General features: G+C 42.6%; 55 protein-coding genes, 1 pseudogene, 1 CRISPR repeat array and 1 riboswitch. Of the genes and pseudogenes, 26 read left to right on the top strand and 30 right to left on the bottom strand.

The window, feature by feature from the left end:
* Positions 1-395: 395 nt before the first annotated feature.
* The 3 genes from V7L07_RS32010 to V7L07_RS32000 form a co-directional block, all read right to left on the bottom strand.
* The gene (locus V7L07_RS32010) at positions 396-632 is read right to left on the bottom strand and encodes a 2Fe-2S iron-sulfur cluster-binding protein (protein ID WP_335063516.1); all 237 of its coding nucleotides are present in this window, start codon (positions 630-632) and stop codon (positions 396-398) included.
* Between the two features lie 89 nt (positions 633-721).
* Positions 722-2,206, bottom strand: coding sequence for a cobyric acid synthase CobQ (gene cobQ / locus V7L07_RS32005; protein WP_335063514.1), 1,485 nt, complete (start codon positions 2,204-2,206; stop codon positions 722-724).
* 288 nt (positions 2,207-2,494) lie between these two features.
* Positions 2,495-2,899, bottom strand: coding sequence for an Npun_F0494 family protein (locus V7L07_RS32000; RefSeq protein ID WP_335063512.1), 405 nt, complete (start codon positions 2,897-2,899; stop codon positions 2,495-2,497).
* Positions 2,900-3,092: 193 nt separating this feature from the next.
* Between V7L07_RS32000 and V7L07_RS31995 the strand changes: the two genes are divergently transcribed.
* Complete coding sequence (locus V7L07_RS31995) at positions 3,093-3,530, top strand: peroxiredoxin (RefSeq protein WP_335063510.1); 438 nt, start codon at positions 3,093-3,095, stop codon at positions 3,528-3,530.
* A gap of 82 nt (positions 3,531-3,612) precedes the next feature.
* Here the strand turns inward: V7L07_RS31995 and V7L07_RS31990 are convergent, their stop codons facing one another.
* The 5 genes from V7L07_RS31990 to V7L07_RS31970 all read right to left on the bottom strand — a co-directional run bounded on the left by V7L07_RS31990 (position 3,613) and on the right by V7L07_RS31970 (position 8,835).
* On the bottom strand, positions 3,613-4,005 hold the full coding sequence (locus V7L07_RS31990) for a hypothetical protein (protein WP_335063508.1): 393 nt from the start codon (positions 4,003-4,005) through the stop codon (positions 3,613-3,615).
* A gap of 36 nt (positions 4,006-4,041) precedes the next feature.
* On the bottom strand, positions 4,042-4,929 hold the full coding sequence (locus V7L07_RS31985; protein WP_335063506.1) for an ABC transporter permease: 888 nt from the start codon (positions 4,927-4,929) through the stop codon (positions 4,042-4,044).
* Between the two features lie 95 nt (positions 4,930-5,024).
* Entirely contained in the window at positions 5,025-6,044 is a 1,020-nt protein-coding gene (locus tag V7L07_RS31980) for an ABC transporter ATP-binding protein (protein WP_335063504.1), read from the bottom strand.
* Positions 6,045-6,179: 135 nt separating this feature from the next.
* Entirely contained in the window at positions 6,180-7,163 is a 984-nt protein-coding gene (locus V7L07_RS31975) for a choice-of-anchor A family protein (protein WP_335063502.1), read from the bottom strand.
* 202 nt (positions 7,164-7,365) lie between these two features.
* Entirely contained in the window at positions 7,366-8,835 is a 1,470-nt protein-coding gene (locus V7L07_RS31970) for an aminotransferase class I/II-fold pyridoxal phosphate-dependent enzyme (RefSeq protein WP_335063500.1), read from the bottom strand.
* Positions 8,836-9,066: 231 nt separating this feature from the next.
* Here V7L07_RS31970 and V7L07_RS31965 point away from each other — a divergent pair, with 231 nt between their 5' ends.
* Positions 9,067-9,774, top strand: a complete 708-nt coding sequence (locus V7L07_RS31965; RefSeq protein ID WP_335063498.1) for a M15 family metallopeptidase — start codon at positions 9,067-9,069, stop codon at positions 9,772-9,774.
* A 100-nt stretch (positions 9,775-9,874) separates the two neighbouring features.
* Here V7L07_RS31965 and V7L07_RS31960 read toward each other — a convergent pair whose 3' ends face one another.
* The 8 genes and pseudogenes from V7L07_RS31960 to V7L07_RS31925 all read right to left on the bottom strand — a co-directional run.
* Positions 9,875-9,997 carry a hypothetical protein gene (locus tag V7L07_RS31960; RefSeq protein WP_335063497.1) on the bottom strand — a complete coding sequence of 41 codons (123 nt, stop codon included), beginning with the start codon at positions 9,995-9,997 and terminating at the stop codon, positions 9,875-9,877.
* Complete coding sequence (locus tag V7L07_RS31955) at positions 9,990-10,463, bottom strand: TspO/MBR family protein (RefSeq protein ID WP_335063495.1); 474 nt, start codon at positions 10,461-10,463, stop codon at positions 9,990-9,992. Before V7L07_RS31955 ends, V7L07_RS31960 begins: the two co-directional genes overlap by 8 nt.
* Positions 10,464-10,553: 90 nt before the next feature.
* The gene (locus tag V7L07_RS31950) at positions 10,554-11,027 is read right to left on the bottom strand and encodes a TspO/MBR family protein (RefSeq protein ID WP_179067027.1); all 474 of its coding nucleotides are present in this window, start codon (positions 11,025-11,027) and stop codon (positions 10,554-10,556) included.
* Positions 11,028-11,355: 328 nt separating this feature from the next.
* On the bottom strand, positions 11,356-11,796 hold the full coding sequence (locus V7L07_RS31945; RefSeq protein ID WP_335063493.1) for a hypothetical protein: 441 nt from the start codon (positions 11,794-11,796) through the stop codon (positions 11,356-11,358).
* 701 nt (positions 11,797-12,497) lie between these two features.
* Entirely contained in the window at positions 12,498-13,175 is a 678-nt protein-coding gene (locus V7L07_RS31940) for a response regulator (RefSeq protein WP_179067025.1), read from the bottom strand.
* Positions 13,176-13,261: 86 nt separating this feature from the next.
* Complete coding sequence (gene era / locus V7L07_RS31935; protein WP_335063491.1) at positions 13,262-14,236, bottom strand: GTPase Era; 975 nt, start codon at positions 14,234-14,236, stop codon at positions 13,262-13,264.
* 278 nt (positions 14,237-14,514) lie between these two features.
* Positions 14,515-15,897: a 1-acyl-sn-glycerol-3-phosphate acyltransferase gene (locus V7L07_RS31930; protein WP_335063489.1), complete on the bottom strand. Its 1,383-nt coding sequence runs from the start codon at positions 15,895-15,897 to the stop codon at positions 14,515-14,517.
* 162 nt (positions 15,898-16,059) lie between these two features.
* Positions 16,060-16,497 (bottom strand): annotated as a pseudogene (locus tag V7L07_RS31925) (Uma2 family endonuclease); the annotation flags it as partial.
* A gap of 181 nt (positions 16,498-16,678) precedes the next feature.
* Between V7L07_RS31925 and V7L07_RS31920 the strand changes: the two are divergent.
* Together V7L07_RS31920 and V7L07_RS31915 are read left to right on the top strand one after the other, a co-directional pair.
* The gene (locus V7L07_RS31920; protein ID WP_335063487.1) at positions 16,679-18,493 is read left to right on the top strand and encodes a proline--tRNA ligase; all 1,815 of its coding nucleotides are present in this window, start codon (positions 16,679-16,681) and stop codon (positions 18,491-18,493) included.
* 520 nt (positions 18,494-19,013) lie between these two features.
* Positions 19,014-19,625: a GerMN domain-containing protein gene (locus tag V7L07_RS31915; protein WP_335063486.1), complete on the top strand. Its 612-nt coding sequence runs from the start codon at positions 19,014-19,016 to the stop codon at positions 19,623-19,625.
* A gap of 71 nt (positions 19,626-19,696) precedes the next feature.
* Here the strand turns inward: V7L07_RS31915 and V7L07_RS31910 are convergent, their stop codons facing one another.
* From V7L07_RS31910 to efp, 3 genes are all read right to left on the bottom strand, one after another.
* Positions 19,697-20,044, bottom strand: coding sequence for an ArsR/SmtB family transcription factor (locus tag V7L07_RS31910; protein WP_094349905.1), 348 nt, complete (start codon positions 20,042-20,044; stop codon positions 19,697-19,699).
* Positions 20,045-20,106: 62 nt separating this feature from the next.
* Entirely contained in the window at positions 20,107-20,664 is a 558-nt protein-coding gene (gene accB, locus V7L07_RS31905) for an acetyl-CoA carboxylase biotin carboxyl carrier protein (RefSeq protein WP_335063484.1), read from the bottom strand.
* Positions 20,665-20,772: 108 nt separating this feature from the next.
* Positions 20,773-21,330 (bottom strand): elongation factor P, encoded by a 558-nt coding sequence (gene efp / locus V7L07_RS31900; protein ID WP_335063482.1) that lies wholly within the window; start codon positions 21,328-21,330, stop codon positions 20,773-20,775.
* 202 nt (positions 21,331-21,532) lie between these two features.
* Between efp and V7L07_RS31895 the strand changes: the two genes are divergently transcribed.
* A complete protein-coding gene (locus tag V7L07_RS31895) occupies positions 21,533-22,639 on the top strand; it encodes a peptidylprolyl isomerase (RefSeq protein ID WP_335063481.1) in 1,107 nt (368 codons plus the stop codon).
* A 79-nt stretch (positions 22,640-22,718) separates the two neighbouring features.
* Here V7L07_RS31895 and V7L07_RS31890 read toward each other — a convergent pair whose 3' ends face one another.
* On the bottom strand, positions 22,719-23,300 hold the full coding sequence (locus tag V7L07_RS31890) for a Uma2 family endonuclease (protein ID WP_335063479.1): 582 nt from the start codon (positions 23,298-23,300) through the stop codon (positions 22,719-22,721).
* Positions 23,301-23,405: 105 nt separating this feature from the next.
* Between V7L07_RS31890 and thiL the strand changes: the two genes are divergently transcribed.
* Complete coding sequence (gene thiL, locus V7L07_RS31885; protein WP_335063477.1) at positions 23,406-24,458, top strand: thiamine-phosphate kinase; 1,053 nt, start codon at positions 23,406-23,408, stop codon at positions 24,456-24,458.
* An 80-nt stretch (positions 24,459-24,538) separates the two neighbouring features.
* Here thiL and V7L07_RS31880 read toward each other — a convergent pair whose 3' ends face one another.
* Positions 24,539-25,552 carry a type I glyceraldehyde-3-phosphate dehydrogenase gene (locus V7L07_RS31880; protein ID WP_335063475.1) on the bottom strand — a complete coding sequence of 338 codons (1,014 nt, stop codon included), beginning with the start codon at positions 25,550-25,552 and terminating at the stop codon, positions 24,539-24,541.
* Positions 25,553-25,668: 116 nt separating this feature from the next.
* Positions 25,669-26,295, bottom strand: a complete 627-nt coding sequence (gene nadD, locus V7L07_RS31875) for a nicotinate (nicotinamide) nucleotide adenylyltransferase (RefSeq protein WP_335063900.1) — start codon at positions 26,293-26,295, stop codon at positions 25,669-25,671.
* 403 nt (positions 26,296-26,698) lie between these two features.
* Between nadD and murC the strand changes: the two genes are divergently transcribed.
* From murC to V7L07_RS31855, 4 genes are all read left to right on the top strand, one after another.
* Positions 26,699-28,162 carry a UDP-N-acetylmuramate--L-alanine ligase gene (murC, locus tag V7L07_RS31870; protein WP_335063474.1) on the top strand — a complete coding sequence of 488 codons (1,464 nt, stop codon included), beginning with the start codon at positions 26,699-26,701 and terminating at the stop codon, positions 28,160-28,162.
* A 125-nt stretch (positions 28,163-28,287) separates the two neighbouring features.
* Entirely contained in the window at positions 28,288-29,289 is a 1,002-nt protein-coding gene (murB, locus tag V7L07_RS31865; RefSeq protein WP_179067012.1) for a UDP-N-acetylmuramate dehydrogenase, read from the top strand.
* A 186-nt stretch (positions 29,290-29,475) separates the two neighbouring features.
* The gene (locus V7L07_RS31860; RefSeq protein ID WP_179067011.1) at positions 29,476-29,823 is read left to right on the top strand and encodes a YbaB/EbfC family nucleoid-associated protein; all 348 of its coding nucleotides are present in this window, start codon (positions 29,476-29,478) and stop codon (positions 29,821-29,823) included.
* An 83-nt stretch (positions 29,824-29,906) separates the two neighbouring features.
* A complete protein-coding gene (locus tag V7L07_RS31855) occupies positions 29,907-30,386 on the top strand; it encodes a low molecular weight protein-tyrosine-phosphatase (RefSeq protein WP_335063898.1) in 480 nt (159 codons plus the stop codon).
* 44 nt (positions 30,387-30,430) lie between these two features.
* Here V7L07_RS31855 and V7L07_RS31850 read toward each other — a convergent pair whose 3' ends face one another.
* The gene (locus V7L07_RS31850) at positions 30,431-31,114 is read right to left on the bottom strand and encodes a response regulator transcription factor (RefSeq protein ID WP_335063472.1); all 684 of its coding nucleotides are present in this window, start codon (positions 31,112-31,114) and stop codon (positions 30,431-30,433) included.
* Positions 31,115-31,580: 466 nt separating this feature from the next.
* Here V7L07_RS31850 and smpB point away from each other — a divergent pair, with 466 nt between their 5' ends.
* A complete protein-coding gene (gene smpB, locus V7L07_RS31845; protein ID WP_094349892.1) occupies positions 31,581-32,048 on the top strand; it encodes an SsrA-binding protein SmpB in 468 nt (155 codons plus the stop codon).
* Positions 32,049-32,114: 66 nt separating this feature from the next.
* Here the strand turns inward: smpB and V7L07_RS31840 are convergent, their stop codons facing one another.
* Together V7L07_RS31840 and V7L07_RS31835 are read right to left on the bottom strand one after the other, a co-directional pair.
* Positions 32,115-33,533, bottom strand: coding sequence for an IctB family putative bicarbonate transporter (locus V7L07_RS31840; protein WP_335063470.1), 1,419 nt, complete (start codon positions 33,531-33,533; stop codon positions 32,115-32,117).
* Between the two features lie 366 nt (positions 33,534-33,899).
* Positions 33,900-35,453, bottom strand: coding sequence for a GAF domain-containing sensor histidine kinase (locus tag V7L07_RS31835; protein WP_335063468.1), 1,554 nt, complete (start codon positions 35,451-35,453; stop codon positions 33,900-33,902).
* 743 nt (positions 35,454-36,196) lie between these two features.
* On the opposite strand from V7L07_RS31835, the gene V7L07_RS31830 reads away from it, so the two are divergent.
* The 5 genes from V7L07_RS31830 to V7L07_RS31810 all read left to right on the top strand — a co-directional run bounded on the left by V7L07_RS31830 (position 36,197) and on the right by V7L07_RS31810 (position 43,671).
* Positions 36,197-37,462 carry a DegT/DnrJ/EryC1/StrS family aminotransferase gene (locus tag V7L07_RS31830; RefSeq protein WP_335063467.1) on the top strand — a complete coding sequence of 422 codons (1,266 nt, stop codon included), beginning with the start codon at positions 36,197-36,199 and terminating at the stop codon, positions 37,460-37,462.
* A gap of 308 nt (positions 37,463-37,770) precedes the next feature.
* Entirely contained in the window at positions 37,771-38,664 is an 894-nt protein-coding gene (crtB, locus tag V7L07_RS31825) for a cyanoexosortase B (RefSeq protein WP_179067006.1), read from the top strand.
* A gap of 287 nt (positions 38,665-38,951) precedes the next feature.
* Positions 38,952-39,674 (top strand): cyanoexosortase B system-associated protein, encoded by a 723-nt coding sequence (locus V7L07_RS31820; protein ID WP_335063465.1) that lies wholly within the window; start codon positions 38,952-38,954, stop codon positions 39,672-39,674.
* A gap of 222 nt (positions 39,675-39,896) precedes the next feature.
* The gene (locus V7L07_RS31815; protein WP_335063463.1) at positions 39,897-41,258 is read left to right on the top strand and encodes a polysaccharide biosynthesis/export family protein; all 1,362 of its coding nucleotides are present in this window, start codon (positions 39,897-39,899) and stop codon (positions 41,256-41,258) included.
* A gap of 235 nt (positions 41,259-41,493) precedes the next feature.
* Entirely contained in the window at positions 41,494-43,671 is a 2,178-nt protein-coding gene (locus V7L07_RS31810; protein ID WP_335063461.1) for a GumC family protein, read from the top strand.
* Positions 43,672-43,763: 92 nt separating this feature from the next.
* On the opposite strand, the gene V7L07_RS31805 is transcribed toward V7L07_RS31810, so the two are convergent.
* From V7L07_RS31805 to V7L07_RS31795, 3 genes are all read right to left on the bottom strand, one after another.
* A complete protein-coding gene (locus V7L07_RS31805; RefSeq protein WP_335063896.1) occupies positions 43,764-44,435 on the bottom strand; it encodes a rhomboid family intramembrane serine protease in 672 nt (223 codons plus the stop codon).
* Between the two features lie 379 nt (positions 44,436-44,814).
* On the bottom strand, positions 44,815-45,534 hold the full coding sequence (locus V7L07_RS31800) for a rhomboid family intramembrane serine protease (RefSeq protein ID WP_335063460.1): 720 nt from the start codon (positions 45,532-45,534) through the stop codon (positions 44,815-44,817).
* Positions 45,535-45,668: 134 nt separating this feature from the next.
* Positions 45,669-46,148: an MEKHLA domain-containing protein gene (locus tag V7L07_RS31795; protein ID WP_335063458.1), complete on the bottom strand. Its 480-nt coding sequence runs from the start codon at positions 46,146-46,148 to the stop codon at positions 45,669-45,671.
* A gap of 120 nt (positions 46,149-46,268) precedes the next feature.
* Here V7L07_RS31795 and V7L07_RS31790 point away from each other — a divergent pair, with 120 nt between their 5' ends.
* Positions 46,269-46,889, top strand: a complete 621-nt coding sequence (locus V7L07_RS31790) for a tetratricopeptide repeat protein (RefSeq protein ID WP_335063456.1) — start codon at positions 46,269-46,271, stop codon at positions 46,887-46,889.
* Here the strand turns inward: V7L07_RS31790 and V7L07_RS31785 are convergent.
* Positions 46,838-47,053, bottom strand: a complete 216-nt coding sequence (locus tag V7L07_RS31785; RefSeq protein WP_335063454.1) for a type II toxin-antitoxin system HicB family antitoxin — start codon at positions 47,051-47,053, stop codon at positions 46,838-46,840. The genes V7L07_RS31790 and V7L07_RS31785 overlap by 52 nt on opposite strands.
* Positions 47,054-47,458: 405 nt before the next feature.
* Between V7L07_RS31785 and V7L07_RS31780 the strand changes: the two genes are divergently transcribed.
* From V7L07_RS31780 to V7L07_RS31770, 3 genes are all read left to right on the top strand, one after another.
* A complete protein-coding gene (locus V7L07_RS31780) occupies positions 47,459-47,974 on the top strand; it encodes a hypothetical protein (RefSeq protein WP_335063452.1) in 516 nt (171 codons plus the stop codon).
* A 63-nt stretch (positions 47,975-48,037) separates the two neighbouring features.
* Positions 48,038-48,466 (top strand): hypothetical protein, encoded by a 429-nt coding sequence (locus V7L07_RS31775; protein WP_335063450.1) that lies wholly within the window; start codon positions 48,038-48,040, stop codon positions 48,464-48,466.
* A gap of 36 nt (positions 48,467-48,502) precedes the next feature.
* Positions 48,503-49,975 carry an ABC transporter ATP-binding protein/permease gene (locus tag V7L07_RS31770; protein WP_335063448.1) on the top strand — a complete coding sequence of 491 codons (1,473 nt, stop codon included), beginning with the start codon at positions 48,503-48,505 and terminating at the stop codon, positions 49,973-49,975.
* Between the two features lie 357 nt (positions 49,976-50,332).
* On the opposite strand, the gene V7L07_RS31765 is transcribed toward V7L07_RS31770, so the two are convergent.
* Positions 50,333-50,521 (bottom strand): hypothetical protein, encoded by a 189-nt coding sequence (locus V7L07_RS31765; RefSeq protein ID WP_094353117.1) that lies wholly within the window; start codon positions 50,519-50,521, stop codon positions 50,333-50,335.
* 127 nt (positions 50,522-50,648) lie between these two features.
* Here V7L07_RS31765 and V7L07_RS31760 point away from each other — a divergent pair, with 127 nt between their 5' ends.
* The 6 genes from V7L07_RS31760 (at position 50,649) to V7L07_RS31735 (ending at position 57,050) form a co-directional block, all read left to right on the top strand.
* A complete protein-coding gene (locus V7L07_RS31760) occupies positions 50,649-51,026 on the top strand; it encodes a hypothetical protein (protein ID WP_335063446.1) in 378 nt (125 codons plus the stop codon).
* 691 nt (positions 51,027-51,717) lie between these two features.
* Positions 51,718-52,641: direct repeats of the CRISPR family, unit length 35 nt; unit sequence GTTTTAAATCTCTTACCCCTCACGGGGATGGAAAC.
* A 142-nt stretch (positions 52,642-52,783) separates the two neighbouring features.
* Positions 52,784-52,867, top strand: a riboswitch (adenosylcobalamin-variant (AdoCbl-variant) riboswitch).
* Between the two features lies 1 nt (position 52,868).
* Positions 52,869-54,476 (top strand): precorrin-3B synthase, encoded by a 1,608-nt coding sequence (cobG, locus tag V7L07_RS31755; protein WP_442936103.1) that lies wholly within the window; start codon positions 52,869-52,871, stop codon positions 54,474-54,476.
* A 131-nt stretch (positions 54,477-54,607) separates the two neighbouring features.
* Positions 54,608-55,234: a precorrin-8X methylmutase gene (locus tag V7L07_RS31750; protein ID WP_335063443.1), complete on the top strand. Its 627-nt coding sequence runs from the start codon at positions 54,608-54,610 to the stop codon at positions 55,232-55,234.
* A gap of 2 nt (positions 55,235-55,236) precedes the next feature.
* Complete coding sequence (locus V7L07_RS31745) at positions 55,237-55,941, top strand: precorrin-2 C(20)-methyltransferase (RefSeq protein ID WP_335063441.1); 705 nt, start codon at positions 55,237-55,239, stop codon at positions 55,939-55,941.
* Positions 55,942-56,316: 375 nt separating this feature from the next.
* A complete protein-coding gene (locus tag V7L07_RS31740; RefSeq protein WP_335063894.1) occupies positions 56,317-56,433 on the top strand; it encodes a DUF5674 family protein in 117 nt (38 codons plus the stop codon).
* A gap of 221 nt (positions 56,434-56,654) precedes the next feature.
* Positions 56,655-57,050, top strand: coding sequence for a hypothetical protein (locus tag V7L07_RS31735; RefSeq protein WP_335063439.1), 396 nt, complete (start codon positions 56,655-56,657; stop codon positions 57,048-57,050).
* Positions 57,051-57,353 lie beyond the last annotated feature (303 nt).

Genomic DNA, 57,353 nt, shown 5'->3' with positions numbered 1-57,353 from the left:
AAAAAATGCGATCGCCGCACTAAGAAACAATGGATCAAAGTTTCTTGCTGTCTATCCCAAAAATCTAATCAATCATTAGATTTTTGTTTATGCATTGACTTGGTTGTACTCAGATAATATCCGGGGAGAAATAGTTGCCTGAATTTCTTCACCCATTTTTAACTCCTAAGAGGATGTTTGAAAAGTCCTCTTCTTGGTAGCAAAACGTTCTAGATCCCCCTAAATCCCCCTTAAAAAGGGGGACTTTAACTCCGGTTCCCCCCTTTTTAAGGGGGGTTAGGGGGGATCTAAAAGTGTCTAAAGTCACAGCGAAATACTTTTCAAACAACCTCTAAGTTATTCTATTTACAATAATCCGCATACTATACCAGTGCTTGTCAATAACAGGGCCGACATTACCAAGTAGGATCGCTAAACAAATTAATCGTCAATTCCTCGCGTGGCGGTACTGCGGTGATACAAGCGCGGATGATCTCTCCATCTTCTAATTCGACAGTGCAAGCGTGACAAGACCCCATTAGACAACCGGTGGGAATAAATACCCCAGCCCGGTCTGCTACATCTAAGAGGGCTTCTCCTACTTCAGCATCTACTGTGACATCATCTGGTAAAAAGCGGACATGAACAATCATTGGTCATTAGTCATTGGTCATTGGTCATTAGTCATTAGTCATTGGTCATTTACTAATGACACTCTGATCGAAAAAATACGCACTTTAGTTTAAGATAAAAATGGAGTTAAGTCTAAATGGCTTTCTACTTCAGTGGCTAGAGAGTCCAAAATCTGCTCTCGCTGTTCTCGGTAGTTAGCAACACCTGTGGGCAAAGATTTTAAACCGCGCTGTTGACGGAGACGATTTAACCAAGCCCGTCGCCAAGGGCCATTGTCAAAAAGCCCGTGGAGGTAACTTCCCCACACCGATTGACAACTATCTACTAATCCTAAATTAATATCGTCAAATAGGGCGTGGTACGATTGGGGGTCTATGCCTTGTTGTTCGATGCGCGATCGCCCTTGGTGAATTTCAAAGCCATTAACTGGCAAGCCCTGTTGTGGATAATTTGAGCTAACTTGGCGCTGGCGGGCGATTTTTTGTCCGGTAATGACAGTTCTGATTGGTAAAAGATTTAACCCTTGGAATCTGCCTGCTTGTCCTTCTATTCCTTCTGGATCAGCAATGATTTGACCAAGCATTTGATAGCCACCGCAGATACCTAAAACCGTTCCGCCGGAAGCTGCATAGTGTTGGATAGCTTCTGCCATACCGCTTTTTTGCAGCAGTAGCAAATCAGAAATTGTGGTCTTTGTCCCTGGGATAATCACGGCATCAGGATGTCCCAAATCTTGCTTTGGACTGAGGTACTTTACTGAAACTGTACTTTCTGATTCCAGTGGGTCAAAGTCAGTGAAGTTGGCAATTCTTGGTAAGCGGATGACGGCAATGTTGAGGTCAGTTTGGGCTTTACTTGATGAAGATTGACGTTCTAGCAGGTCAAGAGAATCCTCTGCTGGGAACATTTCTTGTAAGTAAGGTATAACACCGACAACGGGGATACCTGTACGTTCTTCTAACCATTTTATCCCTGGATCTAGAAGCGATCGCTGTCCTCGGAACTTGTTAATGACTATACCCTTAATTAAGGCGCGTTCATCTGGTTCTAATAACTCTAAAGTGCCAACAACATGGGCAAAAGCACCACCCCGGTCAATATCAACTACTAACATGGTTGGCGCATTTAAATGTTTTGCCACCCGCATATTAGTTAAGTCGCGGTGCTTGAGGTTAATCTCCGCTGGACTACCGGCACCTTCACAAACCACCAAGTCAAACTCTGTTCCTAAATGCTGTAGCGATTCTTCAATTGTCCGCCATCCCAGTTCAAAATATTGCTCGTAGTAATCTGAAGCACTCACTTTGCCTACAGACCTACCTTTGATAATTACTTGGGAAGTCATATCCCCTTGGGGTTTGAGTAAAATTGGGTTCATTTCTACCCAAGGCACTACTCCCGCCGCCCAAGCCTGCACTGCTTGGGCATAGCCAATTTCTCCACCACTGGCAGTGACATAAGAATTTAAAGCCATATTTTGACCTTTGAAGGGAGCCACTCGCCAACCACGCCGCGACAGAATGCGACAAATAGCTGTAGTTAAAAGTGATTTCCCTGCATGAGATGTTGTCCCCACCACCATAATTGATTTCATAGTCGCTATCACTTAGTTTTTCAAGATACAGGGTTAATTTTTAGGAGCGAAAGTTATGTAACAATCAGTCCATCATTTAAAAAGTATGGGAGATCAGGGAGATGAGGAAGCAGGCGAGAGTTGCAGTAAGTTTTCCCCTCTGCCTCTTATGCCCAATGCCCAATTCCCAATGCCCACCATAACAAACTTCAATTAGATGGTTATGGTAAAGACTTCATGAATAGATGTGATGTTTCCGTATATATTGTTCCCTTTGATTCCCTAATCCTAACTCTTGGGGTTTTGATTCTAAAAAGGTATCCGTAACCAACGAATCACAACATCATAGAAACGATCGCGCCATGAAGGAGTACGCCAATTTTTTCCTTGATATTGTTCCACTAACTGGCGTCCTAAGGGAGTGAGGCGAAAACTATCTGTAATCCCTTGTCCATCGACTTCTCGCCGCAATACACCCACTTGAATTAGCCAGCCCAAGGCGTTATCACAGGCTAATTCTGACAAAGGACGCTTAGTATAGCCCTGCTGAAGTCCATTTTCTAGAGCGATCGCAGTTAATGACACACTCTGGTGTCTCATCACTTCAAATAAAGATACATTAAAGGGTGAACACACTAGCGATCGCTCGGCTCTTTCTACTGTGCTTTGAGGATAGACAAAAATATTTGGGTTTTGGGAATCAACAACAGGCATTGTGTATGGGTAGAAATTTTTATTTTCAAAAAGATTAATTGAAGAATATATTTTTTATTGCAACAAATACCCCATTAAACCAAAATTAGTTACCTAAAGTATAGTTATGCTATTTTTTAGTAATTATTATAATCATTATAAATTAATGTAAAATTTCAAGTGCATCAACAATCTGAAACAGGAAAGGTTAATTATGCCTCTAGCAGTTGGTACGGATGCACCTGCATTTACCGCCAAAGATACAAACGGCAACACAGTCTCTTTATCTGATTTTGCCGGAAAGACAGTGGTTTTGTATTTTTACCCCAAAGATGACACGCCAGGTTGCACCAAACAAGCCTGTAGTTTTCGGGATGCCCAACCTGAATATCAAGGCAAAGATATTGTAGTTTTGGGAGTTAGTGCAGATGATGAAGTCTCCCATCAGGCATTCACCCAAAAATATAATTTGAATTTTCCCCTACTGGCAGACAGCGATAAATCCCTCATCAAAGCTTTCGATGTGGATGGCGGTGGTTATGCCAAGCGCGTCACTTACGTAATTGACCCCAACGGCAAAATTACCCATGTTGACGCTAGTGTAAATACTACCACCCATGCTAGCGATGTTTTAGCTGCACTTGGCCTGTAGTTTTTGACGTAATCGATCAATTAAGGATTTTTTAAATATCTCAACCCCAAGCCTCTAGAGGCTTGGGGTTCTTTGTTTGACTTCAGTTACCTGATGGCGGTGTAACCAATAGCGGCGTAGTTGATGGTAGTGTAGGCGAACTGGGGTTTGCTTGCCGTTGTTGACCTTGAATTAATTTTTGTTGCCTTGCTTTAAAGGCTGCTGCGGCTGAGTTTAGTTCTTCGTTCTGTTGGTCAGAATTCCAGTTGAGAGTCCCGAAATTCGCCCGATGAATCAGATCAAACATATTGAAATTGTCTGAGTTGGAACGGGAGAAAGGATCGGTATTTTGGTCTGTGGTACTATTACTGGGAAAAGCATCCGTTGGGCTGCTGATTTGAGCGGAACTGGGTTGAGCCATCAGCAAGGAAGCAAAGCTAATCCCTGCTGCCGTAGCTACAAACAGTCTAGTAATTTGTAAAAATGGTTTTTTCATGGGGTTTCTACCCTAAAATTTATCTATTTTATCTCTTTAAGCAAGAGTCCGACGCAGTTGGGGTTGAATACTTACTAAGGCAACTAGGGCAAAGCCAAACAACACCAGCAACGCTCCCCCAAAGGTAACATTGCCCCAAGGAGCCTGCATCACTACACTACCTAATTCCCAATTACTGTGGAAATAGAGATAGCGAATTGGCTCGATCGCATAGCTAAGAGGATTCAGGGTGGCGATAATCTGTAACCACTGAGGCATGAAAGATAGAGGTGCTAAAGCAGTACTCGCAAACAATAATGGTAGGTTAGTGACAAAAATCACTGCAATCAATTCAATGTGTCCGGGTAGAGCGAAAGCTAAACCGAGAGAGATGGCTGTTACACCCAAAGCTAAGAGCAAGACAATAAGAGCGATCGCACTTAAACCCGCAACATCTGGTAGTCCAGCCCCTAAGAATGCTGCTGCTGCAACAATTACGGCTGCTTGCAACAAACTTTGGCTGATAATGAAGATTGCTGAAGCAAAGACAATAGAAAACCGTGATGCTAATGGTGCTACCAGCAAACGATTCAAAAAGCCGAACTCACGGTCAAACATCACGGGTAAACCAGCATTCAGCGCCCCAGCAAAGGCTGTAAACACAATGATGCCAGCAGCCAAAAATTGACCGTAATTTGTTGTATTGCCAAATATACCTTTGGGAGCATTTTGGAACAAAGCACCAAATAGCACTAACCACATTACTGGTTGAATAATTCCAGCAACTAAAGATGAGGGCCGGCGTTGCAACTGAATAAACAAGCGACGAGTTAAAGCCAACGTCTCTTGTACCAATTCACCGAAAAAGTTAGGCGCAGTATTAGCATCTGCTTGCGGCGATGCTAACGGCTGCCAATTGATATCAGATTTAGGAGTAACGCTCATGATTGGGGATTGGGGATTAGGGGTTGGGGATTAGGGATTGGGGATTAGGGATTGGGGATTAGGTTATCTCTTTCCCAGTCCCCAGTACCCAGCCCCTATCTCATATTCTGCTTTTTCTCAGCTTTGGGATCGCGGGTGGCGACAGCTGCCAGTTCTGCATCCAACAAGGTGCGTCCTGTGGCAGCAAGGTAAACGTCATCAAGGCTAGGGCGAGATTGGGCGATGCCAAATATGGGCAAGCCAGAGGTTGTTAGCGCTTGCTGTATGTTAATCAAAACATCGTTCTGAGGTGTCACCACTAAGTTAAGGGAATTACCTTGAGCGCTGTTGATGATTACTTCTTGGACAAAGGGCAAAGATTTCAGGAGGTTTTTGGCTTTTTCAGCCTCCTCAATGGGGGAAAATTCGCGGATTCGCAAGGTGATGCGATCGCCCCCGACTTGATCTTTCAATTGTGAAGGTGTACCACTGGCAATCACAACGCCGCGATCTATAATTGCCACGCGATCGGCTAGAGCGTCAATTTCTTCTAAGTAATGGCTGGTAATTACTACCGTCGTCCCAGAGGCGCGTAATTTTCTCAAGAAATCCCATACCACAAAACGGGTTTCTATATCAAGCCCTACAGTTGGCTCATCCAACACCAAAACATCTGGTGCATGGAGCAACCCAGCAGCCAAGTCTAGGCGCTTGCGTAAACCGCCAGAGTAGGTTCCTGTCTTTTTATTGGCGTATTCTTGCAAACCGAGTAAATCTAATACCGTCTCAATACGCTGTTTGGCTACTGCTTTTGGGAGGTGATAAAGTGCTGCTTGCAATTGCAGCAGTTCTTTTCCAGTCAGCACCTTATCTATAGCGACTTCCTGAGCTACATAGCCTAGTCGTTGTCTTGCCACTCTCGGATTATCTAACACAGAAATGCCAGATACTTCGATTTTGCCAGCATCAGGTGTGGTCAGCGTACACAAGGTACGCAAGGTAGTAGTTTTCCCAGCACCGTTGGGGCCAAGTAAACCAAAGATTTCTCCTGGTTCTACCTGAAAGGAAACATCTTGGACGGCAACCACTGTGCCGTAGCGCTTTTGCAAATTTTGAATGAAAACGGCGGGAGCCATGACAGCTGATCCCCAACTATACAAATCTCAATAAAGTCTATCCTTATTGTAGAAGGTAGGGAGTAAGGAAATAACGCATGAGCGAAAATCTCTAAATAAATTCGCGTCATGCGCTATGCTGCCAAAAATTTCTAGCTATTTTAAGCAAGTTATTGGATTGCGTTTGTAGCGAAACAAACCAAATGCTACAGCAATTAATCCTAAACCTGAAAGATTTGTCGGCTCTGGAACCTGAGTATGAGTAGGAGGCGTAGGCGGAGTGTAGTACTTAGTTGGGACATCTGGCAGATCGCCATTAAACAGATAGTTGTGAGATTCGCCATTTCCTGTTAATGAAGCTACTATCACATTGCCGTTAACTTGACCGTTATTGAAATTGAAATTAGCCAAAGGTGCAAGAATACTCCCTAGTATGCTAATCCCACTGGCAGTTATGTTTGTCGCTTCATAGAAGTTGTAGATCACCTTTTGTTTATCTGTGCCAAGGATATTGAACCCAAAGTTTTGCAGCGACACATCCTTACCGCTGATATTGACAACAATAGTTGAATTTGCATCCCCCTTAATTTCAAAATAGTTTGTTTTGGAGACATCTGATCCGGCAACATTAAAAACATTTAAAGCAGTACCACTACCACTAAGGTTAATAGCACCCCAAGATTGAACAGTTGTTTTACTAGTAGGGGTTAAGGTTGCCAAATATTGAGATAGTCCTCGTAGTTGTTTCCCTGCTTCATTAAAATCGATGGGATTACCCTTGGTGAAAGTTCCCTGTGGAAATCCTTCATTGCTAGACACATTGGCACTGCCTCCGTAGACAGCATTACCGTGGTAGACTTGACCGTTGCTTAGAGTTAAGTTTTTTCCAGCTACTACTACGTTGCCGCTATTGCCAGAAAGTCTGCTTCCAAGTCCGCCCACGAAATTCACATTACCGCCAGCAGCAAGTTTTCCTTCAATATCTGTATATTTTTGAGTTATATCTCCCAAAACAAATACATTGTAATCAGAGGCAGCACCTAACTCAACTGCATTCGCTCTTGCTGAGAAACCCAGCGCCAGAGTGACTACAATCGGAGTTGCTACTAATCTCCAAACATAATAGATTTTCGATTTCATCTTTTGTTTTAGTAATCATCAATACGATCCTATGGGTATAAATCAAAGATGGCATTAGTTTGCTGCTATTTTCATTGAAGTTTCATAGCTAGTATAATTAATATGTATTTTTACTTATTATCTCCTTGGAACTGTATATTTGCTGTTCCCTAAGTTAGTGTAATTTTTATCAAAAATAATTCACTAGTTAGGATTTAGGATGTTATTTCACAACTTTCAAAGTTTTGAGGCTAATATCATTGCAACCGCTGATAAATCCCCCCATAGTCTGGATTTGTTGTAGGTATTGCAGGACAGATTTGGTGATGACTTCTCCCGGCATTAGCATAGGAATTCCTGGGGGATAGGGACAGATGATTTCGGCACAGATGCGTTTATTAGTTTGTGACAAAGGTAATGTTTCACTAACTGCAAAAAAAGCTTCGCGGGGAGAAAGTTGTAAAGCATAACTCGGTATTTTATCCAGATTTTGCCAAACTTGGTTTTGAACTGTTAAATCAGTTCGGTGATATTCTTGAGCGAGGGTGGTAAAACTTTGGACTAATTGCTCAATATCGGCTGAGGTATTACCCAAACTAATGATAAAGGTGAGATGTTGCAGTGAGGCGAATTCAGCAGTAACACCTAATTTTTCATCCAAAATTTCATCTGCTTCAAATCCGGTTAAGCCTAAAGCCGAAACTGTGACAGTTAGTCGTGTTTTATCTAAAGCCACAAAGTCAGGAGATTCCCCCAAGGGAGGCATTTCTAAAATTGATAATCCAGGAATTTGACTGATTCTGGTTCTAGCTTCGTCAGCAAGTTGTAAGGTGCGAGACATCAGCGTTTTTCCGTGGAGTGCCATTTGCTGACGTGCTGCATCTAAGGAAGCTAAAAGTAAATAACTAGGACTGGTAGATTGTACGAGTTGCAAAGCTTTACTGATGCGATCGCTATCTATCCTATTACCTTGGATATGCAGCATTGATGCTTGTGTCATTGCACCAAGTACCTTGTGGATGGATTGTACAGCTAAATCCGCACCTGCCGCTAAAGCTGGAGTTGGTAATTCGGGATGAAAAGTAAAGTGTGCGCCGTGTGCCTCATCTACAAGTAGAGGGATATTATATTGATGTGTGATGTTGGCGATCGCCTTCAAATCTCCGCAAACACCGTAATATGTTGGATAAACTACCAACACTGCTTTCGCATCTGGATGCTGTTGGAGTGCAGATTGCACAGCATTGGGTGTAATACCGTGGGCAATATCTAAAACTGGGTCATATTCAGGATTGAGAAAAATTGGTATTGCACCAGAGAGAATTAAACCTGCGATCGCCGAAGAATGCACATTTCGAGGCAGAATAATTTTATCGCCTGTACCACAGGTAGCGAGAATTGCCGCTTCAATCCCACAGGTAGAACCATTGACAAGGAACCATGTTTGCGAAGCGCCAAAGGCCTCAGATGCAAGTTGTTGGGCTTTTTGAATCACGCCTTGGGGTGCAAAAAGATTATCTAAATCTGCTAATTCAGTTAAATCAGCGCGAAAGACAGCTTTGCCAAGTAAGTCAGCCAAGGGTTGAGAAATTCCCTCACCTAGTTTATGTCCTGGAGTGTAAAAAGGCGCATGAGGTCTTGCTGCATTGGCTTTTAAGGCATCTAATAAGGGTGTTTGGTTTTGATTGAGCATTAAAATAATTCGTAATTCGTAATTAAAAAAACAAACTGTAAATTTGGTCAATAGTTTAAGGTAGATTGAACATTACCTGATAGAAACGGAATCAGGCTGCGGACAATATGGGAAACTACTACTAAAAATCCTTATCTACGTTTGATTAATTACATCTTAGTTTTACATTATGATTTGGCAATTGCCTAATGCACAGCATAGAGTAATAATTACGAATTACGAATTATTCACATGAGGCCTTATCATCAAATCCCAATTTTCGAGTGTGGTGAACCGCTAATCAAGATTCCTTTAGAATTATTTGCGGTGGAATTTCCCCACCCTTATGAAAAATTAGGTGCGCCTTATGGCGATCGCTCTCCTTATTATCTCCGTCAAAGCGTGATCGAAAATTTGCTCCAAGCGCAAAATTATCTTAATATTCTGTATCCTAACTGGCATATCCAAATCTTTGACGCCTATCGCCCGATCGCAGTTCAGCAGTTTATGGTAGATTACAGCTTCGCCCAAGCAGTCCAGGATAGGGGACTGACTGAGGTGGAGTTGTTACCAAACCAACGTCAAGAAATTTGGGAAGCAGTTTATGAAATTTGGGCTGTACCGAGTTTGGATGAAAAAACTCCGCCTCCTCACAGTACTGGTGGGGCGGTAGATGTAACGCTGGTAGATGATGCTGGGAAAATAGTGAATATGGGTTCGCCAATTGATGAAATGTCAGAGCGATCGCATCCCAATTATTATGCCAATAGCGACGACTCAGAAGCACAAAAGTATCATACTTCCCGTCAGTTATTGCGAGATGTAATGTTAAAAGCCTGCTTTCAACGCAATCCTAGAGAATGGTGGCATTTTTCTATCGGCGATCAAATGTGGGCTTGGCTGAATAATCAATCCAATCCAGCCAATCCTGTCGCAGCACGTTATGGACGGCTTATATAGATGCGTTATCACAAAAGAATTCAGGAGTCAGAATTCAGAATGGGCTAAACGCCCCGCTACCGCTAACAGAATTGAATTGGAGTCTGACTGGCAGACTTGTTCAATCTAATGCTGAATAAATGGTGAAACTAAATGCTGAATCTTTATTGCGGAATCCATAAGGAATAAATAAGCGTTCATCCCACACTTTCTTCTTCTGACTACTGAATACTTCTTCAAGCATCTTGAGGATTTAACTCTCTTAACTCGTCGGTAGTGTAAGTACCAATGGGAGTCCAAACTAGATAGGGAAGGAGTAACAGCGCCGCCATTAGAGAAATCGGTAAAACGCAGATTGCCAGGACAACGGCTAAAATTAAACCCATTAGCCCAAGAATTTCCCCAATTTTGAGACTGCGAAATCTCAACATTAGAGGTATGTAGGCGATGGTGATAATTTCTACCACGAGATACAAAGCCATTAATAGCCAAGTAATTAGGCTTCCAGGATTTTTTTGCCAGACAATAGTAGCTGAAGCTGTACCACCAATAAAAATCACAGTCCAGATAAACGGAATCAGCGGTTCAAAAACTAGCCAGCGAGGGCGACTTAAATGTGCAAACCATTTAACATCACGCGGCGTAATCAAGAAACTCCCAAGAGCAATGAAGAAGGTTACAGCCCCAATTATTATCCAAGATGGAATCATAATGCACTCAAGTTTTGTGTATTTTGTCAAGTCATACACTGCAAGTTTGACAATTTAGGCTATATGTTTAATCATTCTCTGGGGCGATTCTTAGGCATCTTGAGGATTGAGACTGATCATCTGCCAAGTGGTATAAGTACCAATGGGACTCCAGAGCAAATAAGGAACTAGTAATAGTGCTGCCCAACCAGAAAAACCTAAGACTGCAAGTATCAATAAAGCACTGATGATCAAACCTGTGCCACCGAGAATTGTGCCCACTTTCAGACTGCGAAGCTTAAACATGACAGGCGTATAAGCAATCGTGACAATTTCTAATAGCAGATATAAAGCCATAATTAACCAGGTTGAAGTGCTTCCTGGGTCTTTTTCCCAGACAATATAAGCTGACCAAGCACCACAAATAAATATTACAGTCCAGATAATTGGAATTGCACCCTCAAAAGTTAGCCATCTTGGTCGTTGTAAACGCTTGAACCATTGGCGATCGCTAGGCGTAATCACGTTCGCGGCTAAAGCAACCAAGAAAGCCACACCCCCAATCACCATCCAAGATTTAATCATGCCCGTTAGTCCTTTACAAGCGCTATCTATCGCTTAATATCACTCTTTATAGTGTGATTTTGTCAATTTAATTGCTAATTACTCATCATCCCTGAGTTTGAAACCTTGATATCGTTTGGCAGGATTTTAAATTATGGGCATTGGGTAGAAGCTGAAAGGTTAGGCGATCGCTACTGGTTTGGAGGCGATCGCACCGCGATTACAGTGAAGTTTGTACCATACTAAGTGCAGCTTTGCATAAGTTCGTAACTTTTTTAAACGCAGAGGAACACAGAGGTAAACGCATAGGCGCTTCGCCTTCCCGCAGGGTAGGTACGCAGAGCAATCTTTATGAGCCGACTGTGATAGTGTAAGACAACACAAAAGGCTTGAAACTAGCTCCAGATTTAGGATTACCGCTTAATTCCAATTCATAAGTTCCTACTTTGGGAAATACAATCTCGGCTCCGGGAATGCTTTTATATTGCTTGGTTGACACATTATGTAAAGTTGGCTTTAGCAATGGGGTATCAGTTTCGTTGTGAGGTTGAGGGTAGACAGCTAACTGACAGTTACATTGGGTTAGGGGAATTAATTGCCCGCCTTTACGGGTGAGGACAATCCAAGCATGAGCGGTTTTGCCAGCTTGAGGATTGTCATGGGGTTCAATATGCAGCATTCCGCCCACATCTTTTGATACCTTTTCTGTGTGGGCCTTAACTGGTGTAGCTATCAAAACCGAAATCAATAATAGCCATCCCAAATTCTTCTCTAAGGTAAAGTGGAACATAGAGTTTCTAAGAGTAAGTGAAGTAAAGCAGGTTGACTGGGGAAAGGCAATTAAAGGAAAATTCCAAGATTTTTGATGCTATTTTTCCACCAGTGTTTAGGAGAAAGATTTTAAAAGAAAAGAATAGTTGCGTCAAAAGACAGTCTGTCAAACTTTACCCGAAAATTCCTTACCAACTACTAAGGCTCAACCCCGACGAAAAGCTAGTTGACTCCTAAACTTCTACCTTAAAGACAAATTAGCTTATTACTTATGATAGTTACCATAATTCACTTGGATGAGTGAAAGTAATAAGAATGATGAGCGAGAGTAAATATACTTAGTAGCTGAGGTTCAAAGCATGGACTCGACAGGTAAAGTTCAAATTGTGGACTCGTCCTGGCACGTTCCACTACCGCTGAAAGAGTATGCAATGAGCCGAGTAACTGTCTACTTTTATAGCGACAGATGGGTTCCAATTAAATATTGTTCTTTGGAAAAGGCGATTTTGCTTCACCAAAAGGCAAATTTAGAAGGCAAGGAAATTTTACTATTTCCAGATCATCTAGACCCTAATCAATTCTCAAACTCTTTTAATGAAAATGCTTTGAGGTAGACTATTTTTCCAAATTCTTGGCGACAAATTAATCGAATTAATCGGTTATAGAGGCATACATATATTATATGTATGCCTCTACTTGTAAAGTTTAATTTATATATAATCAAACCAACCCAGAACGCAATGCAACGACTGCTGCTTGCACGCGATCATCTACTGCTAATTTATTCATAATCCCTCGGACATGAGTTTTAATGGTGTTGGGACTGAGATAGAGTTTTTCGGCAATCTCTGGGTTACTCAACCCGTCTACCATGAGTTTCAACACTTCTAATTCGCGTCCAGATAAATTAGCTGTGTTGGTAGTGGGTGAAGGTGGTTTGAGATTATCAATTACTCGCCGCGCAATTTGGGGATCGAGATAGGCTGCACCATCAACTGCGGCTGCGATCGCACTTAACAATCTTTCTACACTTGCACCTTTGATACAATAGGCATCTGCACCGCTAGATAGTGCCGCAATAATTTCTGTCTCTGTTTGATGAGATGTCAGCATAACTACATGAGTTGCTGGCAGCGCCGCCTTAATTTGCTGTGTCGCCGCAATGCCATCCAATCGTGGCAATCCAATATCCATAACTACCAAATCGGGTTTCAGTTGCAGTGCGGCTTGAACTCCCAAATAACCATCTTCAGCTTGTCCAACAATCTCCAACTGAGGATGAGCCATTAACGATTGCTCTAATCCCAATTGCATCATTGGATCATCTTCAACAATTAACACCCGCAACGGCGGAGCATTGGCGGGTAAGTTTAAGGGATAGGGAGTATCTAAAGACATTTTTATTTATTAAGAGTCATTTGTTCTTTGTCATTAGTCATTAGTCCTTTGCCTTTTTGACCAATGACTAATGACCAATGACTAATTTATTCTTCGACGCGATAGCCTAACTCTGCTAAACTGATTCGCGACTGTCGCCATTTTGGCTGAACTTTCACAAACAATTCTAGGTAAACTTTACCAGCGATTAACTTTTGAATTTGTTCGCGAGCTTCACTACCAATTGCTTTGAGCATTGCTCCACCTTTGCCAATGAGTATGCCTTTTTGAGAATCACGCTCGACGTTGATCGTAGCAAGTACACGAGTAATGCTGGGAGTTTCTTCTACTAGGTCAATAGCGATCGCTACTGAATGGGGTACTTCTTCACGAGTCAACAATAAAATTTGTTCTCGGATTAATTCACCCATAATAAACCGCTCTGGTTGGTCAGTTACTAAGTCTGGGGGATAATATAATGGCCCAAGTTCTAAATGTTCAATTAATAATTCTTGCAGTTGCGGTAATCCTGCACTCGTCTTGGCAGAAAATTTCACGATTTCCCATTCATGAGATTGGGCCATCTGAGCGTAACTATCATCTAAATACTGAGAATCGTCCGGTTGTTGGTCGGTTTTGTTCACACCCAGAATTACTGGTGTTTTGCTGCGACTGAGCAATTCAGCAATATAGCGATCGCCTGCTCCACACGCCACCGCTCCATCTACTACAAATAGCACGACATCTACTGATTCAATGGCAATTTTGGCATTTTGCACCAATACTTCGCCCAATTGATGATGAGGCTTATGAATTCCTGGCGTATCTACAAATATTAACTGTGCCTCTGGCGTCGTTAATATACCGCGCAAACGATTACGTGTAGTTTGTGCTACTGGTGAGGTAATGGCAATTTTTTGTCCTACTAATTGATTCATTAGAGTAGATTTACCGACATTTGGACGACCAACAATGCCGATAAAACCTGATTTGAATTCAGGAGGAGCTTGAGGGATTGTTACTTCTCCTGGAAAAGAGAAAGTGTAATTATCAATACTAGTCACCTTTGGCTCCACCCTCATATTTTATAGCTGGGATAACTTGGTTTTTTCTTAGACACAAAACAAGCATAAAATTACCCTGGCATTTTTAGGGATTTTTTTGCCGAGGTTTAATCTACTACTGGCTCTACACTTATATTTTACAGCTGAGACAACTTTGTTTTGTTTTTAGACACAAAACAAACATAAGATTACTTTGGCATTTATCAAGAAGGACTTTTGCGTGATACCAAAGCACATTTATCTTATTTTGTCAAGATAATTTGAGGTGTCTAAAGCAATTGTCCTTTCCGTCCTGCTCAAATTAAAGCTTCCATCGCTTGTTGTAAATCATTCGTCACATCAGCAACAGCTTGTCTAGCAGCCAAACGATTTTCTTGATATTTCGGGTAACGTTCCGAAATAGATATAGGTTCGCCTATAGTTATTTTTACTTTTTGCTTACCCAATTGTGGACGCTGCACAGCTTTATTCCCTTTTATTTTAGCAATCATTTGCCATAAAATTAGAGTCGTCTCAGCAAACCTTTCTACCGTTGGATTTTCGCGAATATAATTACCAGAAACAGCTACAAAACTTTCTACTAAACGCATGTGCCACATCCGTGCATTCGCTTCTTCTGCAACGCGATCGCCTAAAGCTCTTTCGACAGCAGACACTCCTTTTACATCTTTAAATTCTTCTCTAAATATATAATTCCAACCTGCTTGTTCTACTCGCCGACAGCGATCACTTAAATTACCTTTTGACTGCAAATCAAAAAACTGTTCTGATATTAACAATGCTGCATTCAGCAAAGCTTGTAGACGAACTGCTAACGCTTCATTCCTATCAGGAATTTGCCCATTGATAATCTTGGGATCTGGCAATTTTTGATGATAAAACCGGGTATAAAATTCTTCCATGAGCAAAAGTAAATGTTCTGCCAAAGTCAACAACCGGGGATAAAGTGATTCTACCGAAGCCTGTTCTGGTGGATTTGCAGGTAAACCACTAGCCGCCTCTAATTCACTTAAAAGATTAGCGATCGCATCCCAAGGAGCATCAACGTAACTATATTTAATCCCAACTGGTACAATTAAAACCTGTTCGAGGCGTTCAGCTTTGTGCAAATCTTCAGCACACCAGAAGCCTAATTGGGCAATACCAGGTTCTAGCGGACTAATATTCTCTGATAAACCATTGGTAGCACCTTCAGGCGCAGCTGCCATCGGGAATTTACCATTGGCGAACAAGTCACGCGCCGAACGTAACCCTGTCCAGTCAGCTTTACCCCGTTGAATCGGAGTACCACCTAAATGAGAAGCAATCCAGCCAACGTGAGAACCTGCCCAGAGAGGAATGCCGCGATCGTAGATAAAATGAGCGTGAATCGGAAATTGTAGCGTTGTACCTTGCGATCGCGCTGTCTTTGGTACGAGTTGAGACAGCAAGTAACCTAAACAAAGTGGATCGTCTGTTTTCGGATGGCGAAATGCCAGCATAAAACGGATCTTACCCTCCTGAAACTGGCGATAGAGATCCACCAGAACTTCTACGTTATCTGCTTCAATTTGGGTAATAGATGTTTGCCAGTTTATCCAACTGGGTAGCAATAGATTGACGACTCGTAGCAATAAAGGGTTAAACGCCGGAGGAATAAATTCTAAGGGTGCTTGTGCTTGATAAATTACATCTGCCAAGGTAGTTTCTCCTAAAGATGCCGTGATTTCTTTTAAGCTATCTTAGCTGCTGTAAGATACCCTGACGATTGAAGTTGCAGTCACACACGACAAAAAATGAAGCGTACCTACGCAGACTTATAGAGTATTTTTTTACCCACCTCACAAAATCGCATTGCTCCCCCATGCCAATTGCACCCCTGCACCTATATATTCGTGCATTTTGGAACGCAACATTTCCAAATCATCTGTTGCCGATCTTAATTCAATGACAAAATCGGGTGCAATGGGGGGAAATTTCCGTCTTTGTTCAGGTGTAAGTGCTTGCCAACGTTCTCGTTGAATCCAAGCTGCATCTGGAGAACGGTCAGCACCATTAGGTAATTTGAATATAGTAGAAGAACTGAAAGTGTAACCGAGTCCAGTTTGCCGATTCCAGATTCCCAGATCGATAATTAAATCTGCTTCTCGATTACCGCTTTCACCTCCAACGGGGGAGATGATGATTAATTCTCCCTTGGCAGTGCGTTCTAATTTCAATTCGCGGTTATTTTAACATAAGTGATAAAATTGTTCGTCACTAAAATGAACGGTGTCTAGTTTTAATGTCAAAAGACTCATAACCTAGACCTAGATTAAATAGGTGCAAAAATCATATCACAATACAGTTCATAATGAGCAACAAAACACTTGTAGAGACGGCGATTTACGCCTCGCAAAAACCCAAAATTGTTGCCAGTAGACCTTAACCCAAGCGTATTGGTTTATAAACAAATTAGAGATTCAGGAAAGGGAGTAAACGATGCGACTTTCACAAATGTTATTTGTTACACTGCGGGATGATCCGGCTGATGCTGAGATTCCTAGCCATAAATTATTACTCCGTGCAGGCTACATTCGTCGCATCGGTAGCGGTATTTATGCTTATTTACCTTTGATGTGGCGGGTATTGCAAAAAGTTTCCCAGATTGTGCGCGAAGAAATGAACGCTACAGGCGCACAAGAATGTCTCTTACCACAATTACAACCGGCTGATTTATGGAAGGAATCGGGACGCTGGGACACTTACACCAAAGCTGAGGGAATTATGTTTTCCCTAATTGACCGCCGCGAGCAACAATTAGGATTAGGCCCAACTCATGAAGAAGTAATCACAGTGATCGCTCGTGATATGATTCGCTCTTATCGCCAGCTACCATTACATCTCTACCAAATTCAAACCAAATTCCGCGATGAAATTCGTCCCCGCTTTGGTTTAATGCGCGGACGTGAGTTTATCATGAAGGACGGCTACTCCTTCCATACCGATGAAGCCAGCCTTAAAGAAACTTACCAGGATATGTATAAAGCGTACAGCAATATCCTGCGACGTTCTGGTTTAGCTTTTCGGGCAGTGGAAGCTGATTCTGGTGCAATTGGTGGTTCTGGTTCCACAGAATTTATGATTTTAGCGGAAGCTGGCGAAGACGAAGTTCTCTACACTGAGGATGGTAAATACGCCGCTAACGTAGAAAAGGCTGTTTCTTTACCAATTGACGCCGAAACCTCACGGTTTACAACCTACGAAAAACGCGATACACCTGGAACAGAAACCATTGAAAAAGTCTGTCAATTCCTCAACTCTTCTCCCACTCAATTAGTTAAAAATGTCCTTTATCAGACAGTTTATGATAATGGTATAACAGTGTTAGTTTTGGTGAGCATCCGAGGCGATCAGGAAGTTAATGAAGTCAAATTACAAAATGAATTGACCAAAGTAGCTTCTGAATATGGTGCTAAAACTATTATTAGTTTGAATGTACCAAATGTAGAAGCACAGCAAGCATGGACAGCGAAATCTCTACCTTTAGGCTACATTGCGCCAGATATCGCAGATGAGTATATTACCGCCAATAAACAGATCCATCCCAAGTTTTTGCGTTTGGTTGATCAAACAGCCGTTGATTTAAAAAACTTTGTGACAGGTGCGAATGAAGCTGGTTATCACGTAGTTGGTGCTAACTGGAGTGAGCAATTTAAGTTGCCAACTAGTATAGTAGATATACGCAAAGCAAGACCAGGCGATCGCGCCATCCACAACCCAGAACAAACTCTTGCAAGTGCCCGTGGAATTGAAGCAGGTCACATCTTCCAATTAGGCACTAAATATTCCCAAGCGATGGGTGCAACTTATACCAACGAACAGGGTGAAGAAAAGCCGCTATTTATGGGTTGTTTTGGTGTAGGCGTATCGCGTTTAGCGCAAGCGGCCGTCGAGCAATCTTACGATAAAGATGGGATTATTTGGCCAGTTGCGATCGCACCCTACCACGCGATCGTCACAATTCCCAACATTAAGGATGCTCAACAAATCGAAATCGCGCAAAAACTTTACACAGAACTCAATCAAGCGGGAATTGAAACCCTACTAGATGATAGAGATGAACGGGCGGGAGTGAAATTTAAAGATGCGGACTTGATTGGCATACCTTATAGAATTGTAACCGGACGCGCGATCGCTAATGGCAAAGTTGAAGTTGTAGAAAGAGCCACCCGTAAATCCCAAGAAATAGTCATTGATGAAGTGACAACAACACTTAAACAGTGGATTACAGAAGCAATAGGGCATAAGGCATAAGTATGGAGAAGAGACAAGGAAGAGGGGGGAGACAAGGGAGATACTTGTTCAACGAAGAGGCAGGGGGCAGGGAGCGGGGGGAATGACCCCTGACTCCTGCCGTGTAGCGGAGCGGAACATGGGTCTGAGTACCGCACTTCTCCACCAGTGGTTCTCGTACTCTGCGGGAAGCTAAGGCAACAGGTGGGGTTGAATCCCCATCTGAACTATCCCCCTTGCTCCCCGCTCCCTGCACAAGAGCCTCTTTTTCAATAATTTCCCCTTGTCTTCCTTCTCCCCTTGTCCCCAACTTCTAACTCCTAACTCTTAACTTTTCACTCTCGACCCCCCAAAATTTACATAATTTGGTAGGTGACGGATTAGAAATAAAAATTCTAGAATTGAATTAAGGACTTGCATAATCAAAAGGCATCAAGTCTCCTCTAGATTGTGGGAAACTCTCTACTTGTAAGTATCGTCTTTAACCAGGCTGCTCCTCACATAACTACCATATCAGCCCTCAGTTAGGAAGGTTTTGAACATGAAAGACCAACAAGGATCTAATCGTATTTCTTCAGGCGTAATTGCAGCTGTGTCAGCAGTGGTTGTAGCGGTGGGTGGTGGTGTAGCTTGGTTTACCACACAATCCAACAATACTCCTACACCGTCAAACCCCTCTAGCCGCATTGAACAGCCAGTACAGCCATCAACTAGACAGCCAGCTAATGAGCAAACCCCTAACGTTTACTGGCTAAGACCAAAAGACAAAAATGTTACTTTGGTTCCCCAGCCTGTTAAAGTCGCTTCTATTCGGCCCAACCAGCCTTTAGAAGCAGCTTTCCAAAGTTTGTTAGCAGGCCCAACAGAAGGGACAGATTCAACAACCATCCCTAAAGGAACCAAGCTATTGGGGCTGAAGGCAGAAAATAATGAAGTTCACGTTAATTTATCTGAAGATTTTACTAGCGGAGGCGGTAGCACCTCAATGATGGGCCGCGTGGGACAAGTTGTTTACACTGCAACAACTTTAAATCCCAAAGCCAAGGTGTACATTGACGTGAACGGCAAACCGTTGGATGTTTTAGGCGGTGAGGGTGTAGAGATACAACAACCGCTAACTCGTGAACAGTTTCAAAAAGATTATCCACTTTAGTCATTGGTCATTGGTCATTGGTCATTGGTCATTAGTTTTTCACAACTGACAAAGGACAAAGGACAAATGACCTAACGTTTGCTATTTAATACACGAAAATTACGGGCTTGCTGCTCCAACCTTGTGGCTAGGCGATCGCAAACCCGATTACACAACTCAAAAATCATTTGATCTTCCACCCGGTAATAGGCGCAAGTTCCTTCACTGCGGCGGCTAAGGATACCTGCTTGCCACATTACCTTCAGGTGTTTTGACACATTTGCCTGAGAAGTCTGTGTTGCCTCTACCAACTCTTGCACGCATTTTTCTTCATCCCGCAATAAGTGTAGCAGCCGTAGGCGCATTGGCTCACTTAACAGGCTGAAGTATTCAGCTACTTGTTGCACCACTTCTGGTGGTAAAGGCAACGTTTGTTTCATCAGGGTTAACCCGCAAGGAAAGAAAATTTTAACAATGATTCACATCATATATACATTAATACTTAATCGGGGTTAATTCGCATCAAAGGTTGACCATATTCTACAGCGTCGCCATTTTGGAGAAGAATTTCCATCACCTGTCCAGAGACTTCGGCTTCGATTTCATTCATCAGCTTCATAGCTTCAATGATACAGACTGTTTGACCCTTGCGGACGCGATCGCCCACTTCCACAAATGCCGCTTCCCCAGGTGCAGGAGCGCGATAAAACGTTCCTACCATTGGGGAAGGCACTTCTACTAATCTTTGGTCAAGGGTTGAGGGAGGACTTACTGACAACTGCAATTGTGTGCCAGTACCAGTATTCTCAAACACACGAGATGTGGACACCTCCGTTACCTGACTTCCGCTCACCTGGTTTCCCCCAGATGAACCTGATGTCAAGCCTGAACCTACCACACCGCCTAAAGTCCCTTGACCTACCGACAACATCTGATTGCTAATGCTCACAGCCTTACGGACTGTTAGCTCAAAGTCATCACTTTTGAGCGTGACTTCTGCAATATCTGTTTGTGCGATAGTTGCCAGAAGTTGGCGGATTTCATTAAAGTCCAATGGCACAGTTTTTATTACCTCGACCTATCCGTAAATTAGCATTTTAAGTGTGGCAGGGGATTAATCCCTATGTAGGGATTTAAATCGGGACTTGCATCTCCGTAGAGATGAAAGTTATTCCCTGCTGATATATTTATCTTCCTGGGTATCAACTTTGATGCGTTCTCCTTGGGAAATAAACAAAGGAACCATCACAACTGCACCAGTTTCTAGAGTTGCTGGTTTTGAGCCACCTGTGGCGGTGTCACCTTTTAAACCTGGATCTGTTTGGACAATTTCTAGAACCACAGACTTAGGCAATTCTACTCCTAGCACCTGGTCGCCCCATTTTATAACTTCGGCTTCCATACCTTCCTTAAGGTATTTGACGCGATCGCCAATTTGTGCCTTAGTCAATCTGCCTTCTTCATAAGTTTCCATATCCATAAAGACAAACTCATCGCCTTCTTTATAGGTATGCTGCATCGTGCTTTTTTCTAGAGTGGCTTGCGGCACTGTTTCCCCTGCGCGGAACGTTTTTTCCATCACGCTCCCACTCTGGACATTTTTTAGCTTAGTTCGTACAAAGGCGGAACCTTTGCCTGGCTTGACGTGTAGGAATTCAAGCACTCGCCATACAGACCCATCCAATACAATTGAAACACCGGGTCGAAAGTCGTTACTGGAGATCATGAAACTTTCAAATTTTGGAAGACAATCGGCATTTATTGTACCCTTCTAGGGTCGTCATTGGGCATTTGTCATTAGTCATTAGTCATTTGTCATTAGTAATTCTCCTCTGCCCTAGACCTATGCTCCACTCATCACCTAACGTGGGAAGATTATTGATGGGTTACGTCCAGTCAACAATTCACTGCTGCATTTGAGTTATCCCATGCTTAACTTATTAAAATCCTGGCTGAAGAACAGCCTAATGGCAATACTGCTGGTAACAATATTTTTAGGCATAACTACAGCTGGGTGGACTCCCTCCAGTAGCGCCGCACTGCCAGCCGGCAATGCAATTACCGACGGAAAGGCTTTGTTGCGGTATGCACTCCCGATAGATAACAAACCTGTGCGGCAACTACAGGGCAGTTTAGAGGACATCTCTGCCCAACTGCGGGCGAATCGGCGTTGGGGTGCTATTTCCAAAGACATCAGCCAAGCATCCCGCATTCTCGATAAACCTTTCCAAATCTTAACAAGCGTTCCCGCAGAACGCCAACCCCAAGCCGAAGCTTGGATTACCGAGTTGAAATCTGGGGTGGGTAAATTGCAAGAATTGGCGAACAGCAAAGATAAAGAACAAATATTGCAAGAGAGAAGCAAACTTTTGAATCTCGTGACTCAGCTAGAAGAGTCAATGGTGAAACAATTCCCCTTTGAAGTGCCTGCTGAATATAGTAATTTGCCGCAACTTAAAGGTCATGCCACTGTAGAAATCAAAACCAACAAAGGCGATTTGTCCCTTGTCGTAGACGGTTACAGCGCTCCTGTAACTGCTGGTAATTTTGTAGATTTGGTACAGAGGGGTTTTTATAATGGTTTAGAATTTACCCGTTCTGAAGAATCTTACTTTCTCCAAACTGGAGATCCAGCAGGTAAAGATGTGGGTTTCATTGACCCAAAAACGGGTAAATATCGCGCTATTCCCTTAGAAGTCTTAGTTCAAGGAGATAAAGCACCTACTTATGGCATTACTTTAGAAGAAGCTGGTCGTTACGTTGATATGCCAGTTCTACCTTTTTCTGCCTTTGGTGCAGTAGTGATGGCTCGTCCTGAAAGTGAAGTAAATGGTGGTTCATCACAATTCTTCTTCTTTTTGTTTGAACCAGAACTGACCCCAGCTGGACGCAACCTGTTAGATGGTCGCTATGCCGTTTTTGGCTATCTCACCGAAGGTAAAGAAGTTTTGGATAAACTGAAGGCTGGTGACAAAATCGAATCAGCAAAAGTGGTTCAGGGAATAGAAAATCTGGTTGAGCCACAAGCTGCATAAGAGAGGGCAGGGGAAGCAGGGGGAGATGAGGGGGATGAGGGAGAATAATTACTAACTCCTAACTCCTAACTATTAACTTCTAACTCCCCTGATTCAGATTTCCGGCGGTGAATATCTGCTCAACTGCGATCGCTATTTCTGGAAAAGTCCGCGATCCAATTTTCTGATCGCCAGTAAACACCGTCTCTTCGTAAAATCCTTCTTCTAGCCACAACACAGAAATCTTTTCTTTTAATGGGTCTACAATCCAATATTCTGGCACTTCAACCGCCGCATATTCAGACCGCTTATAACGATAGTCCCGATTGATAGAATCTGGACTGACTACCTCTACAATTAATAATGATGGTGATTCAAAGACTGCTGATACATTGATCAATTCTCTTGCTTGCTCCTGCGTCACCACAGACAAGTCAGTTAACCTAGACTTATTTTTACCCGTCCTCGTCCCAGTTTCCCGAAAAGTTAACCAAGGTAAACTCAAGCGCTGAATTTCCGCATCCAGCATCTGCTCAAGAAATTTAGTAATCAAGAAATGCTCAATCGTTGGGGGATTCATTAATTCCAGCCTGCCATCTACTAGCTCATAGTGAAAACCACTGCCATCATCATAATTTAAGTACTCTTCAAATGTGAGCTTTGTTACTGGTGTAGAGACCATTCCAACATCTCCCGAGACGATACATTTATCGTAACTTGGGGGAGTGGGAATTAGGCAGATGAGGGAGATGCGGAGAATTAACCAATAACAAATGACTAATGACTAATGACTAAAATCAAAGACATTGGCGAACAAGGTCTTTTAGAAAGATTACAGCGCTTCTGTCCTCCAGAAATGATCGGCGATGATGCCGCAGTACTTGAGACTGCACCAGGGCAATCTTTAGTAGTGACTACAGATGTACTGGTTGATGGCGTACATTTTAGCAAGCTCACCACTTCCCCAGAAGATGCTGGTTGGCGAGCTGCTGCTGCCAATTTATCAGATTTAGCCGCAATGGGCGCTTCCCCATTGGGAATCACTGTCGGGTTAGGACTCCTCGGTGAACTTAGGGTAAGTTGGGTAGAACGCTTGTACCAGGGAATGACAGAATGCCTGCAAAAATACAATACCCCAATTGTTGGGGGTGATGTGGTGCGATCGCCTGTTACTACCCTGGCAATTACCGCTTTTGGTCAAGTTAACCCTAGTCAAATTATCCGCCGTTCTGCTGCTGTGGTGGGAGATGCGATCGTTGCCACAGGCGTTCATGGAGCCTCCCACGCTGGCTTAGAACTGCTCTTACATCCCGAATTAGGACAAAACCTTAAAGATGCAGAACGCACGGCTCTAATCCGCGCACACCAACGCCCACAGCCACGATTAGATGTCTTACCAATCCTCCAGAAAATTTTAAATTCCCAATCCAAAATCCCAGTTGCGCTGGAAGCGTACCAAAGGTGCGACCTAAAATCTAAAATTCCTGTTGCTGGCATGGATAGCAGCGATGGTTTGGCAGATGCGATCATCCAAATTTGCCGTGCTAGCAGTGTTGGCGCTGTCTTAGAACGCAGACAAATTCCCGTACCAAAAACTTTTAACCATTGGTTGCCACCAGAGCAAGCGCTACAATATGCTCTATACGGTGGCGAAGACTTTGAATTAGTGCTGTGTTTACCACAAGAGTTAGCATCAGCCTTAGTGCAACATCTTGGTGAAGGTGCTGCGATCGTGGGCAAGATTACAGCCGGATCAACAGTACTATTGCACGACAAACAAAAAAAATTCCCCGACCAAGTTCTGAGTCTTAGGCAGGGATTTCAACACTTTAATAGTTAGGAGTTATGAGTTATGAGTTTTAATTCCTCACAGTTCACTCTTGACTCCTTATTCCTAACTCCTCACTCCTAACTTTTTAATTAAACCCACTTCTCGGCTACTAATTCTGCCAAATCCAAAACTCGTTGGCTGTAACCCCACTCGTTGTCATACCATGCCATAACTTTTACTAAGTCATTACCCAAGACCAAAGTCAAGCTAGCATCAACAATCGAAGAAGCGTCATGACCTTGATAATCAGACGATACCAGTTCTAGATCGCTGTAGGCCAAAATACCTTTAAGTGGGCCTTCGGCAGCATCTTTGAGAGCTTGGTTAACTTCTTCAGTAATAGTACGCTTCTCAACCTGCACTACGAAATCTACCATTGAGACGTTCGGGGTTGGTACGCGTAAGGCAACGCCATTTAGCTTGCCTTTCAGGTCTGGGATAACTAGCGCCACTGCTTTCGCTGCACCAGTGGAGGTGGGTACAATGTTTATCGCTGCCGCCCTCGCCCGTCGCAAATCCCGGTGAGAAGCGTCTAGCAAGCGCTGATCGCCTGTATAGCTGTGGGTGGTGGTCATCGTACCTTTGATGATACCGAACTTATCGTTCAACACCTTGGCGATTGGTGCCAAGCAGTTGGTAGTACAACTAGCGTTACTGATAATGTTGTGTTTGTTGTGGTCATAGTCGTGATGATTCACACCAACCACAAAAGTGCCATCCTCGTTTTTACCAGGAGCGGTAATCAGGACTTTCTTGGCTCCAGCATTCACATGCTTGAGCGCACCTTCTTTGCTAGTAAACACCCCGGTTGCTTCGATAATTAGGTCAATTCCCCAATCTCTCCAGGGCAAGTTTTCGGGGTTGCGATCGGATACGCACTTAATGGTCTTGCCGTTAACGATGATAGAGTTATCGTCGGCACTAATCTCAGCACCTTTGATCTTCCCTAGCATTGAGTCATACTTGAGCAGGTGAGCATTAGTTCTGGGGTCTGACGTGTCATTAATTGCGACAAGATCGATTTGACTATTCTCTCTACCCACCCAACAACGCGCAAAGTTACGTCCAATCCGCCCGAAACCGTTGATTGCAACTCTAATCACAGTACCTTGCCCTCTGTATTTATGCTTATATGTTGATATCGTTGACCCCAATCATATCGCAAAGGGGGGGGGCACTTATAACCATAAAGTGTTAGATCAATAAAAAAACACATAATTTATTCAGATTTGTAAGAGTAGAGATTGTTGTTAGTGATATATGATCTGACCGATTCCGGTAATAAATAACGAATTGACTGGCGTTCGCGGCAAAATTTGCGAATTAGACTTGACGAAACTCCTACTAAAGGTATATTCAAGAGTTGCCAGTGAATGGTAGAGGACTGCTCTCTGAGTTGTTGCTCCACTTGCTTGCAGATTAATTTGCTTTGAGTTATAGTCTCACCACCTAGCAGTCGGGGTGCGATTAACCAATCACACATTTGTGCTAGTTCGTGTCCACGGTGCCAACGGGGTAAGGTTTGGAAAGTATCCAAGCCTACAATCCAGTACCAGTGAGTATTTGGGTAACAAGCAGATAAGTCAATCAGGGTGTTAATGGCATAAGAAGTCCCAGAGCGATTTGTCTCCACTAGTGAGATAGTAAACGCTGGGTTATCTTTTATGGCTAATTGCAGCATTTGCACACGATGCTCAAACAAAGCTGCTTCTTTGTGAGGAGGATTTAGGGATGGCACCCAAATTACCTTTTCAAGGCATACTTGATGCAAAGCTGTCTCGGCTACAAGCAGGTGTCCCCAATGAATTGGATCAAATGTGCCACCAAAAATTGCTAGTTGCTGCATCCAGTTATGCCTGGGTTTTATGCAATTGGAAAATAGTTTCATTACCAATGTACTATTTTACTCAATTCACGCCTAGACTTGATGCAATTTCAAATCAGTTTCACTAAACAATGTATTATGTAGCCAATTACAGTAAGGCAGCCAAATTTATGTATTTGACATTACAAGAATTTCTTTCCCGATGCGACCAAAATTTTCAGAATAATCTTAAGAACAGTTCAAAAATAGCAAAAACCTCCAACCAAGGTAAAATCATTCTGAACAAAGAAAACCAGAGCAGAAACATCATTTGGACATCAAACATGAACATGATACAGGAGTAGTTACGGTAAAAATCAAATTCCTGTTATGATACGCGTGTCATTTGTGATTATGGTGTGGTGTGGTGTAAGAGGAGCAATAAATGACTAATTCTGTAGATTTTAGTGGTAGACCATTTCATTTCATTGGCATCGGTGGCATAGGTATGTCTGCTCTGGCATACGTTCTCACAAAGCGTCAATTTCCAGTATCAGGTTCGGATCTTCGTCCAAACCATATTACGCACAAGTTGGAATCTATCGGCGCTCATATTTTTGGTAAACAAGAGGCAAGCAATCTTGAATTCTTTCGACCTCAAGTATTGGCTAATCCAGTAGTATTAAATTCACAAGAACAATTACCTGCTGATACGAACTCGAAATGGCCTCAAGTCATTTGTTCAACAGCAATTAACACTAATAATTTAGAATACAAAGCAGCGTTGGAATTAGGTTGTCCAATTTTACATCGTTCAGATGTATTAGCGGCTCTAATTGCCGAGTACTACAGCATTGCAGTGGCAGGAACACACGGCAAAACTACAACCAGTAGCATGATTGGCTATATGCTTCTGCAAGCAGGTCTAGACCCAACGATTTTAGTAGGTGGCGAAGTCAATGCATGGTCTGGTAATGCTCGACTGGGACAAAGCCAATATTTGGTAGCCGAGGCAGATGAATCAGATGGTTCCCTGGTAAAACATGCTCCTGAAATTGGCATCATTACCAATATTGAACTCGATCATCCTGACCACTACGATACATTAGAAGAAGTCATTGACATCTTCCAGACATTTGCTAAGAGTTGTAAAACGTTGATAGGTAGCATTGACTGTGCGACAGTGCGCGATCGCTTACAACCCACAATTACCTACAGCTTACACTCAGATACCAACGCTGATTACACCGTCACCAATATTGATTATCGGGCTGATGGCACTACGGCTTTGGTTTGGGAAAAAGGCAAAGCTTTGGGAGTATTGACATTGCGGCTGCTCAGTCGGCATAATCTCAGCAATGCCCTAGCCGCCGTGGCTGTTGGTCGCGCCTTGGATTTAGAATTTGGAGCAATTGCCAAAGGTATCGCCACCTTTGAAGGAGCAAGACGACGCTTTGAGTTCCGAGGTGAAGTCAATGGCATTACCTTCATCGATGACTATGCCCATCATCCGAGCGAGATTCGTGTTACTCTCGCCGCAGCCCGTTTACAGGCAAGACCAGGGCAAAGAGTGGTTGCCATCTTCCAACCTCACCGCTATAGCCGTACACTCACCTTTTTAGAAGAATTTGCCGAGTCTTTTGCACATGCTGACTTGGTTGTGCTGACTGATATTTACAGTGCAGGTGAACCAAATTTAGGGCAAATTAGTGGTGAAAGTCTAGCCGCAGAGATTGCTAAACAGCATTCGCAGGTAGTTTATCAACCAACTTTACCCGCAGTGTGTGAGTACTTGCTACAAACATTACGCCCAGGAGACTTGGCGTTGTTTTTGGGAGCTGGAAACTTGAACCAGGTGATTCCTGAAGTAATTACAACCCTTTGTGAGCCTGCTAAAGCCACATCCTAAAGTGGAGACTTTGCAAAGTTTTATTTCCGAGCAAAGCGACCCTCTAGTAACGGTTTCATAAGTTAACTCCATTACCGTATCTTTGCGGTAAATAAATGTAAAAATTTTACCAAAAAAAAGTAAAAATGACCATTTCCCAGGCCGCTGGAAACGTCTGCACAGTTTCTTCTTTGAATACAAAGAAACAGCAAACACCTAATTCGGTGGAGAGTGAAGTAATCTACTTACCCAATACTGATTGTGCAATCAAGTCTCAGGCTTCTTTGTCAGCGTTTACTTCCTATAGAGTTGGGGGAGAAGCACAATTGTACGTTTCCCCCCGAAATGTAGAAGCACTGCAAGCAAGTCTTAAATACGCAAAAGAACGTGATTTAAAGGTGACAACGCTGGGAGCAGGTTCTAACTTGCTGGTGAGCGATGGTGGTATATCAGGCTTAGTCATTGCGACTCGTCATCTCCGCTTCAGTCACTTCGACCCGAAGACAGGTCAATTAACTGTTGCTGCTGGAGAATCAATTCCTAGTTTGGCATGGGCAGCAGCGGAATTAGGATGGGAAGGTTTGGAGTGGGCTGTTGGCATTCCTGGAACAGCAGGGGGTGCTGTAGTGATGAATGCAGGGGCACATAATAGCTGTATTGCAGATATGTTAGTTAGTGCCCAAGTACTTTCACCTGATGGGACGCTAGAAACTCTTACCCCCGATCAATTAGGTTATAGCTACCGGACTTCATTATTGCAAGGTGGCGATCGCATCGTTACCCAAGCCACCTTACAACTTGCTCCAGGTGCCGACCCAGCAGCAGTTGTAGCAATCACCAAACAACACAAAAAGCATCGATTAAGCACCCAACCATATAACTTCCCCAGTTGTGGTAGTGTGTTCCGCAATCCCAAACCTTACAGTGCTGGCTGGTTAATTGAACAAACTGGTTTGAAAGGCTACCAAATTGGTGGAGCGCAAGTAGCACTACTTCATGCTAATTTCATCGTTAACCGTGGTGGAGCAAAAGCTAGTGATATCTTCTGTCTTATTCGCCACATACAACACCAAGTACAAGAACGTTGGTCTATTAATTTAGAGCCAGAAGTCAAAATGCTCGGAGAGTTTCAAGGTGCTTGTGGATAGGGAGTGGGGAATGGGGAATGGGGAATGGGGAAGAAGAATTAATAACCAATGCCCTACTCCCAATTCCCTACTCCCAATTCCCAATTATTATGAAGCATTAATTATTGGTAAAAAAAGAGTCAAATTACTTACCGCATCTATAATTGAATTTGATTTGTTATTCAACGCATAAGCGTACAAATAATTATGACAGGAAAAGGACAGGGATTTGGCTTCGGCTTAGGAAAAATGAAAGAATTGGCTGAAGCTTTTAAGAAAGCGCAGCAAGTTCAAGAAGGTGCAAAGCGACTCCAAGAAGAATTGGAGCAAATGGAGATTCAAGGAGAATCTGGCGGTGGACTGGTAAAGGTGATTGTCAGTGGGAACCAAGAACCCAAGCGGGTGGAAATTTCTCCAGAAGCTTTAGCAGAAGGTGCAGAAGTACTTTCCGATCTTGTAGCAGTGGCAATGAAAGAAGCCTACAACAAGTCCACAGCAACCATGCGGGAACGTATGGAAGAATTAACCAGTGGGTTGGAGTTACCTGGATTTTAGTCATTGGTCATTGGTCATTAGTCATTGGTCATTAGTCATTGGACAAAGGACAAATGACTATTGACAAAGGACAAATAATATCTATGCCTTACAAGTTGCTGTTTGTCTGCTTAGGTAATATCTGCCGATCGCCATCGGCAGAAAACATTATGAATCATTTAATTGAGCAGGCTGGCTTGAGCGAACGCATCCTCTGTGACTCTGCTGGTACATCTAGTTATCACATTGGTAGCCCACCTGACAGACGTATGAGTGCTGCGGCTGCTACAAAGTTGGGAATTAAACTGCGTGGTCGGGCACGCCAGTTTCAAAAGTCAGACTTTCAAGACTTTGATTTGATTTTAGCGATGGATCGAGAAAATTATGAGAATATCCTCACTCTCGATCGCACTCAGGAATATCAGCATAAAGTGCGTTTGATGTGCGAGTTTTGCTCTCGACACACTCTAAAGGAAGTTCCAGATCCCTATTACGGCGGTGAAGAGGGATTTAATCAGGTTATTGATTTATTGATCGATGCTTGTGAAGGTTTGCTGGCAAAAGTTAAAAGTGAGAAGTTATGAGTTAGGGGTTATGAGTTAGGAGTTTTAATTTTAACTCCTAACTTTTATTCCACCAGACCATGCTTCATCGCAAAACGTACTAATTCTGCTCGGTTGCTGGTTGAGGTTTTTCTCAATAAACTGCTAACGTATTTTTCTACAGTTCGAGGACTCAGGTGTAGCTGAAGACCCATTTCGGCATTAGAAAGACCATGAGTTAATAACTCTAAGACTTCTTGCTCTCTATGAGTTAGGGGTGAGTGCAGATGGGATTTCTGAATTTGAGTAGACAGAGAATTATGGACATCCCCCGCTTTTGTCGAGGCGGAAATACCCAAACTCTCTCTATGAGAAAAACGATACTCTGATTGAATAATTTGCGATCGCTCCAAAAGATTGCGGATTGCTGCTGCTAACTCTTCCAGTTCAAAAGGCTTGGGTAAATATAAATCACACCCTGACTGGTAGCCCAGAATTCTTTCTTGGGTCTTAGTGCGTGCCGTTAACAAAATTACAGGCAATAAACGAAATACTGGTTGCTGACGCACCCGACGCACCAATTCATAGCCATTCATCCGTGGCATAACGATATCCGTGACAATCAAATCAGGATGATACTCATCCACCATAAACAAAGCCTCTTGACCGTCATTAGCCGTGATCACCGAGTAGCCAGACAGTTCAAGATAGTCGCTAACAGAGAGACGAGTGCCCAAATCATCATCCACTATAAGGATCGTCAAGGGCATGGATAATACACCCCTAGCATTTTTTTACTCAGAAATTTACTTCTACGTGTTCCATCAGTGAACACAAACAATAATAATGTTCTTATGTTTCATACTATGACAGGATTATCAGCTAATTACTGCCTTTAGGGCTGATTTATAAAGAAAATCTTAAATCCTTAGGAAGGTTAACGAAGTCTAACTCACCTTTGACTATCCGTGCTTGAGAGGTACAAAGACCTTTGTAATTTGTAACAACTCATCAATATTCTGACCAGAGCTAACGGAAACGTCTCCGGCTCCGCTCCTGACTCCTGAATTCTGTTTCGATAACTTAAATTTGCCAGAAAACTCTTAATTGTGAACTTAAAAAAGCTAGATTAGTGATACATGGTTCACCATTCATAGTAGTTCTAAGATACACCCTATAATTCACAAGCCAATCCAAATAATTTTTTAGGTACATTTAAAGCACACAAAATTATCAATGAGCGACAAGAACGAAGGTTACAAAGTTATTTGCGACAACCGTCAAGCCCGTTATTTGTATGAAATTCTAGAAACTTACGAGGCTGGAATTGAATTGACAGGAACAGAGGTGAAGTCAATTCGTGCGGGGAAAGTCAATCTCCAAGATGGTTATGCTTTGCTTCGCAATGGCGAAGCATGGTTGATCAATGTACATATCTCGCCTTACAACGCTAGTGGACAATATTTCAATCATGAACCACGGCGTACACGCAAGCTATTATTGCATCGTCAAGAACTGCGTAAGCTAATTGGCAAAGTCGAACAGCAGGGTTTAACTTTAATCCCGTTGAAAATGTATCTCAAACGAGGCTGGCTAAAAGTGAGTATAGCCCTTGGCAAAGGTAAAAAGCTCCACGATAAGCGAGAAGACCTGAAACGACGCCAAGACCAGCGTGACATTCAACGGGCAATGAAAAGCTATTGAAGAAGAATTCAGGATTCAGAATTCTTTTGTCAGTTGTCATAAAAAACAACTGACAACCTATTGATGTTAATTTACTGCTGGTTCTGAGTTAGATGAATTTGTCTGGTTTTGAGCTAAGGGTGTCCAGTAGCTAGCAATTAAGGCAACGATCAGCCACCAGAGGGTATTAACTTCAGGACGATACCAGACAGTATCTACAGTGCCGTGAGCTAGCATACCCAACAAAATAGCGATCGCTCCAATTAACCAAAATCCCTCGGCACTTTTCACTTGTCGCAATCGTCGCACTTGCAAAAATGCCGTATTAAATGTGACAATAATGAGCCAGAGAAAACAGGCTAAACCAACAAAGCCAGTTTCTACAGTCACTTCCAAAAATATCGAATAGGCACTCAAAGCAGTGTAACGAGGGTGTTGGTAGAGCGGATAAACTTTATTAAAAGAGCCGTGACCAGGGCCAATGCCGAAAATCGGGCGATCGCGAATCATCTCAAAAACAGCATCCCACACATTTCGGCGAAAATTATTACTGCTATCTTTACGGTCGGCAAAAATACTGAATACTCGCAGGCGCACTGGCTCTACAAATATCACTGCTAGCACTAATACCCCAATCAAACCTCCCAAGACAATCGGCAGTGACCAAGTACGCCAAAAACGAGGCATTTCCACGCTTTTCCAATAAACTAGCAATGCCATCACAGCTAAAAATGCTACCACTAGTCCAATCCAACCACCACGACTAAAAGTCAGAATCAGGCAGGAAGTATTGACAATTAACATTGTTAATGATAGAGCTTTTTTAAGCCAACTTTGCCATGCAAAAATTGCCACTAAGCTAAAAATTACTGCTGGTAAAAGGTATCCAGCCAATAAGTTGGGATTGCCTAAATAACTGTAGACTCTTGTCGTCTTAGACAGAGGAGATTCTGGATCAACCCAAGTCGCCAGTGCTGTGGCTCCAAAAAACCATTGTCGCAACCCATAGACACTGACAATTAACGATACATGCAGGTAAAGAATGATAATCCAAGACCGGAGGCGAGGCGACCTTAATACCCTGGCACAAAGGGCAAATAATAGCAAATATAAGGTCAACGTGCCTAAGTCATTAAGTGCCACCTTTTTTACTGGTGATAATGCTGTTGCAACTGCGGCAACTCCCCAGTAGAGCAATACCAGTAAGTGAATCGGAGTAACTGACGAGACATTTGTTGGTGTTACTTCATCAGATAGAGTTAACAACAGCCAAAATCCGACACAAGCCACCAGTAACAAACCCACCAACGTACTCGAAGCAAAAGGTGCAAGAGCATATATTAAGCTGAGTAAAGCAGCTGCGATCGCATCTCCCCACTGGAGCAAGATGCTGGTTTGCCGCCAAGAACTTAACAGTCCCACCAGAGAGCGGTGTACATAACTGGTAGCAAGATATTCTTTGAGCGGTAAAGATGATAAAGTAAATCGTTGCCAGACTAAATTCATAAAAAACATTGCGATCAATTAGCCTGCCGACGCAGAACTTGGAATTGATCATAATGCATACCCCTATAAAAAGGTATTAACATTAATCACTACCTTTAATCTAAAACTACCTCAGTTAATAGGAAGTTAAGATAGTTCTTCATGTACTTAGTACAACTTTACGTAAAATCGTGGCGAATTGAGGGTTGAAATTTTAACGCCGATACGCTTCTCTACGAGACGCTACGCGTAGCTTGTTTCCCCGTAGGGGTACGCCTTCCCGCAGCGTCGAGGCAAGGGTCAAGGCACGCAGAGAATTCGCTACAAATTAATGATTTATAGATAAAAAATACGTCTTTCCCAGTCCCCAATCCCCAATCCCCAAGATTAGACATCACTAATTGCTTGTGAAGGAGTCGCTACTTGCAGCGGCAAAGAAAGCACATAACGATATCCTGATTCTGGCGAACCTTGAATCAAAATATGTCCACCATGCAATTCTGCTAGTTGACAACTTAGTAATAGACCCAAGCTTTCACGAGAAAGACTTCCATGTGATTTAGCTAAATTTATACCGGAACTAGTAGCAAATAAATTCGAGTGATTCCCACTCGAATTTTTGGAATTATCCACCGCTACTGATGAAGTATCTAATTGCTCTTGTCCTTCTGCATGAGTATTGTAAGTTGCTACCTCACCTGTCAGCTCCAGCAGCGACAAAGAATTGAGACGAAAATAGGGATCAACCTCAGTGATACCATCTCCCAGCCAAGGATGGGAAACCCAAATAGTAATGTTGAGCGTATCTTCCTTGTAAGAAACATGAATGCGAACAATGCTACCTGTAGCCGAAAGTTGAATCACACTGAAAACCAGGTGATAGAGGATTTGCCGCACCTTGTCTTTATCTAAAGGCCAAATGCGATTGCGTCCCGGTTCTATAGACAGGCGGATATCTTGCTCGCGGCGGTTAGCCACTTCTTCTAGGGTATTGATAGCTTGTTGGCATAGCATTTCAATATCTACAGGAGCTATATTTAGCACAGTTGAGTTTTCATCCATAGCTCCTAGTTCGGTAATTTCGTTTACTAGAGAAAGTAAATACCGACCACTGTGTTGGATGATTTCTAAATATTCTCTCTGCTTAGTTGTCAAAGGGCCATAAATCTCACGTCCTAAAACACTAGCCATACCTAGTACAGATGTTAAAGGCGTGCGTAACTCCTGAGTTAGCTGACCCAAAAGTTCTAGTTTCAGTTGCTTGGTAGAAATAGAGTCGCTATCTTTACTAGATGGGGTGATTTTAATCTCAGTATTACGTTCATCATTGAGTGAAAATATTGGAGCGTTTTTGGGAGTGCTTGATTCGAGTTTCCCTTGTAGGAGTCGGTTACGCTCAAATTCACTCATACTCCAACGAGCGATGATTTGTAAAAACTCAATGTCTCGGTTTGTAAAATTGCGTGGGACTAAATCCATCACCGCCAATGCACCCAAACAATGTCCCTCAGCATCTATCAGTGGCGCTCCTAAGTAAGCACGAATACCATAATCTTGCACTAACTTGCTGCTAGCAAGTACTGGATCTGTAAGCTTATGTGTATCATTAATTACAAATACTTGTAAGCTCTCTACTACCTGAGTACAAAAGGATTCCCGACGTGATAGCTGGCGGCTTTGTGCCAAATGATTCATCAATCCCAGTCTAGATAAGCCCACCGACGACTTGAACCAGTGACGTTCTTGATCCACAAATCCCAATATGGAAATTGGTGCTTCCAAAAAGTGGGCAGCAGTCTGGGTGGCTTCTTCAAAAACCGGAATCGTTTCTGGTTGCCGCAAACCTAAATCTGACAAAGCTTTGAGGCGTTGTTGTTCTCTTGATTCATGAGAATCCCAACCATCCTTTAGGGCAAATAATTTGTTTTCAGGCTCTATCATTGCCACTGCTACCTTAATAATTTCTCGATTCTGTAATTGATATAAGCTCTATTTCTAGGTTATCAATTGCTATTTTTAAGCATTCCCTAATTTTGCCTCTGACAAACAAATTTAGGGCAAAAATTTTTTATCCCTTCCATTAAGCCGACGAAGTGTGTCCGTTAGTTACTAGTTACTGGTGCTGAATGTTCTTTGTTGATCGCTGGTGTAGTCTTTATTGCTTGAGATTTTGCAATCAGGCTGCGTTAGATTTGGATTCAGCTAGGGTAAGCTAATCCTAGAGACAGAATGCAAAGGCGGTGTCATTCTCGATCTATATAAGCGAAAACTTTTACTGGTATATTTAAGGTAAATTTACTTAAAATAACTAGATATTAGTGTAATTATATATAGCCACTTTTACCGATAACATCTAGTACTAAAAAATGATAATCCTAGTACAGTATGACGTAAATAGACCAAGCATATTTCTATGGGGAAGCAAGCTACAAAATTAGTCAAAAGCTTAGTTGAAAAGCTTTTTGCATTTTGAGTTAAGTTGGAGTGGCCGTTTGGGAATAAGTCTGATGGTAACTTCGAGGGATCAAATGAATAGGGGATGATTTTGAATTACCCATAGTCTACTAGATAGTTGATCTAAGTCCCGATCCAATAGATCAAATTTATTACAATTTCACACCGAAAATTAGGCGGGCGGTTCTATTTTTGGCATACGAGAAAATATTTGTTGAGGACAACTGGTAATGAATAAAGTGACTATTAGAGTTCCTTTTGTAGATTTGAAATTACAACATGAACCAATTCAAACGCAATTGCAAGATGCAATCCAATCTGTATTGGAACGGGGAGATTTTATTTTAGGGCAAGCACTCTCAGATTTTGAAGCAGCATTTGCGGTAGCGTCTGGGGCAGCTTACGGGGTTGGTGTTGCATCAGGAACAGATGCGATCGCTCTGGGATTACAAGCCTGTAATATCGGTGCTGGCGATGAAGTAATTTTACCAGCAAACACTTTTGTCGCAACCTTAATCGGGGTGCTACGCACTGGTGCCAAGCCCATTTTGGTAGATTGCGATCGCCAAACAGCTTTAATTGATTTAGAATCCGCAGCAAAAGCAATTACACCTCAGACTAAAGCAATTATCCCTGTGCATCTCTATGGGCAGATGGTATCACCAGATGATTTAATTAATTTTGCCGATACCTACAAACTACTAATTTTTGAAGATGCCGCTCAAGCACATCTCGCCCAAAGAGACGGATATCATGCTGGTTCAGTAGGAATAGCAGCAGCTTTTAGTTTCTATCCCAGCAAAAATTTGGGAGCATTTGGAGATGGAGGAATGCTGCTGACACGGGATTCAGAAGTAGCCCAGAAGATGGTGCGCTTGCGAAATTATGGTGCATCACAAAAGTATTTTCATACTGAACCAGGTACAAATAGCCGCTTGGATACTTTGCAAGCAGCGATTTTGCACAAAAAATTACCATATTTACCACAGTGGAATCGCGATCGCTTGACTATTGCCCAGCAGTATGATTCAGAACTAGCACCTTTAGCCACTGCTGGGATTATTCCTATAGAAAACCAAAGTGATACAGGACATGTGTATCATCTGTATGTGATTAAAGTTGATGATTCTTGCCCAATAGAACGCCAGCAGCTCCAGGAAAAACTCACAGCAGCAGGGATTCAAACTGGCATTCATTACCCAATTCCTTGTCATCTCCAGCCAGCATTTAGCAACTTAGGCTATCAGCCGGGAGATTTTCCCCAAGCAGAGAAGTTATCACAACAAATATTATCATTACCGATGTATCCTGGTTTGAGCAGTAGCCAAGTTAAAGAAGTTGTAGCTGCGATCGCGAATGCAGTCTCAGCAAGTTATAAGACAGACAACATATCTCCTGCTGATTGGTTAGGACTCGATAATTCCGCCTTAGAAGTCCCAACAATTCAAAAAGCAGACAACATATCTCCTGCTGATCTTAACAGCGTGGTAGTTTGAAGTTGATTCAATGCAAAACAGGAAGTAGGGAATTGAGCATGGGGCACTGGGAAAGAGGAGGCAGAAGTTCTTTAATGTTGTTAGTGCAGCGTAAAGCCTTCTCTTTCAGAGACGCAAGCAGGTACGATCGCGTTGGACGAGGTTTCAATCCTCGTCCAACGCAACAACCTCCTACACCCCTAATGAAGGGGATCTTGCTACACGCAGCGTCTCGTAGAGAGTGTCCTGCTTGAATTTTGAATTGATTTCTCCCTCATCTTCCCCATTCCCCACCTGAAATACTGAAAGTTTTTGAATTACTTAAAATCATGGCACTCCGGCAACAGGTTAAAAACATAAACGCATCAGGCTTGTTAAATCTAGCTATTTTAGGCGTTTTGCTGCTGCTTTATGCTCCGATATTGCTACATTGGTTGGATGGTTGGCTACACAAAAATATTAGTACAGAACACGAATATTTTAGCCACGGGATTATTGGTCTACCATTTGCGGCTTATCTGGGCTGGATAAACCGGAAAAAATGGAGACGTTTACCAGATACCATCCATCCTTTGGGCGCTGTTTTCTTGTTATTAGGAGCAGTTTTTTATCTTAGCGGTGTTACAGAGTGGGTTAACCTTTCCTTGCCAGTTATATTAGTAGGATTATGCTTGTGGTTTAAGGGAATATCAGGTTTAGGACTGCAAGGATTTCCCCTGCTACTAGTATTTTTGGCAACCCCAACAGCATTACCCTATCTCATTGCGCCCTATACCTTGCCTCTCCAGAGCTTTATCGCTGGTGCGGCAGGTTTCATACTAAATCAATTTGGTATGGAAGTAACTGTAGATGAGATCAATCTCTATGTGGGAGGACGGATTGTAGAAGTTGCCCCCTATTGTGCAGGGTTGAAAATGTTATTTACTACTCTCTACGTCGGCTTGATGCTCCTTTATTGGACAGATGCTTTGTCTTCACGCCCCACAACTATATCGTTTTTATCCATTGCTGCGATCGTTAGTACTAGTGCCAATATCATTCGTAATACTTTACTGACTTTCTTTCACGGCACAGGACAAGAAGCGGCCTTTAGATGGCTGCATGAGGGTTGGGGTGGCGATCTCTACTCTGCTTGTATGTTGGTGTCATTAGTACCCTTACTGAATTGGATTAATAACTATTTCTCAACATCTCCAGAAACTCAGCAAGAAGCAGAAAGTTGAACTGGGGATTGGGGATTGAAGAAGACGCAGGGGAGCAGGGAGCAGGGAGCAAGGGTGATAGTTCAGATAGAGATTCGACCCATTCCTGTTCGAGAACCACTTAACTCTTATTGGGGGACGTAAGAACATGTTCTGCTCCGCTCCACGGCAGGAGTCAGGGGGCATTTCCCCCGCTCCCTGCCCCCTTCCTTAATTTTTCATTACTTATACGTAAGTCCTAAATATTACTGAACTCACAATGTTATTTTATAAAGTAAAATTTTGCCTAAGTATTGCAAATTTTACTGATGACTTCCTTCTCCAAGTTTTTCAAGGAAAACCAATTGAGTCAAGTAGCAGCACTCTTGTTGTTGCTACTGCTGCTAGCAATTGCAGGGGTTCCTGGATACCTGACAGGACACTGGCAATGGAAACAGCCACCCCCTGTTACTACCCTCAGACAATTAAAACAGATCCACAAGACTGGGTTAACCCTTCCTGGTTGGCAAACCATTGAACAAGCTCAACAACAAATTGGCGAACATCAATGGTCTTTGCAGATAATTAAAAAAGAAGGCTCCCAATCCCAGGCAATTCTACTTTTGTTACCGCAAAATGGGCCTATGGATCAACCAGAGGTAGAGTGGACAGACGTTAACGGCTGGGGAAGATCGCGTTGGGGAAAATGGGATGTAGCTCAATTTCGTTCTTCTGAATTTACTGTGAAACCACCTGCCAAGTTGGCTTCTAATGTCAAAATTCAAGTAGAAGCTAGGTTCTTTCGCGCCTCCACGCCACAACAAACTTTTGCTGTCTTGCAATGGTACGCCATGCCAGACGGCGGAAATTCATCACCTTTTCACTGGTTTGTAGCGGATCAATTAGCACAGTGGCGTAAGCAACGCACTCCTTGGGTGGGCGTCAGTATTTTAATTCCAATGGAACCTTTGGGACAGGTAGAAACATCTTGGTCTTTAGCCCAGTCTATTGGGGAAACAGTGCAAACTACATTAATGGCAGGCCCTTTGTAGAGTCTGTTAAAGATGCCTTTGTGCAGAGATTCATCAAAAGTATCTTGATGAAATTACGTTCAAGCTGAAACTGTCCTAAAAGATGAAGTTGGAAATAAAATTTAGTAAAATTTTTCTCTTTTCCTTGGTAAATACTTGCAGACAAAAGAGACATCTAAGACATTTTTAGAGTAAAATGACGACTCGGCGCGACTAATTTCTATATCAGTATTTTCTACAACGATGTTCATAGATCCCAGTTCTTATATGCGTGGATTCAGCGCCCTGTGTTTTGTCAGTCTTCAAGTAGGAGTTTTCTTAACAACACCTATCCAACTGGTTGTTGCCCAGCCTTTTCCACCTCAAGGACAATCACCAGGGCAACCTCCCTCGCCGGTGCCTGGTACTGAGGTTGTACCCCCAAGTGCAAATGACGAAATTTCCCCACAACTCAGCCGCTACCTCTTGGGGCCAGGAGATGGAGTTGGCGTTGTGCTTCAGCGTCCCCCTGGCCCATACCGCTTAGGTATAGGTGATGGAATTAGCGTTTCGGTTCAGCGCTTTCCAGATTTGAGCTTTCAAGCTTTAATCAACCCAGAAGGTAATATTGTAGTGCCGTTACTGGGAACAGTTTTCTTACAAGGTTTAACTTTGCAGGAAGCTCAAGAAAAAATTCGCTTGGGTTTAAATCGTTATGTGGTTGATCCAGTGATAGTTTTGGCCTTAGCAACGCAGCGTCAAGACTTAAATTTTCAAGCTGTAATTAGTCCAGAAGGTAATATTATAGTGCCGCAAGTAGGAACGGTGTCATTACAAGGTTTAACCTTGGAAGAAGCTCAAGAAAAAATTCGCTTGGGTTTGAGTCGCTTTTTCCCAGATCCAATTGTAGTAGTATCTTTGCTAGGGACGCGACCAGTTCAAGTGACCATTAGCGGGGAAATATTTCGACCAGGAATTTATCCGATTAATTCACCAACACCCCGCGTTGCTGATGCTTTGCTAATATCTGGTGGTTCAACCTTGAATGCAGACCTACGACAAGTGCAAGTACGCCGCAAGTTAATGGATGGTTCTGTGATTTCACAAACTATTGATTTATATGCAGCACTGCAAAATGGCGGTTCAATTCCGAATTTACGCTTACAAGACGGAGATGCCATACTCGTACCCCGTCGTGAAGTTGGTAATGATGACGGTTATGACCGCAATTTAGTAGCACGTTCATCCTTGGCTGTGCCACAGATTAGAGTCCGGGTTTTAAACTACGCTGCGGGAGGTATTTCTACTCAAGCGCTGCCTAATGGTAGTACATTTGTAGATGCTTTGGGAGGAGTAAATCTTGACACCGCTAACCTCCGCGATATCGCTTTGGTTCGCTTTGATCCTGAACAAGGTAAGGCTGTTACCCAAAAACTTGATGCTAAAAAAGCTCTAGGCGGTGATGCTTCTCAAAATGTGGCACTTCAAGATAATGATGTTATTGTTGTTGGTCGGAACCTCATTGGTAGAATCACTAATTTACTGACTACCATTACTCAACCTTTCTTCAATGTTCAATCCTTTCTCCGATTTTTTGACAACTTCGGCGGTGGTGGGTCAAATTAGGGAGTATAAAAGAAGGATACAAGCTGGACATAGTTTCAAGTGGAGAAAGTCACATCTTCAACTTGTCTTTGAATTCGCTAATGGAAAAATATTAAAGATATCAACCAAGATATAGAGTAGGCAAGATATAGAGTAGGAAGTTGATAGCATCCTTGGATCAAAGCCACTATCTTTAGTTTGGTGCTTCCTAATTTTTAATTTTTAATTTTTAATTTTTAATTGGAGTGAAGCGACCATGACCCCACCAATTGTTAAGCGCTATCTTATTGCTTTTGATAAGTACAAGTGGATTGGATTAGCTAGTTTTGCTTTAGTTGTCGCTGGGTCAACTGTGGTCGCTATGCAACCAGACCCACCTGCTAGCTATATAGCATCTGCCGCACTTACCTATAGTGGTCCACCAGTTTCTTTCTCTGCAACTGGTACTGAGATCCAACAGCAAGGAAAGGAATTGAGTCAGGAAGTTTTACTCTCAAACCAGATAGTTGCAGCAGTGGCAGAAAAAGTCGGTGTCAAACCGGCAAAGCTCGGTGCCAGTATCGTACTTTCTCTTCCTAAAAAAAACATCAGGAGTGGAGAATTGGAATCTAGTATTTTGGAATTGAAATATGTAGATACTGATCCCAAACGAGGTATACAGGTTTTGGCAGAATTGATGCAAGCAATGATCAAGTTGAGCAGTGATATCAATACTGGGCGATTACAAGCAATTATTGAAAAAATTAACGATCGCACACCACCAACTAAGCGGGAATTGCAAATTGCTGAGAAGAAGTTAGAACAGTACGATCGCATAGAGCGAACAGCAATATTAGCAGCAGAGAATGGTAGTTTGTTAAGCGCTATCACTGCCAGCCAAAATCTCCAACGGCAAATTCAATTAACTATTTCTGGGGTTGATGGTCAAGTTCGCAGTTTACAAAATAAATTAGGCTTAACAGTCGGACAGGCGTATATTTCTTCTGCTTTGAGTGCCGATCCAATTATTGGTAATTTGCGAGCGCAAATTTATCAAAGTGAGTCGCAAATTGCCATACTCAGAAAAGATTTGCGACCAGAACACCCAACGATGATTCAGTTGATGCGTCAGAAACAAGCTGCTGAGGAATTGCTGCAACAACGTGCGGCTGAGGTGTTAGGTGGTGGTGGGACGGCAGCTCCGCTTCAGGGTAGTGTTGCAGGTATTCGCACCCAAAGTAGCTTAGATCCAGCCCGCCAGCAATTGGCAAACCAAATGGTGTCTTTGCAAACCCAACGGGAGACGCTGCAACAACAACTATCTCAAGAAATCAGCCAAGAAGCGCGACTACGACAAGAGTATTCTCTGATACCCAATAAGCAATTAGAGCGATCGCGTTTAGAACAGGAAGTTGCACTTAAAAAAGCTATCTACGATCAAATGCAGGTGAAGCTAACCGATGCTAAAACCGCAGAGGCAGAAACTACTAGTAGTCTCAGCATTGCCAGACGCCCTACAGTCACGGTCGATGTCAAACCTCCGAAGAGTGTACCTATTACCCTTGCTGTGGGTGGTTTCTTAGGCGTGGTGATTGGTGGCGGAGTAATATTTTTGTTGGGAGCATTGGAAGGAACTTTCAAAACCAGAGAGGATATCCGCCAGAGCCTCAAGCAACGGGAAGTGGCAGTGTTGGGAGAGTTGCCTTTAATGCCAGTTGATGATTTGGATCAAGACGCTGTGCCAGTGGTGCTTTCCGCCGACTCTCCTTATTTAGAATTTTATGAAAAATTCCGTAGTAATCTGCGCCGAATTGGTGGTAAAACCTTAAAGGTAGTATTGATTACTAGCACCAGTAGCCTAGAGGGAAAAACGGCAAGTGCTTATAACTTGGGTGTTGCTTCAGCCCGTGCTGGTAAAAGAACCTTAGTTATCGAAACAGATTTGCGATCGCCTTCCCGTAGTGCATCCCTGAAAGTAATTCCTGACCCTGAAGCTGGTATTGAACCTCTGCGTTATTACGCTAATTTGAGTGAATGTATCCGTTTAGTTCCTGATGTAGAAAATTTATACATTCTTCCCAGTCCTGGGCCAGTGCGGCAATCTGCTGCGATTCTTGAATCAAGCGAAATGCGGCGGTTGATGGAAGATGTTCGCGAACGTTTTGATCTAGTTATTTTAGATACTAGTCCTCTCAGTATATCAAATGATCCTTTGTTAATCCAACCCTACAGCGATGGGATCGTACTAGTGACACGACCACACTATACACAAGAGAATATGCTAGGTGAAGCTATCGATCAATTGGTTGAATCTGAACTAGGATTATTGGGAGCAATTATCAATGGTGCTGATATCATCGTTTCTGTACCTGAAGAAGTTGTAAAATCATCAACATTTACATCTGAGGTAGAAGAAGAATCTGAAGAAGTTTCGGTGAGTGCCAACAAAAACTAATAGTTGCCAAATGTAGAAACCTTAACGCAGAGAATACGCAGAGAATTGAGAAGTAGCAATTGTTTCGCTACGAATTTTCGGAAATGCTGTATTTAGTCGCGCCGAAACAAGCCAAATAGGGGAGCGAGAATTATCCCAAAAGCAAAACCACCAATGTGCGCCCAATAAGCAACTCCACCAGTTTCCACAGTCATGTTAGCGGCTGTTTGCAGGGCAGCAAGACCGGATATGACATTTTGCACAATAAAAAGTCCAATTATTATTAGTGCTGGTATCCTAATTGTGGTGATGAAAAACCCCAAAAATATTAAGGTAACAACTTTAGTGTGGGGAAAGCGGATAATATACGCACCTAAAACTCCAGAAATTGCACCACTTGCCCCCAAGGAAGGAATCTGAGAATTCATGCCAATAAACCATTGGCACAAGGCAGCTAAAGCACCACACGCCAAATAAAAAATCAGATATTTGGCATGACCTAAACGATCTTCAATATTGTTGCCAAAAACCCAGAGAAACACCATATTTGAGATTAAGTGCCACCAACCACCGTGTAAGAATTGCGACGTAAATAATGTTATCCACTCTCCATTAAAATTGGTGCTTAAGTGTTGAGGCACTACCGCATACTGATTTAAAAACTGACTCAATTGTGCATTTGACAGGCTCACCTCGTGAATAAAAACTAGAATATTCATGCCAATTAACCCGTAGGTGAAATACGGGGTGATTCGCGTCGGATTTTCGTCGTAGAGGGGAAACACAGGTGTTTTTCCTAAATTATTGACTAACTGCAATATAGCTTGTCACGTCGCTTTGCTCCGAATTCAAAATGACGCTCGTGATGCTCGATGACTCGCTAATGCTGCGCTAACAAAATTCAAAATTAATAATCCCTATAGGGACTTCCAAGAAATAAATTATCCAAATAAACGAACCACAGAGACGCAGAGAACACAGAGAGAAGAGAAATAGAGAGGATTTTTGCGTCAGTTTTGGGATATTTTTTTATTTGGAAGTCCCATAAATAAATTTAGGGGCTTGTGGAGTCTGTTTTGGTCAGGCTAACAGATGCGAAGTTTAGGCAATTTCACTTATTAAATCAATCAGTATAATTGAAAGCCACTACAATCCTATGAAAAATTACTTATACCAAGATTCTTCTTGGGATTTATCGCTAAATAAACCCAATAGTGGGCCAAGAATTGCCCCAAAGATAAACCCGCCTGCATGGGCCCAGTAGGCAATACCGCCACCTTCCATACCGATGTTGGTACGTGTTTCAAGGCTGGCAAGTCCGTAGAAGGCTTGTTCGAGAAACCAGAATCCTAAAAAGAAATATGCGGGGACGCGGAAAGTTGGGAAGAAAAACCCTAAAGGGACGACGCCGAGAACTTCAGCGTTGGGAAAGCGGAGAATATATGCACCAAGAATACCTGCGATCGCACCACTTGCACCCAAAGATGGAATGCTAGAATCTTGAGCGAAGAACCACTGGGTCAATGATGCCAAAACACCGCAAGATAAATAAAACAGCAAATATTTAGCATGACCTAACTTATCTTCAACGTTGTTACCAAAAATCCAGAGAAACAACATATTGCCGCCTAAGTGCAACAATCCCCCATGCAAAAATTGGGAAGTAATCAAAGTTGCCCACTCTGGTACTGGTTGATGTAAAGAGATACCACCAAAGCTTAAAGTCAGTTCTCGTGGAACTACAGCCGCCAGGTGTAAAAATCCATTTAATGCTTGTGGGGGAAGACTTGCTTCATAAAGAAAAGCGAGGACATTGGCAGCAATCAGCCCATAAGTTACATAAGGCGTGATTTTTGTCGGATTATTATCGCTAATTGGAACCACGAGCGTTTTTTCCTGATTTTAAGACAGCAATTCTACAATACGGAATTTTGTAAGTAGTTTCTTCTACCTCATGGATGGATCTCAGTTTTATATTTAAGAATTTATTGTAAGACTTCCCTCTGAAACAGTAGATTTCATGGGATAAATTTCCAGTTAGAGAAAAAAGCAGCTTGACCACAGTGCTGATTTTGTTGATCTAAGATGTTCCATAGGATGGTATCTTGTATGTAAAAGCGTTTACCAGTGCTAGAAGTGCGGATACCAGAATAATTATTGATAAAGCCTTTAGTTGCTGCTTCTGATAATAGGCGATCGCGTTCTTCCTGCACAACCTCTTCAGCCGATTTGCGGGAAGGCATTCTGGTAAACTCTTCCCAAGAAAGTTCCCATAGTTCCAACGCTTTGCGATTACCATAGTTGAAAATTGGATCTGACTCAGTGCCGTGAGAAACTAAGACAAAAGGTGCTTCAAATAACGCCTTTGCTGTTTCAAATTCAGAAGCATTGGCATCTAGCAAACAATTTCCTGTCCAATGCTGAAAACTATTTATTAGATATTGACTGTGGAGAATAATAGCCTCTTGCTGCCAAGGAAACTCAATTACACTGGTCATAGAAAAGTAGAAATATAACGTCAAGAATTTAGTATGACAAAACTTGACTCATTTTAGGGGTTGACGAGTTCTCCCCAAGCCTGAAAATATTCTATTTAAGGCATATTAGCTAGCAAACCTATGTTTTTTTCAAATTCTCTGGAAAATCAACTCCAGCACTGGAACGAAACCATTCGCAATCAGCCGAAAAATCCTAATGCTTACGTTCGTCGAGGTATGGTTAACTTTCAACTGGCCAAAATTGATGAATCTATTCAAGATTTTGATATGGCGGAGCAATTGGATGACCGTATCAAACCTTACCTCTGGCAACGGGGATTATCGTACTATTATGCAGAAAGATTTGCTGAGGGCGCTAAACAATTTGAAATAGATTTGACAGTGAATGCTCAAGATGTAGAAGAAACAGTATGGCGATATCTCTGCATAGCTCGTTCGTTAGGTGTTGAAGAGGCACGTAATTCTTTACTAACTGTGAAAAATGATCCTCGACGTATTATGCAGCGCGTATATGATTTGTATGCAGGAAATTGTACACCAGATGATGTTTTAACTGTTGGTGAATCAGAAGGGATAAAGGGAAATTTTTACAGTCATCTTTACTTGGGATTATATTACGAAGCCCACAATAATCTTGATTTGGCTCAGAATTATATAGTGAAAGCTGCTGATAATTACAAAATTGATGATTATATGTGGTATTTAGCGCAGGTACATAGGAAGTTACAAAGGTGGATATAGTCGAGTGTTAATCTTCTAGAGGCGGCGATGTAACCTGCGATCGCTTCTTTTATATTGGAAAGGGTTTCGTGTTTAGTCTTACCCTGGCTAAGACAACCTTTTAGGCTAGGGCACTCTACAATCCAGTAGCCATCTTCATCTCGATACACGATTACCTGTCTCATATTCCACTGGATAACAAAAAATGTGTATAACTGTTCCTGATCTTAGCAAGTAAGCCTCCTAAGATAACCGCTTGTATCTCTGTTATTTCATTTGGTTTCAGTACTAAACCAGCGATTGACTAGGCGATCGCCTATCCTGTAACCGAGACTTCTAGTAGTCCAGCAAGTAATAAATTAGACTTTACAAACATCCTCCGAACTAATCTTATTTTTAATCTGGAACTGTTACTTCGATAGGTTTTTCGGGAATTATACAAATATTAGCTCTTGAAATTTCTCAGTCAACTGAGGAGGAGGGAGATAGAGGAAACTGGAGAGATAAAGAAGGTGAGACAGATACGCGATCGCATATTTCACTAGAGCAGATAAGTAACGCACTTTAAGCAAAACATCGCAAATTACATCATGCAAAATCTCACGAATTTTCCCAGTTTAATCGACCGATGGCTTCGCTATAAGTTTCAAACAATCCTAGTTTTATGTTTTTTACTTTGGACACTGCTTCTAGTCATAGAAACTTTGCAGATTCAACATTCTTGCCATCCCATGATTCACTGGTCTGGTACACTCCCGGCAGAGTGCCAACCTAAACTGCTGCAATTTAATTCTAGTTCATCTAAAAAACCTGAAACTCGGCGCGATCGCTCTCAAGAACAAAAACAAATAGCAAAGAGCGATCGTCGTACTCCATTACCTAAACCCTCGCCTACTCCTCAACGTCAAACACCTGGCATATCTCCACTACCTCAATCGCCAGACAGAGAAGATGTTCTCAAGATAGTAAAAGAGCATCCAGACATCACAGGCGGTGTTATTGGAATTGGAGTTGCAAGTCTTTTGGCTATTATGGGCGGTGTTCCCCTAGCTGCCGCCGTCGGAATTGGTGCAGTAGTATGGCTTGCAATTCAGACAGTGCTTTAGCAACACTATCTTAATTTCCAACTTTGTCGAATATTTCACGAAATAAAGGAGTAATCAACCAAAATGCAACCTTCTAACAACCCTCAACAATCTCCCGACCTTGTGCAATCCTCCTCCAACAACCCGCAAGTCGTTCCCAGTTCAGATGGACAAATACAATCTCATCCCAATCCTATAGAAACTCCAGCCGTTTCCTTAAAAATTCTCGGTTCAGGATTTTCATTACACATGAATAAATGGGTTGTTTTAGGAGTTTTAGGAGTTGCAATGCTTGCCACATTCTTTCTGATCACGAAAGGAAGTGAATTTTGCTTATTCAGCACTTGTATTCCACCAGTTGATTCCACCAACTCACTTGCTCTCAACTTTTGGGGATTTGCAGGAGGAACAGCAGCACTCGTCATTTTAACCACTTTTTTCGGTGTTTCGTTAATGCCTGCTCTTGCCGCTTCCTTTGCGGTTTGGTTTCTAATGCAAATGACACTCCATTAATTCTAAATCTTATCTATATTTCTCCTCAGACAAGCTATGAACATTATCGAACTTAAGCACGTTTCCAAAGTAGTTCCCGAAGGATTCCAGCAAAAACCTATCTTACAGGATATCAATCTGATTGTGCAGCGAGGCGAATTCATCTGGTTGCGCGGGGAAAATGGGGCTGGCAAGACTACTCTACTGAATCTGATTTTAGGGTTACTCAAACCCAGTAGTGGAGAAGTTGAGCTAATGGGGCTTTCACCACAGAGTGCTAACTCAAAAATCCATGTTGGAGTAGCTTTCCAAGATGTACAGTTTCCAACAAATGTTAAGGTAAAAGAACTTATTGAATTGTTTAGAAGCTACTACCCTAATCCACTTTCAACTGAAGAAATATTGAACAAAGTTGATCTTAAAGATAAAGAAAACGATTGGGCAATTAAATTAAATGGTGGGCATAAACAGCGGCTTAATTTTGCCCTTGCTCTAGCAGGCAATACCGAGCTACTCGTCCTTGATGAACCAACTAAAGAGCTAGATCCAAAGGGACGTGAAAAATTTTGGCAGGAAATCAAACTCTGCCGTCAACGAGGAGTCACTATTATAATGGTGACAAATGAGCAATCCGACTGGGACAAATTAAATACTTTAGCAACTCGCTTTGTTACTGTCCATAAAATTACTGAAAGTCCCCCTGAAGGACAGCTAACTGAGGAGCTAATAAATTTAGAAGATAAAGCTTTATTAGATCAGCCTGAAAATACTATACAGACAGAGAATTTACCTGAAACTTCTTCTCAGAACATCCCACGCATTTTTGAACAACAGTTCTGGTTTGAAATTCTTCAACTACTTCGCACTCCAGTCTTTTTAATTGCAACACTCGCACTGGTGGGATTCGTCCCGTTGTTAAAATTGCAAGGATTGAAAGGAGAAGGGGCAACAGAAACAGTCGTTTACCTTTCTGGTATCATACTTTTCACGATTGTCATCGACCGACTGGGTAAACGAATTGCAGTTGAACGAGCGGAAAAATGGCTGAAGCTTTTGAGAGCCACACCTTTACCACCAGCATTATATATGGCGGCTAAGATTGCCACCTCGCTTCTGATTTGTACTGTGAGCCTTTTATTAATCTTCGGATTAGGAAGCTGGCAACTTGAGATGAGAATGGATTTGACTCAAGGGTTAGCTCTGTTATCAAGCCTAATCTTAGGAATTATACCTTTTGCGATTCTCGGTCTGGCATTGGGATATTTGCTAGACCCCAAAAGTGCTGATTCTATTCTTAGCCTATCGCTAATTGTTATTCCTGTTGCTTGCGGTTCAATTCCACTTCCAGTACCGCAAATCGTCCAAGATTTTATTGCGTTCTCGCCGTTCTACCACTTTCGGCAATTAATTCTATCGGCGGTTAACTTGAACCACGATAACCAGCTATTTCTACATTTACTTTGGCTACTTTGGGCTTGTGGTGCTTTTGGTTTATTGGCGGCTTGGTCTTATCAGCGCGACACCGTTTAGTAGCTTCAACAGGATTGCATGTAGACTCTTATTTGCTACGCATCTGTTACTTCGGTTTCAAACTGTACTTGGCGATATAAGGGACTTCCAGAAAATAAACTATTCCATTAACAAGAATGATAATCATTTTGGAATTTCAATTCCCGTCTCATAGCTAAAGTCATCTGAAGATGACTAAATATCGCCAAAAATCTCCAGTCTACTTCAGTAGACTTAAGCTATTAGCCCGAAAATTTATTTCCGGGCGGGATGGAAGCCAACAGATAAGCTATTTCCAGCTTAAGTTGACACCAATGAACGCAGTGGCTCCCCAACCTACAATTTTTTTGCAACTCTACTAAACTCCAACAACTTTTACTACTTCCCTTTTTTCTCATCCAGTGCTTTCTGAATAGCTTCTCTACAGAATTCAGGAGGGTCGTCTTGTGCCTTTACCTCCTCCTTCATTTTTTCGGTGACACGAAAATTAAGATTTTGTGTCAGCGGTTCTTCTCTATCAGACTTAAGTGGTTTTAAATTTTCTGGATTACCTTTAGGGTTAGGCATTGTTGAGAGATGTAAATATAGCTTGAACGATACGTGAACATATAGATAGAGTTTTAATCGGTGGTGTTCGCGTCCGTCAAAACAGTTCACCACCGATACCACTTTTACAAATGGGTAATTCTATTTTATGTTCACAAGGTCAGAACTCGAAATCAAAACCACTGCTGAATTGAGAGACTTATGTAGGCGTTACGGATTAAAGTCTACTGGGAATGGAGGGTACAAGACTAGTTGGATTGTCACCTTGATGGCATTTCCCCAGATAGCACTCTCTCAATTAAGGCAAGGAAGAGGGTTAAAATCACCAGGCTTCAGTGTTATTCAATTCCTCGAAGGAATCGTAGATGAGATGAACTGCCCCACTGATGAACAAGCGGCACTAATTCGGATAACTTTAGAAGGCAAGGCTATGAGCTATCCTGACCGATACGACCAAGAGAGTTTATTGAACTTGCACAAAGCTAAAATGCACCTTGAGATGGCTATCGGACTGCTAAATCAGTAAATCAATTTACGAGCCGAACGCACTTAGTCTCCGGCAACCTAAATCTGGGGACTTTTTCTATGTCCTACATAGCCAAAGGGTTTGCTGTAGGCATCGCCTGAAATGATCCTTGCCTTTTAGATGAACTCGTAGGAAAGTACTTTTTAAAACCTCGTTTCCAGCCTCCGGCTGGAAATGCTGCTCCTGGTGGCTCTGCCGCCAGTAAGAGAGGCGGAGCCTCAACGAAGAGCATTCCCAGTCGGAGACTGGGAACAAGGTAATCTAAAAGCTAGTTCTAGACTTACTTTCACATTAAGTTGACACCAATGAGCAATGCTGTGCCCTTACGACAGATGTAGTTCAAATACATGAAAATTGCTGTAATAGAGAGATTGCATTTAGTCGGTGGCTATGGTATGTTTTATACCAACAGATGCACCTTGAAAATTTAATAAGTACATATTTTTACGTATAACTTAATGGTTAGTTTCCTGAAGCCATTTTGTTAAGAAATGTAAACTGAGGGGGTCGTTCAAAAGCCCAAAGGCTGATTCTTTCGTAGACCCCCTCAGATGACTTACTGTATAAGGGTTTGAGTTACCTAGAGACTAGAGTTATTCTCAATAACTCTGCCCTTTTGACATATAAAATAGACCCCCCTCAGTTTTGCAGTTCTGTAAGCCTTATTTGGTAAGCTTTCTGTAACAGTAGGGTTTTAAATCTCTTACCCCTCACGGGGATGGAAACTGTAAAACAACAGGTAAAGATAATGAGCCGGCAATTAAAGTTTTAAATCTCTTACCCCTCACGGGGATGGAAACTTGAGCTAGCGGTTATTGCACCGCTTTCTTGACGCACAAGTTTTAAATCTCTTACCCCTCACGGGGATGGAAACTCTGAAATTCAGGATCGGTTTTCCTTTGGAATCGGTGTTTTAAATCTCTTACCCCTCACGGGGATGGAAACTTAACCCTCCTATCAATCCCACCGCCATTTGCGCGGAAAATGTTTTAAATCTCTTACCCCTCACGGGGATGGAAACGCTAGGGGTTTTTCCCTTAAGCAGGTGCTACCACCTGGTTTTAAATCTCTTACCCCTCACGGGGATGGAAACTTTCCGCCTTTCATGTCAATCGAATTAGGCATGTTAGAGTTTTAAATCTCTTACCCCTCACGGGGATGGAAACACCTGAAGTAGTTGTGCCGGGTGCAGGTGCAAAAAAGTGTTTTAAATCTCTTACCCCTCACGGGGATGGAAACTGTCGCTTCGATTTATGAGTAAAATCCGGACTCTAGTCCCGGTTTTAAATCTCTTACCCCTCACGGGGATGGAAACTATACAATATATCCTTTAAAGAAAGGATATATTGTAAAAGTTTTAAATCTCTTACCCCTCACGGGGATGGAAACCTCTTGTGCTTCGTTGGCGGCAGATTTTTGTTGGTCTGGAGTAGTTTTAAATCTCTTACCCCTCACGGGGATGGAAACAGGGGACGATCTGCTGGGAAATGACTTTTGTTTCCTTATGTTTTAAATCTCTTACCCCTCACGGGGATGGAAACCAAGTAACTGAGTAAACTTTTGGAGTTCCGAAGTAATCAGTTTTAAATCTCTTACCCCTCACGGGGATGGAAACTATAAATCCGCACGATCGCACTAGCCTTAACACAGCAGTGGATAAGCTCAGGTAAAATTTATGGCTATAGTGATGTAAGATTGATTATCTGGATGATGTGTGGTTGATATTTATAACCTAAACAAAATCTAAATTACTAAAGCTGAGAGTTGGGAAACTCCGGTGAAATTCCGGGACTGTGCCGCAGCTGTGATGGGATCGCCCAAGTCAGAATGCCAACTCTCAGGATGTCCTCAAGACACACTCACCGTCTAATCCCTGCGTCGCACGGGGAAGGAGTTCTAAATTTGCTTTCTGGATTTGCCACTTGTCCAGGCTTGTTTTATGCTACACCCGCCGCAGATGGTATATTATCTCGTGTTAGAATACCAGGTGGAATTATTAGTAGTCAGCAGTGCCGTGCGATCGCAGATATAGCAGATCAGCATGGTGGCGGCTATATAGATGTAACTAACCGAGCTAACCTCCAAATTCGTGAAATCCGCACACGGATAAATGCTGAAGTTCTGAAGTACCTACAGATGATGGGATTGGGTTCTAGCAATACTCTTGTAGACCAAATCCGCAATATTATGACCAGTCCAACTGCTGGTATCGATCCCCAAGAATTAATCGACACTCGCCCTTTTGTCCAAAGTTGGGATGATTATATTGCAGCACACCCGCCGCTTTCGGGACTGTCGGCAAAATTTAGCGTTTGCTTTGATGGTGGTGGGATAATTCGGGTGTGCGATCGCTTGAATGATATCACCTTTGCAGCTGTTTTAGTTGATGGTAACGTTTATTTTCGCCTCTATCTCAGTGTTGGCGAGAAGGGTCAACCGCCCAGCAATACGGGAATTTTGGTATCACCAGAGCAATGTTTACCTGTCTTGGCAGCTTTGACGGATGTCTATCTAACTCATAGTCATACTACGAGTAAGCGGCGGCTACGTCTCTTAGAATTATTGAACACCTTGGGTTGTGAAAATTATCTCCAGGAAGTTCAACAGCGTTTACCTTTTTCTCTTTTGTACAGTGAAAAAAGAAAAGACCTAACCCCCCAACCCCCTTCCCTTGCAGGGAAGGGGGAGAAATTCTCCCCTCTCCTTGTAGGAGAGGGGTTGGGGGAGAGGTCAGATATGAAATATCAGCATATTGGCATCCATCGCCAACGTCAGCCAGGCTTATTTTACCTTGGTGTCGTCTTGCCCCTGGGCCGATTGGAGAGTAGACAGATGCGGGGTTTAGCGGATTTAGCAGCAAAATACGGCAGTGGAACTCTCAGGCTAACCCCTTGGCAAAATTTGCTCCTTACAGATATTCCTCAGCAATGGGTTACTCATATCCAAAGTGAAATTGCTTTCTTAGGATTAGATTTCTCTGCAACCAACATCAAGAGTGGATTAGTTGCCTGTTCTGGAAAAAAGGGTTGCACCGCTTCTGCCACAGACACTAAAAGTCATGCGTTGGCATTAGCAGAGTATCTGGAAACTCGCGTTACTCTCGATTCCCCAGTTAATATCCACTTTAGCGGCTGCGAAAAGTCTTGTGCCCAACATAGCAAAAGTGATATTACTCTCCTCGGTGTCAGCATTGAGACTGATAATCAAACTGTAGAGGGCTATCACATTTATGTTGGTGATAACAAGCAGAAATTCGGACATGAACTATATCAATATGTAACTTTTGCCGAACTACCTGCATTAATAGAGCGGATGCTATATGTATATAAAATTCAACGCTTAAATTCTGATGAGTCCTTTGGGGAATTTGCTAATCGATATCCAATAGCACAATTACAACAGTTATTTAATAAATACTTAGAAGATATAAGCATAGATAAATACAGATGATTGATTCCTCCGTTTCTCTTACTCTGTTTTCTCTGCGCCTCTGCGGTTAATTAAATTAGATATTCTTCTAGTGAAAAGAAAGTATCTATATTAACCAACAAATCAATCCAAAATTTAAAATCCAAAATTGAATGCCCGACTATATCCGAGATGCCAACGAAATTTACCGCAATTCCTTTGCAATCATCCGGTCAGAAGCGAACCTAGATGTATTGCCAGCAGATGTAGCAAAAGTTGCTGTACGCCTGATTCACGCCTGTGGAATGACGGATATTGTCACAGACTTGGGATATTCACCAACAGCAGTACAATCCGCAAGGGCAGCACTGGCAGCAGGAGCGCCAATTCTCTGCGATTGCCGAATGGTTGCCGATGGCGTTACCAGACGGCGGTTGTCTGCAAACAATCAAGTTATCTGTACCCTCAACGAGCCAGAAGTGCCAGAACTTGCCCAGCGTATGGGTACTACAAGGTCGGCGGCAGCTTTAGAATTATGGCGATCGCACCTCGAAGGATCGGTAATCGCAATTGGCAATGCCCCCACAGCCCTATTCCGACTGTTAGAAATGCTCGATGAAGGAATGCCCAAACCTGCGATTATCTTAGGCTTTCCAGTGGGGTTTGTCGGTGCAGCCGAATCGAAAGCAGCATTGGCAGCAGACAGCAGGAATGTACCATTTTTAACCTTACACGGTCGGCGCGGTGGAAGTGCGATCGCGGCAGCAGCAGTAAACGCCCTGGCAACGGAGGAAGAATGAATATGCAACCCAAAGGTCGTCTTTATGGAATTGGTGTCGGCCCAGGCGATCCAGAACTATTGACTCTGAAAGCGCTGCGGCTATTACGTGCGGCTCCTGTGGTAGCTTATCAATCAGCCACAGATAAACAAAGTATCGCTAGAGCGATCGTAGCGCAGTATCTTCCTGGCAATCAAATCGAGGTGCTATTTCACCTCCCCCGCGCTTTGGAGCCAGAAAAGGCAAAATCTATTTATGACCAAGAAATCCAACCAATTGCCGACCATTTAGCAGCAGGTCGAGATGTCGTGGTGCTGTGCGAGGGCGATCCATTTTTCTATGGTTCCTTCATGTATCTGTTCACGCGGTTATGTGACCAATACGAAACAGAAGTTGTCCCCGGAGTTTCCTCACTGATGGCTTGTCCGGTAGCTTTGGGTGTACCTTTCACCTATTACACCGATATCCTCACAGTTCTACCCGCCCCATTGCCAGCAGAAGAACTAACTACACATCTACTGATGACTGATGCCGCCGCGATTATGAAACTAGGTCGTCACTTTACCAAAGTACGAGATATCCTGCATGAATTAGGGCTAGCATCACGGGCGAGATATATTGAGCGCGCATCAACATCACAGCAACGCATCATTCCCCTAGATGAAGTTGATCCAGCCGAAGTACCTTATTTTTCAATGATTGTGATCCCTACTAAGAATAGATTATAGTGTGTGTGACTTGAAGAAGATTCTGTCCAGGTTTTCCTACCCCTGATAACCCAGAATTTATAAGAAGAATTCAGGAGTCAGAATTCAGTATGAATTCTGTACGAATGGTTGATAGCGCAGCGTAAAGCCTTCTGGGGGTTAGGTTTTTGGTGGACTTTTCCACATAACGTGAAAAGTCAGGACAAGCGATCGCAGTATAACTTAACGTGAGTTCGACGAATCATATTAGTGTCCATCTAATTAGCTGTAAAAAAGACCTCTAAGAAGGTTTTACTATGCAAAACCGTCCCTCTCCGAGTCGGAGAGGGACAGACTTGAACTTTAGTTCAAGGCAGGGAGAGGTTTATCGAACTCAGGTTAACTTAGTCGTTTGCCCTGGAATGTGAACAAGAATTACTTAAAGACGGTAACAGACAACGAGATATTTGGGGTGTGGATTGGTCTGTTTTCACTCAGGAAATCGTGTTTGAGTCAATCATCAACATTCAGTAGACCAATTTCTCTCGCTTAGGTGATGTCAAAGTCAAGTAATACAATATATGAAAACAGTTGACACACAGAAATCCTATGGTTTGATTTAGTTAATTTGTTCTCAGATGATTGGCATAGTCTCATCTAATACTTTTCATAACTGAGATATGCCTTTTGTTAGAAGGATAATCACATTTTTATAGTTAATGTTTATTTATACTTCAAAAAACAAGCTAATTGGCATGACAAATTTGATTTCTCGGACTATTAGTCACATCAGTTCCTTGCTTAAAGGACTTCAGACAAAAAGTTTGTTGGCTGTTGTCCTAGCTGGTTTTATAATACTGACAACGAATGTTGGTTATGGGCACAACGACAAAGCCTTAGGAGAAAGAGTTCGCGAACAGGTACAGCAAGATGATTCTCAAAGACCAAAAACAATAGGCGAGTGGAATAAAGAAGCTCGTGAAACGGAAGGTTCACCTGGAAAACGACTTCAAAAAATTGGTGAAGAGTCAGCAGAAGCCTTTAAACAATTCGGATCTGGGTATATAGAAGGCGCTCAAAAAACTGCTAGTGATGTAGGGGAAAGTGCAGCGCAGACAGGCAAAGATATCTCTAACCAAGTTCGACCCTAAATACGTTACTACACTCTATTGGTAGCTAGTAAGCTAGGTGTCAACTGAAGAAGAGTGCTGAGATGAAAGACTGCGCCACTTGCGGGCGGGGCTTTTACCATAGTGCAAAAGTACCGAGTATTCAATCTTCTTTACTCAGCACTCAGCCCTGAGTATGGTAAAAGCCAGTCTAGAACAAGCTTTTAGACATATATCTCGTTTCCAGCCTCTAGCTGGAAACGAGGTTTGTCATTGCAAGCGGAGCGCAGCAATCCCAAACCTTTGCGATCGCAAATCATCGTCAGTGATTTAACGATATATGCA

This window comes from Nostoc sp. (assembly GCF_036916985.1).
Lineage (GTDB): Bacteria > Cyanobacteriota > Cyanobacteriia > Cyanobacteriales > Nostocaceae > Nostoc.
This window is presented reverse-complemented; position numbering and strand designations above follow the sequence as displayed.

Bases quoted from the DNA above. Each gene is read 5' to 3' on its own strand.
- V7L07_RS32010 (WP_335063516.1), bottom strand. From the start codon at position 632: ATGATTGTTCATGTCCGCTTTTTACCAGATGATGTCACAGTAGATGCT.
- cobQ (WP_335063514.1), bottom strand. From the start codon at position 2,206: ATGAAATCAATTATGGTGGTGGGGACAACATCTCATGCAGGGAAATCA.
- V7L07_RS32000 (WP_335063512.1), bottom strand. From the start codon at position 2,899: ATGCCTGTTGTTGATTCCCAAAACCCAAATATTTTTGTCTATCCTCAA.
- V7L07_RS31995 (WP_335063510.1), top strand. From the start codon at position 3,093: ATGCCTCTAGCAGTTGGTACGGATGCACCTGCATTTACCGCCAAAGAT.
- V7L07_RS31990 (WP_335063508.1), bottom strand. From the start codon at position 4,005: ATGAAAAAACCATTTTTACAAATTACTAGACTGTTTGTAGCTACGGCA.
- V7L07_RS31985 (WP_335063506.1), bottom strand. From the start codon at position 4,929: ATGAGCGTTACTCCTAAATCTGATATCAATTGGCAGCCGTTAGCATCG.
- V7L07_RS31980 (WP_335063504.1), bottom strand. From the start codon at position 6,044: ATGGCTCCCGCCGTTTTCATTCAAAATTTGCAAAAGCGCTACGGCACA.
- V7L07_RS31975 (WP_335063502.1), bottom strand. From the start codon at position 7,163: ATGAAATCGAAAATCTATTATGTTTGGAGATTAGTAGCAACTCCGATT.
- V7L07_RS31970 (WP_335063500.1), bottom strand. From the start codon at position 8,835: ATGCTCAATCAAAACCAAACACCCTTATTAGATGCCTTAAAAGCCAAT.
- V7L07_RS31965 (WP_335063498.1), top strand. From the start codon at position 9,067: ATGAGGCCTTATCATCAAATCCCAATTTTCGAGTGTGGTGAACCGCTA.
- V7L07_RS31960 (WP_335063497.1), bottom strand. From the start codon at position 9,997: ATGCTTGAAGAAGTATTCAGTAGTCAGAAGAAGAAAGTGTGGGATGAA.
- V7L07_RS31955 (WP_335063495.1), bottom strand. From the start codon at position 10,463: ATGATTCCATCTTGGATAATAATTGGGGCTGTAACCTTCTTCATTGCT.
- V7L07_RS31950 (WP_179067027.1), bottom strand. From the start codon at position 11,027: ATGATTAAATCTTGGATGGTGATTGGGGGTGTGGCTTTCTTGGTTGCT.
- V7L07_RS31945 (WP_335063493.1), bottom strand. From the start codon at position 11,796: ATGTTCCACTTTACCTTAGAGAAGAATTTGGGATGGCTATTATTGATT.
- V7L07_RS31940 (WP_179067025.1), bottom strand. From the start codon at position 13,175: ATGTCTTTAGATACTCCCTATCCCTTAAACTTACCCGCCAATGCTCCG.
- era (WP_335063491.1), bottom strand. From the start codon at position 14,236: ATGAGGGTGGAGCCAAAGGTGACTAGTATTGATAATTACACTTTCTCT.
- V7L07_RS31920 (WP_335063487.1), top strand. From the start codon at position 16,679: ATGCGACTTTCACAAATGTTATTTGTTACACTGCGGGATGATCCGGCT.
- V7L07_RS31915 (WP_335063486.1), top strand. From the start codon at position 19,014: ATGAAAGACCAACAAGGATCTAATCGTATTTCTTCAGGCGTAATTGCA.
- V7L07_RS31910 (WP_094349905.1), bottom strand. From the start codon at position 20,044: ATGAAACAAACGTTGCCTTTACCACCAGAAGTGGTGCAACAAGTAGCT.
- efp (WP_335063482.1), bottom strand. From the start codon at position 21,330: ATGATCTCCAGTAACGACTTTCGACCCGGTGTTTCAATTGTATTGGAT.
- V7L07_RS31895 (WP_335063481.1), top strand. From the start codon at position 21,533: ATGCTTAACTTATTAAAATCCTGGCTGAAGAACAGCCTAATGGCAATA.
- V7L07_RS31890 (WP_335063479.1), bottom strand. From the start codon at position 23,300: ATGGTCTCTACACCAGTAACAAAGCTCACATTTGAAGAGTACTTAAAT.
- thiL (WP_335063477.1), top strand. From the start codon at position 23,406: ATGACTAAAATCAAAGACATTGGCGAACAAGGTCTTTTAGAAAGATTA.
- nadD (WP_335063900.1), bottom strand. From the start codon at position 26,295: ATGCAGCAACTAGCAATTTTTGGTGGCACATTTGATCCAATTCATTGG.
- murC (WP_335063474.1), top strand. From the start codon at position 26,699: ATGACTAATTCTGTAGATTTTAGTGGTAGACCATTTCATTTCATTGGC.
- murB (WP_179067012.1), top strand. From the start codon at position 28,288: ATGACCATTTCCCAGGCCGCTGGAAACGTCTGCACAGTTTCTTCTTTG.
- V7L07_RS31860 (WP_179067011.1), top strand. From the start codon at position 29,476: ATGACAGGAAAAGGACAGGGATTTGGCTTCGGCTTAGGAAAAATGAAA.
- V7L07_RS31855 (WP_335063898.1), top strand. From the start codon at position 29,907: ATGCCTTACAAGTTGCTGTTTGTCTGCTTAGGTAATATCTGCCGATCG.
- V7L07_RS31850 (WP_335063472.1), bottom strand. From the start codon at position 31,114: ATGCCCTTGACGATCCTTATAGTGGATGATGATTTGGGCACTCGTCTC.
- smpB (WP_094349892.1), top strand. From the start codon at position 31,581: ATGAGCGACAAGAACGAAGGTTACAAAGTTATTTGCGACAACCGTCAA.
- V7L07_RS31840 (WP_335063470.1), bottom strand. From the start codon at position 33,533: ATGAATTTAGTCTGGCAACGATTTACTTTATCATCTTTACCGCTCAAA.
- V7L07_RS31835 (WP_335063468.1), bottom strand. From the start codon at position 35,453: ATGATAGAGCCTGAAAACAAATTATTTGCCCTAAAGGATGGTTGGGAT.
- V7L07_RS31830 (WP_335063467.1), top strand. From the start codon at position 36,197: ATGAATAAAGTGACTATTAGAGTTCCTTTTGTAGATTTGAAATTACAA.
- crtB (WP_179067006.1), top strand. From the start codon at position 37,771: ATGGCACTCCGGCAACAGGTTAAAAACATAAACGCATCAGGCTTGTTA.
- V7L07_RS31820 (WP_335063465.1), top strand. From the start codon at position 38,952: ATGACTTCCTTCTCCAAGTTTTTCAAGGAAAACCAATTGAGTCAAGTA.
- V7L07_RS31815 (WP_335063463.1), top strand. From the start codon at position 39,897: ATGTTCATAGATCCCAGTTCTTATATGCGTGGATTCAGCGCCCTGTGT.
- V7L07_RS31810 (WP_335063461.1), top strand. From the start codon at position 41,494: ATGACCCCACCAATTGTTAAGCGCTATCTTATTGCTTTTGATAAGTAC.
- V7L07_RS31795 (WP_335063458.1), bottom strand. From the start codon at position 46,148: ATGACCAGTGTAATTGAGTTTCCTTGGCAGCAAGAGGCTATTATTCTC.
- V7L07_RS31790 (WP_335063456.1), top strand. From the start codon at position 46,269: ATGTTTTTTTCAAATTCTCTGGAAAATCAACTCCAGCACTGGAACGAA.
- V7L07_RS31785 (WP_335063454.1), bottom strand. From the start codon at position 47,053: ATGAGACAGGTAATCGTGTATCGAGATGAAGATGGCTACTGGATTGTA.
- V7L07_RS31780 (WP_335063452.1), top strand. From the start codon at position 47,459: ATGCAAAATCTCACGAATTTTCCCAGTTTAATCGACCGATGGCTTCGC.
- V7L07_RS31775 (WP_335063450.1), top strand. From the start codon at position 48,038: ATGCAACCTTCTAACAACCCTCAACAATCTCCCGACCTTGTGCAATCC.
- V7L07_RS31770 (WP_335063448.1), top strand. From the start codon at position 48,503: ATGAACATTATCGAACTTAAGCACGTTTCCAAAGTAGTTCCCGAAGGA.
- V7L07_RS31765 (WP_094353117.1), bottom strand. From the start codon at position 50,521: ATGCCTAACCCTAAAGGTAATCCAGAAAATTTAAAACCACTTAAGTCT.
- V7L07_RS31760 (WP_335063446.1), top strand. From the start codon at position 50,649: ATGTTCACAAGGTCAGAACTCGAAATCAAAACCACTGCTGAATTGAGA.
- cobG (WP_442936103.1), top strand. From the start codon at position 52,869: ATGTCCTCAAGACACACTCACCGTCTAATCCCTGCGTCGCACGGGGAA.
- V7L07_RS31750 (WP_335063443.1), top strand. From the start codon at position 54,608: ATGCCCGACTATATCCGAGATGCCAACGAAATTTACCGCAATTCCTTT.
- V7L07_RS31745 (WP_335063441.1), top strand. From the start codon at position 55,237: ATGCAACCCAAAGGTCGTCTTTATGGAATTGGTGTCGGCCCAGGCGAT.
- V7L07_RS31735 (WP_335063439.1), top strand. From the start codon at position 56,655: ATGACAAATTTGATTTCTCGGACTATTAGTCACATCAGTTCCTTGCTT.